Origin of the sequence: Streptococcus sanguinis, assembly GCF_008329445.1 — a bacterium.
Classification (GTDB): Bacteria; Bacillota; Bacilli; order Lactobacillales; family Streptococcaceae; genus Streptococcus; species Streptococcus sanguinis_O.
The window spans coordinates 921,513-966,099 of record NZ_VIBR01000001.1 but is presented as its reverse complement, the minus strand read 5'-3'; the positions used below and the strand labels follow the sequence as shown (position 1 = coordinate 966,099).

The 44,587-nt window shown below is 40.1% G+C and carries 35 protein-coding genes, 4 pseudogenes and 1 other annotated feature (1 of these 40 running past the window's edge); of the genes and pseudogenes, 35 read left to right on the top strand and 4 right to left on the bottom strand.

From position 1 onward, the window contains the following. The 10 genes and pseudogenes from FKX92_RS04895 to erm(B) all read left to right on the top strand — a co-directional run. Window positions 1–1,948, top strand: a 1,948-nt coding sequence (locus FKX92_RS04895; protein ID WP_149565680.1) for an LPXTG cell wall anchor domain-containing protein, incomplete at its 5' end; no start/stop codon positions are given. Between the two features lie 200 nt (window positions 1,949–2,148). Continuing rightward, a complete protein-coding gene (gene tnpA, locus FKX92_RS04890) occupies window positions 2,149–2,622 on the top strand; it encodes an IS200/IS605 family transposase (protein WP_149565679.1) in 474 nt (157 codons plus the stop codon). 405 nt (window positions 2,623–3,027) lie between these two features. Continuing rightward, on the top strand, window positions 3,028–11,643 hold the full coding sequence (locus tag FKX92_RS04885; protein ID WP_149565678.1) for a CshA/CshB family fibrillar adhesin-related protein: 8,616 nt from the start codon (window positions 3,028–3,030) through the stop codon (window positions 11,641–11,643). A 432-nt stretch (window positions 11,644–12,075) separates the two neighbouring features. Next, complete coding sequence (locus tag FKX92_RS04875) at window positions 12,076–12,390, top strand: YdcP family protein (protein WP_000420682.1); 315 nt, start codon at window positions 12,076–12,078, stop codon at window positions 12,388–12,390. Between the two features lie 15 nt (window positions 12,391–12,405). Further along, entirely contained in the window at window positions 12,406–12,792 is a 387-nt protein-coding gene (locus FKX92_RS04870; protein ID WP_000985015.1) for a YdcP family protein, read from the top strand. A 28-nt stretch (window positions 12,793–12,820) separates the two neighbouring features. Beyond that, a complete protein-coding gene (locus tag FKX92_RS04865; protein WP_000813488.1) occupies window positions 12,821–14,206 on the top strand; it encodes an FtsK/SpoIIIE domain-containing protein in 1,386 nt (461 codons plus the stop codon). Between the two features lie 177 nt (window positions 14,207–14,383). Next, window positions 14,384–15,586: pseudogene (mobT, locus tag FKX92_RS04855) on the top strand (MobT family relaxase); the annotation flags it as partial. Further along, complete coding sequence (locus FKX92_RS12145) at window positions 15,569–15,802, top strand: peptide-binding protein (protein ID WP_148842514.1); 234 nt, start codon at window positions 15,569–15,571, stop codon at window positions 15,800–15,802. The pseudogene mobT and the gene FKX92_RS12145, both read left to right, overlap by 18 nt. 48 nt (window positions 15,803–15,850) lie before the next feature. Continuing rightward, complete coding sequence (locus FKX92_RS04850) at window positions 15,851–15,934, top strand: 23S rRNA methyltransferase attenuation leader peptide (RefSeq protein WP_001814874.1); 84 nt, start codon at window positions 15,851–15,853, stop codon at window positions 15,932–15,934. A gap of 124 nt (window positions 15,935–16,058) precedes the next feature. Then, window positions 16,059–16,796, top strand: a complete 738-nt coding sequence (gene erm(B) / locus FKX92_RS04845; protein ID WP_001038795.1) for a 23S rRNA (adenine(2058)-N(6))-methyltransferase Erm(B) — start codon at window positions 16,059–16,061, stop codon at window positions 16,794–16,796. 256 nt (window positions 16,797–17,052) lie between these two features. Here the strand turns inward: erm(B) and FKX92_RS04835 are convergent, their stop codons facing one another. Beyond that, window positions 17,053–18,300 (bottom strand): ISL3 family transposase, encoded by a 1,248-nt coding sequence (locus tag FKX92_RS04835; RefSeq protein WP_000019067.1) that lies wholly within the window; start codon window positions 18,298–18,300, stop codon window positions 17,053–17,055. A gap of 179 nt (window positions 18,301–18,479) precedes the next feature. Here FKX92_RS04835 and FKX92_RS04830 point away from each other — a divergent pair, with 179 nt between their 5' ends. The 11 genes and pseudogenes from FKX92_RS04830 (at window position 18,480) to FKX92_RS04775 (ending at window position 30,417) form a co-directional block, all read left to right on the top strand. Then, window positions 18,480–18,701, top strand: a complete 222-nt coding sequence (locus FKX92_RS04830) for a hypothetical protein (protein WP_001009056.1) — start codon at window positions 18,480–18,482, stop codon at window positions 18,699–18,701. Between the two features lie 116 nt (window positions 18,702–18,817). Next, window positions 18,818–19,315: an antirestriction protein ArdA gene (locus tag FKX92_RS04825; RefSeq protein ID WP_000342539.1), complete on the top strand. Its 498-nt coding sequence runs from the start codon at window positions 18,818–18,820 to the stop codon at window positions 19,313–19,315. Window positions 19,316–19,403: 88 nt separating this feature from the next. Continuing rightward, window positions 19,404–19,796, top strand: coding sequence for a conjugal transfer protein (locus FKX92_RS04820; RefSeq protein WP_000723888.1), 393 nt, complete (start codon window positions 19,404–19,406; stop codon window positions 19,794–19,796). After that, the gene (gene tcpF, locus FKX92_RS04815; RefSeq protein ID WP_000331160.1) at window positions 19,780–22,227 is read left to right on the top strand and encodes a conjugal transfer ATPase TcpF; all 2,448 of its coding nucleotides are present in this window, start codon (window positions 19,780–19,782) and stop codon (window positions 22,225–22,227) included. Before FKX92_RS04820 ends, tcpF begins: the two co-directional genes overlap by 17 nt. Before the next feature lie 2 nt (window positions 22,228–22,229). Continuing rightward, a complete protein-coding gene (locus FKX92_RS04810) occupies window positions 22,230–24,407 on the top strand; it encodes a CD3337/EF1877 family mobilome membrane protein (RefSeq protein WP_000804748.1) in 2,178 nt (725 codons plus the stop codon). Then, window positions 24,404–25,405, top strand: a complete 1,002-nt coding sequence (locus FKX92_RS04805; RefSeq protein WP_000769868.1) for a bifunctional lytic transglycosylase/C40 family peptidase — start codon at window positions 24,404–24,406, stop codon at window positions 25,403–25,405. Before FKX92_RS04810 ends, FKX92_RS04805 begins: the two co-directional genes overlap by 4 nt. Further along, window positions 25,402–26,334: a conjugal transfer protein gene (locus FKX92_RS04800; RefSeq protein ID WP_001224318.1), complete on the top strand. Its 933-nt coding sequence runs from the start codon at window positions 25,402–25,404 to the stop codon at window positions 26,332–26,334. Before FKX92_RS04805 ends, FKX92_RS04800 begins: the two co-directional genes overlap by 4 nt. A 313-nt stretch (window positions 26,335–26,647) precedes the next feature. After that, window positions 26,648–26,695 (top strand): annotated as a pseudogene (locus FKX92_RS12220) (hypothetical protein); the annotation flags it as partial. 15 nt (window positions 26,696–26,710) lie between these two features. Then, window positions 26,711–28,630, top strand: a complete 1,920-nt coding sequence (tet(M), locus tag FKX92_RS04790) for a tetracycline resistance ribosomal protection protein Tet(M) (protein WP_050219862.1) — start codon at window positions 26,711–26,713, stop codon at window positions 28,628–28,630. Between the two features lie 224 nt (window positions 28,631–28,854). Beyond that, window positions 28,855–28,977, top strand: a complete 123-nt coding sequence (locus FKX92_RS04780; RefSeq protein WP_425281629.1) for a GNAT family N-acetyltransferase — start codon at window positions 28,855–28,857, stop codon at window positions 28,975–28,977. Beyond that, window positions 28,978–30,417 (top strand): bifunctional aminoglycoside N-acetyltransferase AAC(6')-Ie/aminoglycoside O-phosphotransferase APH(2'')-Ia, encoded by a 1,440-nt coding sequence (locus FKX92_RS04775; protein WP_001028144.1) that lies wholly within the window; start codon window positions 28,978–28,980, stop codon window positions 30,415–30,417. Window positions 30,418–30,546: 129 nt separating this feature from the next. Here FKX92_RS04775 and FKX92_RS04770 read toward each other — a convergent pair. Both FKX92_RS04770 and FKX92_RS12085 read right to left on the bottom strand, forming a co-directional pair. Beyond that, window positions 30,547–30,831: pseudogene (locus tag FKX92_RS04770) on the bottom strand (transposase); the annotation flags it as partial. Next, window positions 30,829–30,894: pseudogene (locus tag FKX92_RS12085) on the bottom strand (XRE family transcriptional regulator); the annotation flags it as partial. The pseudogenes FKX92_RS12085 and FKX92_RS04770, both read right to left, overlap by 3 nt. A 504-nt stretch (window positions 30,895–31,398) precedes the next feature. Between FKX92_RS12085 and FKX92_RS04760 the strand changes: the two are divergent. The 4 genes from FKX92_RS04760 to FKX92_RS04740 all read left to right on the top strand — a co-directional run bounded on the left by FKX92_RS04760 (window position 31,399) and on the right by FKX92_RS04740 (window position 34,011). Then, window positions 31,399–31,821 carry a sigma-70 family RNA polymerase sigma factor gene (locus tag FKX92_RS04760; RefSeq protein ID WP_000804885.1) on the top strand — a complete coding sequence of 141 codons (423 nt, stop codon included), beginning with the start codon at window positions 31,399–31,401 and terminating at the stop codon, window positions 31,819–31,821. Then, window positions 31,818–32,048 carry a helix-turn-helix domain-containing protein gene (locus FKX92_RS04755; protein ID WP_000857133.1) on the top strand — a complete coding sequence of 77 codons (231 nt, stop codon included), beginning with the start codon at window positions 31,818–31,820 and terminating at the stop codon, window positions 32,046–32,048. Before FKX92_RS04760 ends, FKX92_RS04755 begins: the two co-directional genes overlap by 4 nt. Window positions 32,049–32,508: 460 nt before the next feature. Then, window positions 32,509–32,712: an excisionase gene (locus FKX92_RS04745; protein WP_000814511.1), complete on the top strand. Its 204-nt coding sequence runs from the start codon at window positions 32,509–32,511 to the stop codon at window positions 32,710–32,712. 81 nt (window positions 32,713–32,793) lie between these two features. Then, window positions 32,794–34,011 (top strand): tyrosine-type recombinase/integrase, encoded by a 1,218-nt coding sequence (locus FKX92_RS04740; RefSeq protein WP_001291561.1) that lies wholly within the window; start codon window positions 32,794–32,796, stop codon window positions 34,009–34,011. 273 nt (window positions 34,012–34,284) lie between these two features. Here FKX92_RS04740 and fbpA read toward each other — a convergent pair whose 3' ends face one another. Continuing rightward, window positions 34,285–35,934, bottom strand: a complete 1,650-nt coding sequence (gene fbpA / locus FKX92_RS04735; RefSeq protein ID WP_125410312.1) for an Rqc2 family fibronectin-binding protein FbpA — start codon at window positions 35,932–35,934, stop codon at window positions 34,285–34,287. A 158-nt stretch (window positions 35,935–36,092) separates the two neighbouring features. Here fbpA and FKX92_RS04730 point away from each other — a divergent pair, with 158 nt between their 5' ends. The 10 genes from FKX92_RS04730 to FKX92_RS04685 form a co-directional block, all read left to right on the top strand. Beyond that, the gene (locus FKX92_RS04730) at window positions 36,093–36,653 is read left to right on the top strand and encodes an RNA polymerase sigma factor (RefSeq protein ID WP_149565677.1); all 561 of its coding nucleotides are present in this window, start codon (window positions 36,093–36,095) and stop codon (window positions 36,651–36,653) included. Beyond that, window positions 36,634–37,383: a beta-carotene 15,15'-monooxygenase gene (locus FKX92_RS04725; protein ID WP_125348494.1), complete on the top strand. Its 750-nt coding sequence runs from the start codon at window positions 36,634–36,636 to the stop codon at window positions 37,381–37,383. Before FKX92_RS04730 ends, FKX92_RS04725 begins: the two co-directional genes overlap by 20 nt. After that, window positions 37,367–38,251: an ABC transporter ATP-binding protein gene (locus FKX92_RS04720; protein ID WP_125410314.1), complete on the top strand. Its 885-nt coding sequence runs from the start codon at window positions 37,367–37,369 to the stop codon at window positions 38,249–38,251. The genes FKX92_RS04725 and FKX92_RS04720 overlap by 17 nt, the downstream gene beginning before the upstream one ends. Next, window positions 38,235–39,419 (top strand): ABC transporter permease subunit, encoded by a 1,185-nt coding sequence (locus FKX92_RS04715; RefSeq protein ID WP_125410315.1) that lies wholly within the window; start codon window positions 38,235–38,237, stop codon window positions 39,417–39,419. The genes FKX92_RS04720 and FKX92_RS04715 overlap by 17 nt, the downstream gene beginning before the upstream one ends. Before the next feature lie 65 nt (window positions 39,420–39,484). Further along, window positions 39,485–39,718: a binding site (T-box leader), on the top strand. Window positions 39,719–39,841: 123 nt separating this feature from the next. Continuing rightward, window positions 39,842–40,849, top strand: a complete 1,008-nt coding sequence (gene trpX / locus FKX92_RS04710) for a tryptophan ABC transporter substrate-binding protein (RefSeq protein WP_125410316.1) — start codon at window positions 39,842–39,844, stop codon at window positions 40,847–40,849. Window positions 40,850–41,028: 179 nt separating this feature from the next. Then, window positions 41,029–41,259 carry an AbrB/MazE/SpoVT family DNA-binding domain-containing protein gene (locus tag FKX92_RS04705; protein ID WP_002910015.1) on the top strand — a complete coding sequence of 77 codons (231 nt, stop codon included), beginning with the start codon at window positions 41,029–41,031 and terminating at the stop codon, window positions 41,257–41,259. A 220-nt stretch (window positions 41,260–41,479) separates the two neighbouring features. Beyond that, complete coding sequence (locus FKX92_RS04700; RefSeq protein ID WP_185767943.1) at window positions 41,480–42,223, top strand: ABC transporter ATP-binding protein; 744 nt, start codon at window positions 41,480–41,482, stop codon at window positions 42,221–42,223. A gap of 2 nt (window positions 42,224–42,225) precedes the next feature. Beyond that, entirely contained in the window at window positions 42,226–42,960 is a 735-nt protein-coding gene (locus FKX92_RS04695; RefSeq protein ID WP_185767944.1) for an ABC transporter permease, read from the top strand. A gap of 281 nt (window positions 42,961–43,241) precedes the next feature. After that, the gene (gene pheS, locus FKX92_RS04690) at window positions 43,242–44,291 is read left to right on the top strand and encodes a phenylalanine--tRNA ligase subunit alpha (protein WP_002900605.1); all 1,050 of its coding nucleotides are present in this window, start codon (window positions 43,242–43,244) and stop codon (window positions 44,289–44,291) included. A gap of 45 nt (window positions 44,292–44,336) precedes the next feature. Beyond that, window positions 44,337–44,587, top strand: partial view of a GNAT family N-acetyltransferase gene (locus FKX92_RS04685; RefSeq protein ID WP_149565676.1) — the start only. The gene runs 259 nt beyond the window's last position; 251 of the gene's 510 nt are visible here — the first part of the coding sequence; the start codon lies at window positions 44,337–44,339; the stop codon falls past the right edge of the window.

Genomic DNA, 44,587 nt, shown 5'->3' with positions numbered 1-44,587 from the left:
CGCAACTAGCACTGGTCCTCAGGGCGTTCCACAAACCGGTACCCCAACCTTCACAGGTGGTAATCCACTGGTTCCAATTGATGAGTCAGTAGAGCCAGCATTTGAAGACGGAAGCAAAGAAAAGACCATTCTAGGTCAGGGAACCTATACCATTGCACCAGATGGGGCAGTGACCTTCACCCCAAACAAGCAGTTTGTAGGCAAACCAGATCCAGTCACTGTGAAGCGTGTGGATAAAAATGGCACACCAGTAACTGCGACATACAGCCCAGAGTTTACTAAAGTTACGCCAACTGGTACTGGCACTAAGACAGAAGGCTTGCAAGGTCAAGTCCAAGAAGGCCAAGTCACTTTTACTTCAGGGCACAACTCTGTTTCATTCCCAGCTGGTTCAACTCCGCTGTTTGATAACAATTCAACAGTGAAAGAAGTTCCAAATGTCGGTAAATTCGAAGTGGATGCAGATGGTAAGGTGACCTTCACACCTGACAAACAATTCAAGGGTGAAACACCGGAACTCGAATTGACTCGGACTGATGCGAATGGAACACCAGTAACTGTCAAGTACCAAGCGGTAGTGAAAGAAGTGACTTCTACTAGCACCAATGCGACTAGCACAGGTCCTCAAGGGGTCCCTCAAACTGGCACACCGACCTTCGCAGGCGGCGATCCGCTGGTTCCAATCGATGACACGGTAGAGCCAAGCTTCGAAGATGGAAGCAAGAAGAAGACTATTCCAGGTCAAGGAACATATACCATCACTCCAGATGGGGCAGTGACCTTCACCCCAGACAAGCAATTTGTGGGTAAACCAGATCCAATCACTGTGAAGCGAGTGGATAAGAACGGTACACCAGTGATATCGACATACAGTCCAGAGTATACTAAGGTAACTCCAACTGGTAAAGATGCTACATCTACAAATATCAAGGGCCATGCTCAGACTGGCAAGCCTGTCTTTGAAGCAGGTGATCCACTTGTTCCAATTGATGAGTCTATTGAACCAACCTTCGAAGACGGAAGTAAGGAAAAGACCATTCCAGGTCAGGGAACGTACATCATCGCACCTGATGGCACAGTCACCTTTACTCCAGAAGCTGATTTCCTTGGTCAGGGTACTGGTGTGACCCTTGTCCATCGCGATAAGAACGGTACCTCAGTGACAGCTCGCTATGTTCCAACCGTGGTTGAACCATCAACCAGCAAGAACAGTGTATCTAGCGGTCGCAAGGGCCAAGCTCAAACGGGCTCGCCAAGCTTTGAAGGGGCGATTGACCAGGCAGTAGCTCCAACCTTTGCGGACGGCAGCACGGAAAAGGTTGTCGCAGGTGAGGGAACTTATCGTTTCAATATGCTGGGAGCAGTAACCTTTGTACCGGAAGCCGACTTTGTCGGAACTGCTCGCGGAGTTGAGGTGAAACGTCTTGATATCTATGGCAATGCTGTGACGGCTACCTATACCCCAACTGTTTTGGGAAGCACTGATACAGAAGATACCAGCAGCACGGGTCTTAAAGGCCAGCCTCAGACCGGCAAGCCTATCTTTGAAGGCGACGTGGATCCAACCGTTCCGCCAACTTTCGAGGATGGCAGCACCGAAAAGGTTGTTCCAGGTCAAGGTACTTACACGATTGCGCCAGATGGCACAGTGACCTTTGTACCGGAAAGAGGCTTTGTCGGTCAAGCTGACGGCGTAACAGTGATTCGCAAAGACCGCAATGGTCAGACGATTTCAGCAGTCTACATTCCGACTGTGACAGAAGATCTTGTTCAGCCAGAGCGGACGATTACGCCTGCACCACCTTCTCTTTCCAAGAATGAGGGTGCAAAGGCTCTTCCTAAGACTGGTACAGAAGAAACCTCATACTTAGCTGCAAGCTTACTTGCGGGAGTATCAGGTTTAGGACTGATTGGCTTAGCGAAGAGAAAGAAAAAGTCTGAAGGCTAAAATTTAAGAATTTGGCTTTCTTAGATATTAAAATAAAAGGGAAAAGATTCGTTAGTGAATCTTTTTTCTTGGCCCTCGAAAACCACTAGCTATGCTAGTGGTTCCGGATAGCTTCCAGCGTGGTATCAAAAAAACCTCCCAAAATGATAAGATAGAAGTGGTTTCCCCGCCACTCCATCACATCATACAGGAGGTACCTCATGAGAGAGGATAATGAAAGTTTATCACATACACGTTGGAATTGTAAATATCATATCGTTTTCGCCCCAAAATATCGTCGCCAAATCATATATGGTAAATATAAGTCGAGTATCGGGAAGATAATTCGAGATTTGTGTGAACGCAAGGGAGTTACAATTCATGAAGCGAATTCCTGTTCAGACCATATCCACATGTTAGTAAGCATTCCGCCAAAACTCAGTATATCTAATTTTATGGGATATTTAAAGGGCAAAAGTAGTCTTATGATTTTTGACAAACATGCTAACCTGAAATACAAGTATGGCAATAGAAAATTCTGGTGTAGAGGCTATTACGTTGATACAGTAGGTCGAAACCAAAAGGTGATTGCCGAGTATATTCAGAATCAATTACAGGAAGACAGGGTAGCGGATCAGCTAACCTTGTTTGAAACAGTTGATCCGTTTACAGGCGAACCCCATAGGAAGAAATAGACGAGGTGCTTTAGCACCCGCTCGGGAAAGTGGTGCGCGAGGAAGCCATTTCAGTGGGCCTTTGGCCCTGGCCGGTAAGAGCGGCTTATAGCCGCAGAGCAAACCACCAGTTCACACTGGGGGTTTTGATTTATATCCAAAGAGAAAAACTCTTAAAAACTTCATAATAATAGCATTTCTAAAATATTAAATATTAAAGTAGAATCTGAAATATCCTTAGATTTATTTAATTTATAGGGATTTTTCTATGGTTTATTTTTTCTTTTGTTTTAAAAAATAGACTGAAAAGTACTTTATGTCCATTTTTAAAAAAATTTATATAATTATAGTTATATATATAGCTAATTAAAACGGAATGTTGTATAATAAAACTATTGTAACTAGATGATTATTTAGGAGATTATTATGGGAAAAGATTTATTTAATCCTCACCTGCGTAAGTTTTCGATTCGAAAACTAAACGTCGGTGTTTGTTCTGTGCTCTTGTCAACCCTGCTTCTTTTGGGAGCAGCGGCACAAGTTAGTGCTGATGAAGTTAGTGATTCTGGTGCCCAAAACGAAGTTTCGCAAACAGGAATAGCCGAATCATCAGTGAATTCTGCTGAAACTGTGGCTTCTGAACATTTACATGCAAAAGAAAGTTCAGCACTTGCTTTTGCTACTGAGACCCCTCAATCAGATGATAATCCTAGTCTAAGAAGCTCAGAGCCTGAGAAAGTTGAAGGATCTACTGAATCTACAGCAACTAAATCAGTTGAGAATACTCAACCAATCACTGTTCACCCAGAAATATCTAACGCGGCTGTCGTGGCTGAAAAGTCAGAAGCAATAGCAGATGTATCTCAGCCTAATCGCTCTCGTCGTGTGAGACGGGATGCTACACCTACTGGACAACAGAACAGCGTAACAACAGGAGTTACGATAGGTACTGGACCAGCTGGGGCAGATGATGCTACCTCTACGCCACGAGTACCTAAACCAAGCTTGGAGGAATCTGTCAAGAAAGATAGTACCCAATTAGCCAAACAGATTACTTGGCTTGATTTTTCGGATACTGCAAGTTGGAAAGGATTGGATTCACGAGGCGGACTCCAAGTAGGAACTACCTTCAAAAAGGAAATTTCACCGGGCTATGAAGTAACCCTGACGGTCACTGAGCTTAAACCTTTTAACTCGACTGAAACTTATAGAAAACGGGTTGAAGGAACACCGACAGCAAATACTTATGACCCAAATGCTCAGAATGGATATTTAAAGTCTGCAGCAAAGTATGGTCAAACCCCTCCCTCGGTGACAGGAGCTATTCAGAATCAATGGACTGCCATCCGTGATCAAGGGTTCAATACGCAAGGACGAAAGACCCAGCTGGTTTACCCAGAGAACTCAACCAACTGGGGAGTAAAATTCCAAATTGAAGCTACCTATCTAGGCAAGCGCGTAGCCCCTACGGTGGTTATGGCCGATGGTGAAGATGCCAATCCAGGTGAATTTGCTATCTTCACTACTAACGGAGAAGGATGGGAATATCTCGGTGAATGGAAGAATAAGAGTACTGCCAAAGAAGCCTATACCGTTATTACCAAGCAAATGTTGGATGATGAAAATGTAAAAAGAAGAGGTCTCTTAATCTTAAGAGATACAAGCGTAGACTGGTATAAATACCTCAGTCCGGATACAGTGACAGGTGGCTTGGGGACTCAGGTCTTTGGGCCAAACCGCTCTAACGAACGGACGGTTCCTGTGGTGATGACGCGTGGGGCATCTGAAGTAGGTTTCTATGTAGCATCATCTGGGCAACAGGCTATGATGATGGGATTCTTAGTAGTGGATGGCAGTGATGCGCCAGCGACTTATGGCGAAGCCTTCCATACCATTTCAGGTCGTGATTCTCTGACTGGTAAGCTAATTAATCAGCCTTACTTAGGGACTACTCCAGCAGACATTGATGTTGATACAGCTAATAATTGGGTTCTGGATGATAAAAAGGAACACAAGGACGAGGGAGCCAGCCAATTACTAGCGGACGATCAATTAAGTGCTTCTAATGATTTGCTTGATTTAGACAAAGCAAAAAATGGAACTTACACAATTAAAATCAAAGCTAACCCAAATGGCAATGCTAAATCTTATGTCAAGGCCTGGATAGACTTCAACAATGATGGAGTCTTCAATGAAAGCGAAGGTAGCAACCTACAAGAGATTACAGCTGCTGGTGACTATATCTTGACCTTCAATGCCAACCCCAATATTAGTGGCGGTCAAGTGGACAAATTGGGTATGCGTTTCCGAATTGCGACTAATAAAGGCGATATTGAGCAACCAACTGGTATTGCCTTTAGTGGTGAAGTAGAAGATATGCTCTTGCACCGCATTTATCCTCCTAAGGGGGAGAAGCAGACTACGGATGGCTTTACAGGCGAGACTCAAACTGCTGTCCTTCACTTCACACCTAAAGGAACGGATCGCTCAGACGACAGTGTCAATGCAGTTATGAGCACCCAAGTGCCTCAGGTTTTAGATAAGCAAGGCCAAGTTCTGACAGCCGTTGATGGTAACTATATTAGTCCAGAAGGGACCTATCGCTTGACCGTCAATGGCAATGATGTTCAAGTTGCTTTCACTCCAAATGCGGACTTTTCTGGAACTGCTGATGGAATTAATATTCGTTGGACTGATAGCAATGGCACCTCGACTGGTTGGACTTCGACAGATGCTTCTGACCCTAATAAGAATGATCAATTGACTACAATGGATGGCCGTTATGTACCAACAGTCCGTAAAATTCCAAACTACGAATCAAATGGTATTCAAGGTTTAGACCAAAACAAAACGCTAGTTTTTAACGATGATGATGCGAATACGACCCCTGTCATGCCAGAAGCTACTCGTCCGGCTAGCTTTGTGGATGCGAATGGACGACTGGTAACAGAAAATACGGTGCCTGCCATGGCCAATGGCCAGCAAGTGGGAACCTATGAATTGGATCCAAATACCGGCCAAGTGACCTTCAAGCCTATCAAGACTTTTTATGGCACGCCAGACCCAGTGGTAGTTCAAGTCAGTGATACCGACGGTAAAGCACACCGAGCACGTTATCAACCTAAGGTAACCCAAGTAACGCCAAGAAGTACCAATGCTGAATCAACTGGTCTTCAAGGTCAAGCACAAAGTGGTAAGCCAACTTTCACTGCAGGTGACCAACAAATCCCAATTGACATGAGCAAAGCCATGACTTTTGAAAATGGGACGGACACCTTGGAAGTGGCGAATGAAGGAACTTATACTATCAATTCAGATGATACTATTACCTTCAAGCCGCTTAAGCAATTCACTGGCAAGGCGACACCAGTTACGGTTAAACGCGTAGATGCCAACGGCACAGAAGTGACTGCTGCCTATACACCTAACGTGACCAAGGTCACACCAACCAGCACACCTGCTACTTCATCAGGTCCTCAAGGGGTGCCACAAACAGGAACGCCGGTCTTCAAGGAAGGCGACCCAGCGGTCCCAATTGACTACAACAAGCAAATGACCTTTGACAATGATCAACCTAAGAAGATTGTTGCGGGCGTGGGAGAATACACCATCAATTCAGATGGATCTATTACCTTTACTCCAGATAAGAAATATGTGGGTACCCCAGCCGCGGTGACGGTCAAACGAGTTGACGAAAATGGCACAGAAGTAAGAGCAACCTATACGCCAACTGTTACCAAGGTAACTCCGACTGGTACTGGTGATAAGACAGAAGGATTGCAAGGTCAGGTTCAAGAAGGTCATGTTACCTTCACCCCAGGTCATGCCTCTGTACCATTCCCAGCTGAAACAACTCCGCTCTTTGACAATGGTTTGACTGTAAAAGAGATTCCAACCGTTGGTAAATTTGAAGTGGATGCTAATGGTAAGGTTACTTTCACGCCAGACAAGCAGTTTAAGGGAACCACTCCTGAGCTGACATTGATTCGAGCAGATGTGAATGGCACTCCTGTTACAGTCAAATACCAAGCAGTGGTGAAAGAAGTGGTTCCTACAGGTATCAATGCGACTAGCACTGGTCTTCAAGGTCTACCACAATCAGGTACACCTACTTTCACTGCGGGTGACAAAGCTGTGCCGATTGATATAGCCCAACCAATGACCTTTGAAGATAATCAAACAACTAAGAAGGTAGATAAGGTCGGTACTTATGTCATTGAGTCAGATGGTTCGATTACTTTCACTCCAGAAAAGCAATATGTGGGCACACCAACACCAGTGACTGTTAAACGCGTTGATACGAATGGCACTGAAGTTACTGCTACTTACACGCCAACGGTAACACGGGTCACACCAACTAGCACCAATGCTGAGTCAACAGACCTGCAAGGACAACCACAAAGCGGCAAGCCGATCTTTACCCCAGGTGACCAAGCAGTCCCAATCGATATGGCCAAGCCAATGACCTTTGAAAATGGGACTGACACATTGGTAGTAGCTAATCAAGGAACTTATACGATTAATTCAGATGGTTCCATTACCTTTAAGCCGGAGAAGAAATTTACTGGTAAGGCAACACCAGTCACGGTCAAACGTGTAGATGCGAATGGAACCGAAGTGACAGCTAAATATACTCCTATTGTTGAAGAAGTTATTCCAAACGCAACTGGCGATCATACTGAAGGTCCACAAGGATTGGTTCAGAATGGTAAGATTACTTTTGAAGCCGGAAGACCAGAAGTTGGTTTTTCAGCAGATAATTCTCCAGTTTTTGACACTGGTACCAATGTGAAAGAAATTGAAAATGTTGGCAAGTTTGAAGTGGATATTGATGGTAATATTACCTTTACACCGGTAAAGACATTCGTAGGTAAAACGCCAGAAATTGAAGTCAGTCGTGCAGATGTCAACGGTACCCTTGCGAAGGCAAAATATCAAGCAACAGTGACAGCTGTAAAGCCAACTGGTGTTGGAAACAAGACAGAAGGCCTGCAAGGTCAAGTTCAAGAAGGTAAAGTTACCTTCACACCTGGCCATGACTCAGTTCCATTCCCTGCTGGTTCGACTCCGCTGTTTGATAATAATTCAACAGTGAAGGAAGTACCAAATGTTGGTAAATTCGAAGTGGATGCGGACGGCAAGGTAACTTTCACTCCAGACAAGCAGTTTAAAGGTGAGACACCAGAACTCGAACTGACTCGCATCGATGCCAACGGCACCCCTGTTACAGTCAAATACCAAGCAGTGGTGAAAGAAGTGGTTCCAAGAGGCACCGATGCGACTAGCACAGGTCCTCAGGGTGTTCCGCAAACAGGTAGCCCAAGCTTCCAAGGTGGTGATCCACTTGTTCCGATTGATATGGATTCTCCAATGACATTTGAAGATGGTCAACCTAAGAAGACGGTTCAAGGAGTAGGGGAATATACCATCAACTCAGATGGTACTATCACCTTTACCCCAGACAAACAGTATGTGGGGACCCCAGCTTCAGTTACTGTTAAACGTGTAGATAAAAACGGAACAGAAGTGACTGCTACCTATACGCCAACGGTAATACGGGTAACGCCTACCAGCACCAATGCTGAATCAACCGGCCTTCAAGGTCAACCGCAAAGTGGCAAGCCAACTTTCAGTCCAGGTGACCAAGCAGTTCCAATCGATATGACCAAGCCAATGACCTTTGAAAATGGGACTGATACTTTGGTAGTGGCTAATCAAGGAACTTATACCATTAATTCAGATGGTTCCATTACCTTCACTCCAGATAAGCAATTCACTGGCAAGGCGACACCTATTAGGGTTAAACGAGTCGATGCTAATGGCACAGAAATAACTGCTACTTATACCCCAGAAGTTACCAAAGTAACCCCAACTGGCACCAATGCTGAATCGACTGGCATTCAAGGTCAACCACAAAAGGGGACGCCTACTTTCACTCCTGGCGACTCTGCTGTTCCAATTGATATGGATTCTCCAATGACCTTCGAAGACGGTCAGTCTAAGAAGACTGTTCAGGGAGTAGGAGAATACACTATCAACTCAGATGGTTCTGTCACCTTTACTCCAGAGAAACAGTATATTGGTACACCAACACCAGTCACTGTGAAACGTGTGGATAAGAATGGTACTGAAGTTACTGCTACTTATACACCGACCGTTACCAAGGTAACTCCAATCAGCACCAATGCGACTAGCACAGGTCCTCAAGGTGTCCCTCAAACTGGCATTCCAACCTTTGCGGGTGGTGATCCACTAGTTCCAATTGATGAAACAGTTGAGCCAACTTTCGGAGATGGAAGTAAGGAGAAGACTATTCCAGGTCAAGGAACATACACGATTGCTCCAGATGGCGCAGTGACTTTCACACCAGACAAGCAATTTGTAGGTAAACCGAATCCAATCTCTGTAAAACGCGTCGATAAGAATGGCACGCCAGTAACTGCAACATACAGCCCAGAGTTCACTAAAGTAACTCCAACTGGTACTGGTGATAAGACAGAAGGCTTGCAAGGTCAGGTTCAAGAAGGTCATGTTATCTTCACTCCAGGCCATGATTCCGTTCCATTCCCAGCGGGCACAACTCCACTGTTTGATAATGGTTCAGCAGTTAAAGAAGTGCTAAATGTCGGTAAGTTCGAAGTGGGCGCAGACGGTAAGGTAACTTTCACACCAGACAAGCAATTCAAGGGGGAAACGCCAGAACTGGAATTGACTCGGACTGATGCGAATGGAACTCCAGTAACCGTCAAATATCAAGCAGCAGTGAAAGAAGTGATTCCAACCAGCACCAATGCAACAAGCACCGGTCCTCAAGGTGTCCCTCAAACTGGCACACCGACCTTCGCAGGCGGCGATCCACTGGTTCCAATTGATGGCTCAGTAGAGCCAACTTTCGAAGATGGCAGCAAGAAGAAGACCATTCCAGGTCAGGGAACATACACTATTGCACCAGATGGTGCAGTGACCTTCACCCCAGACAAGCAATTTGTGGGTAAACCAGATCCAATTACTGTGAAACGTGTTGATAAGAACGGCACACCAGTGACAGCGACTTACAGTCCAGAGTTTACTAAGGTAACGCCAACCAGTACCAATGCAACAAGCACAGGACCTCAAGGTCTTCCTCAAACTGGCACTCCAACCTTTGCGGGCGGTGATCCACTAGTTCCGATTGATGAAACAGTGGAGCCAACCTTCGAAGATGGCAGCAAGAAGAAGACCATTCCAGGTCAGGGAACATACACTATTGCACCAGATGGTGCAGTGACCTTCAGTCCAGAAAAGCAATTTGTGGGTAAACCAGATCCAATTACTGTGAAACGTATTGATAAGAACGGCACACCAGTGATAGCGACCTACAGTCCAGAGTTTACGAAAGTGATTCCTACAGGAACTGGTGAGAAGACAGAAGGCCTGCAGGGTCAGGTTCAAGAAGGAAAAGTCACCTTCACCCCAGGCCATGACTCTGTTCCATTCCCGGCTGGTTCGACTCCGTTATTTGACAATGGTTCTTCTGTCAAAGAAGTACCGAATGTCGGTAAGTTCGAAGTGGATGCAAATGGCAAGGTAACCTTTACCCCAGATAAACAGTTCAAGGGTGAAACACCAGAACTCGAATTGACACGCACTGATGTCAATGGTACCCCTGTTACAGTTAAGTACCAAGCGGTAGTGAAAGAAGTGATTCCAACCAGCACCAATGCGACTAGCACAGGCCCTCAAGGTGTTGCGCAAACTGGTACCCCAATTTTTGCGGGTGGTGAACCACTAGTTCCAATTGATGAGACTGTTGAGCCAAGCTTCGAAGATGGAAGCAAGAAGAAGACTATTCCAGGTCAGGGAACCTACACCATTACTCCAGATGGAGCAGTGACCTTCACCCCAGATAAGCAATTTGTAGGTAAACCAGATCCAATCACTGTGAAACGTGTGGACAAGAATGGAACTCCAGTAACAGCGACCTACAGCCCAGAGTTCGCCAAGGTAACTCCAACTGGTAAAGATGCTCCCTCTACAAATATCAAGGGACATGTTCAAACTGGCACACCTGTCTTCGAAGCAGGTGATCCATTGGTGCCAATTGATGAAACAATTGCGCCAACCTTCGACGACGGAAGCAAGGAAAAGACTATTCCAGGTGAGGGAACTTATACCATCACACCAGACGGTACAGTTACTTTCACTCCAGAAGCAGATTTCCTTGGTCAGGGTACTGGTGTGACCCTTGTCCGCCGTGATAAGAATGGCACCTCAGTGACGGCTCGCTATGTTCCGACCGTGGTTGCACCATCAACCAGTCAGGACAGTGTGTCCAGCGGCCGCAAGGGCCAAGCTCAAACGGGCACGCCAACCTTTGAAGGGGCGATTGACCAGGCAGTAGCACCTACCTTTGCGGATGGCAGCACCGAAATGGTTGTACCAGGAGAAGGAACTTATCGTTTCAATATGCTGGGGGCAGTGACTTTCGTACCGGAGGCAGACTTTGTCGGAACTGCTAGTGGAGTTGTCGTGAAGCGTTCAGATATTTATGGCAATGCCGTGACGGCTACCTATACACCAACTGTTTTGGGAAGCACTGCCACAGAAGATACCGGCAGCACGGGTCTCAAAGGCCAGCCTCAGACTGGTAAACCTATCTTTGAAGGAGACGTGGATTCAACCGTTCCGCCAACTTTCGAGAATGGCAGCACCGAAAAGGTTGTTCCAGGCCAAGGTACTTACACGATTGCGCCAGATGGCACTGTGACCTTTGTACCAGAAGCTGGCTTTGTCGGTCAAGCTGACGGCGTAACAGTGATTCGCAAAGACCGCAATGGTCAGACGATTTCAGCAATCTATGTTCCGACTGTGACAGAAGATCCTGTTCAGCCAGAGCGGACGATTACGCCTGCACTACCTTCTCTTTCCAAGAGTGAGAGTGGAAAAGCCCTTCCTAAGACAGGTACGGAAGAAACCTCATATTTAGCAGCAAGCTTACTTGCGGGAGTATCAGGTTTGGGACTGTTTGGCTTAGAGAAGAGGAAGAAAAAGTCTGAAGACTAACATAGGCTTGAAGAAATTCCGTTAATAAACTAGAAGAATTTCGGAAAAGCTCAAAAACAGGTAGAACTTATGTTCTACCTGTTTTTTTTTTATATAAAAAATAGCATAAAAATCTAGTTATCCGCATAAAAACTGGACTTATCACACTTTATCAAGGTCAAAACCACTCAATTTACTACTAATTTACTACTTATGAATGAGCTTTGATACGACGATTTATCCTTGAAAAGTGAAGATATAAAGATACTTCCAATAAAATTTGAATATTTAATAGGTAGACACTTCAAAAAATGAGGTGTCTATTTTTTTACCCGATTTTGAAAGGAAGTGAACTTATGAAAACAAAAAATCAAGAATCAAAAGGTCGTTCCCCACTCTTTAAGACCATCAAACATTCATTCAGCCAATAAAAAAGAAAGGATAGGTAAAAATATGGAACTTAAATTTGTGATTCCCAACATGGAAAAAACATTCGGCAATTTAGAATTTGCTGGCGAGGATAAAGTCGTTCAGCGAAGAATCAACGGACGGCTAACTGTCTTATCAAGAAGCTATAATCTCTATTCTGATGTTCAAAGAGCAGATGATATTGTGGTGGTGCTTCCTGCTGAAGCTGGCGAAAAACATTTCGGCTTTGAGGAACGTGTGAAGTTAGTCAATCCACGTATTACCGCAGAGGGCTACAAAATCGGCACTCGTGGTTTTACAAATTACCTTTTACATGCTGACGACATGATAAAAGAATAAAGAAAGAGAGGAAAAATGATGAGATTAGCAAATGGCATTGTATTAGATAAAGACACGACTTTTGGAGAATTGAAATTCTCTGCTCTACGTCGTGAAGTGAGAATCCAAAATGAAGACGGGTCGGTTTCAGATGAAATCAAGGAACGTACCTATGACTTAAAATCCAAAGGACAAGGACGCATGATTCAAGTAAGTATTCCTGCCAGCGTGCCTTTGAAAGAGTTTGATTATAACGCACGGGTGGAACTTATCAATCCCATTGCGGACACCGTTGCTACTGCCACCTATCAAGGAGCAGATGTTGACTGGTATATCAAGGCAGACGATATTGTGCTGACAAAGGATTCTAGTTCATTCAAAGCTCAACCACAAGCAAAGAAAGAACCGACACAAGACAAATAGTCGCTAGGTAGAAAGGAGACTTTTTCGCATGAAACAGCGTGGTAAAAGGATTCGCCCATCTGGTAAAGATTTAGTCTTTCATTTTACGATAGCGTCACTCCTGCCTGTTTTCCTGCTGGTTGTCGGACTGTTTCATGTGAAGACAATCCAGCAGATCAACTGGCAGGATTTTAACCTATCACAAGCAGATAAGATTGACATTCCCTATTTAATTATCAGTTTCAGTGTCGCAATTCTTATCTGCTTGCTGGTAGCGTTTGTATTCAAACGGGTTCGCTATGATACGGTTAAACAACTTTACCACCGTCAAAAACTGGCAAAGATGATACTTGAAAACAAGTGGTATGAATCTGAACAGGTCAAAACAGAGGGTTTCTTTAAAGATAGTGCTGGTCGTACAAAGGAAAAGATAACCTACTTCCCTAAAATGTATTATCGACTTAAAAATGGCTTGATACAGATACGGGTGGAAATCACGCTGGGAAAATATCAAGACCAACTCTTACACTTGGAAAAGAAATTAGAGAGTGGCTTGTACTGTGAGCTGACGGATAAAGAGTTAAAGGATTCCTATGTGGAATATACTTTGCTCTATGACACCATAGCCAGTCGTATTTCTATTGATGAAGTAGAAGCTAAAGATGGTAAACTTCGCTTAATGAAAAACGTATGGTGGGAATATGATAAGCTCCCTCATATGTTGATTGCTGGTGGTACAGGTGGCGGTAAAACTTACTTTATACTGACACTGATTGAAGCCTTGCTTCATACAGATTCAAAACTGTATATTCTTGACCCGAAAAATGCTGATCTTGCGGACTTAGGTTCTGTGATGGCAAATGTCTACTATAGAAAAGAAGACTTGCTTTCTTGCATTGAAACATTCTATGAAGAAATGATGAAACGTAGTGAGGAAATGAAGCAGATGAAGAACTATAAGACTGGCAAAAATTATGCTTACTTAGGTCTCCCGGCACACTTCTTAATCTTTGATGAATACGTCGCTTTCATGGAAATGCTGGGAACAAAAGAAAACACCGCAGTTATGAATAAGCTGAAACAGATTGTCATGTTAGGTCGTCAAGCTGGCTTCTTTCTAATACTGGCTTGTCAACGTCCAGACGCAAAATATTTAGGCGACGGAATCCGTGATCAGTTTAATTTCAGAGTGGCTTTAGGTCGTATGTCTGAAATGGGCTATGGCATGATGTTTGGCAGTGACGTACAAAAGGATTTCTTCTTAAAGCGAATCAAAGGTCGTGGCTATGTTGATGTAGGAACAAGTGTCATATCAGAGTTTTATACTCCCCTTGTACCAAAAGGATATGATTTCTTGGAGGAAATTAAAAAGTTATCCAACAGCAGACAGTCCACGCAGGCGACGTGCGAAGCGGAAGTCGCAGGTGTGGACTGATCTTGCTGGCTGGTGTGGCAATAGCCACGCCAGCACTTAACCCCCCGTTTCTAACAGGGGGGTACAAATCGACAGGAAACAGTCAAAAAAACATTAGAAAATCCTTTGGTTACAAGGGATTTACAAAATTTCAGCGTATGTCAAATGGGCTTTAAAAGTTGACATACGCCTTTTTGATTGGAGGGATTTTTACTGAATGAACAAACTTGGTTACAGCATTTAAAAGAAAAACGCTTGGCTTATGGACTATCTCAAAACCGTTTAGCTGTTGCGACTGGTATTACAAGGCAGTATCTAAGCGATATTGAAACAGGAAAAGTCAAGCCATCAGAGGATTTACAGCAGTCCCTTTGGGAAGCTCTGGAACGCTTCAATCCCGACGCTCCCCTTGAAATGCTGTTTGATTATGTAAGGATTCGCTTTCCGACAACAGACGTACAGCAGGTGGTCGAAAACATCTTACAACTGAAACTGTCCTATTTTCTTCATGAGGACTATGGTTTCTATTCTTATTCAGAGCATTATGCTTTAGGCGACATATTCGTCCTTTGCTCCCATGAACTGGACAAAGGAGTTCTGGTGGAATTGAAAGGTCGTGGGTGCAGACAATTTGAAAGCTATCTTCTGGCACAACAAAGAAGCTGGTATGAGTTCTTTATGGACGTTTTGGTGGCTGGCGGTGTGATGAAACGCCTTGACCTTGCCATTAACGATAAGACAGGGATTTTGAATATCCCTGTACTCACTGAAAAGTGCCAACAGGAAGAATGTATCTCCGTCTTCCGCAGTTTTAAAAGCTATCGCAGTGGCGAACTGGTACGCAAAGAGGAAAAGGAATGTATGGGAAACACCCTCTATATCGGTTCATTACAAAGTGAAGTTTATTTCTGTATCTATGAAAAGGACTACGAGCAGTACAAGAAAAATGATATTCCCATTGAAGACGCAGAAGTAAAAAACCGTTTTGAGATTCGATTGAAAAATGAGCGTGCCTATTATGCAGTCCGTGATTTACTCGTCTATGACAATCCAGAGCATACCGCCTTTAAAATTATCAATCGGTATATCCGTTTTGTAGATAAAGACGATTCCAAACCTCGTTCTGATTGGAAACTGAATGAAGAATGGGCTTGGTTTATTGGGAACAATCGTGAACGATTAAAACTAACCACAAAACCAGAGCCTTACTCCTTCCAAAGGACGCTGAACTGGCTATCTCATCAAGTTGCCCCGACCTTAAAGGTTGCGATTAAACTTGATGAAATCAACCAGACGCAGGTTGTAAAAGACATTCTCGACCATGCGAAACTGACAGACCGACACAAGCAGATTTTGAAGCAACAGTCAGTAAAAGAACAGGACGTGATAACAACAAAAAAAGGATATCTGTCAACCATACCAGTTGACAGATATCCAAAAAAAGATATAATGGGAGATAAGACGGTTCGTGTTCGTGCTGACTTGCACCATATCATAAAAATCGAAACAGCAAAGAATGGCGGAAACGTAAAAGAAGTTATGGAAATAAGACTTAGAAGCAAACTTAAGAGTGTGTTGATAGTGCATTATCTTAAAATTTTGTATAATAGGAATTGAAGTTAAATTAGATGCTAAAAATTTGTAATTAAGAAGGAGGGATTCGTCATGTTGGTATTCCAAATGCGTAATGTAGATAAAACATCTACTGTTTTGAAACAGACTAAAAACAGTGATTACGCAGATAAATAAATACGTTAGATTAATTCCTACCAGTGACTAATCTTATGACTTTTTAAACAGATAACTAAAATTACAAACAAATCGTTTAACTTCTGTATTTGTTTATAGATGTAATCACTTCAGGAGAGATTACATGAACAAAAATATAAAATATTCTCAAAACTTTTTAACGAGTGAAAAAGTACTCAACCAAATAATAAAACAATTGAATTTAAAAGAAACCGATACCGTTTACGAAATTGGAACAGGTAAAGGGCATTTAACGACGAAACTGGCTAAAATAAGTAAACAGGTAACGTCTATTGAATTAGACAGTCATCTATTCAACTTATCGTCAGAAAAATTAAAACTGAATACTCGTGTCACTTTAATTCACCAAGATATTCTACAGTTTCAATTCCCTAACAAACAGAGGTATAAAATTGTTGGGAATATTCCTTACCATTTAAGCACACAAATTATTAAAAAAGTGGTTTTTGAAAGCCGTGCGTCTGACATCTATCTGATTGTTGAAGAAGGATTCTACAAGCGTACCTTGGATATTCACCGAACACTAGGGTTGCTCTTGCACACTCAAGTCTCGATTCAGCAATTGCTTAAGCTGCCAGCGGAATGCTTTCATCCTAAACCAAAAGTAAACAGTGTCTTAATAAAACTTACCCGCCATACCACAGATGTTCCAGATAAATATTGGAAGCTATATACGTACTTTGTTTCAAAATGGGTCAATCGAGAATATCGTCAACTGTTTACTAAAAATCAGTTTCATCAAGCAATGAAACACGCCAAAGTAAACAATTTAAGTACCATTACTTATGAGCAAGTATTGTCTATTTTTAATAGTTATCTATTATTTAACGGGAGGAAATAATTCTATGAGTCGCTTTTTTAAATTTGGAAAGTTACACGTTACTAAAGGGAATGGAGATAAATTATTAGATATACTACTGACAGCTTCCAAGAAGCTAAAGAGGTCCCTAGCGCCTACGGGGAATTTGTATCGATAAGGGGTACAAATTCCCACTAAGCGCTCGGGACCCCTTGTAGGAAAATGTCCTAAGTGGGATATCTGTCAACTGGTATGGTTGACTAAAAATACTTCCTACGAAAATGTAGGGGGTATTTTTTTACGAAAAAATACAATCGATTCTTAAAAAGAAAAATTTTTGATTGGCAAAACCATAACAAGTTCGTTTTAGGGTTTTGATTTTGCGATTGATGCCTTCTAAAGGACCATTAGAGTATTCAAATTTAGCGCTATTTAAGACATATTTTCTGTTTTGACGAAGGGTTTGAATAGCAGTATCCATTTCTGTATTGGTTTTTTGGTAGTCTAAGATGGTTGACTCTAGTAATTCACTATTGCGCTCGTTTAGGGCTTTCGTGATATCTTGGTAAGTTTGGTATACTTCAGCGAACTTGGAAAATTTACTAGTAATGAGATCAACAGCATTTTGGCGAGTCATATATTGTTTAACGCCGCGAAGAAAAACTACTTCTTCAGGGTGAAGATCTTCAGCTTTTTTATGGAATAGCTTCCAATGTGACTTCATAATTTTATATTCTTGGCTCTGTTTATCAAGTTGCTTTAGGATAGAGATACGACAATTGTCCAAAGCGCGACCAGCTAATTGTACAAGGTGGAAGCGATCAATAATGATATTGGCATTAGGGAAAAGGCGATAGATAAAACTTTGATATTGAGCATTTAAATCAATTACAACTGATTGAACGCATTCGCGTTCGGCTTTTGAATAACGACTTTCAAAATAATCAACAATGGTAGGTGATAGACGATCCTGTAACTTTGTGACAATTTGGTGGGTTTCAGCGTCACAACAGATAAAGGACATCACAGACTTAATTGAACGAAACTCGTCAAAACATAGATGCTTAGGCAACTTAGCCACACGATAGTGTGGTTCCATGCGCTCTAAGATTGTTCGACGAACACTGCTAGGAGAGCAGTGACACATTTCAGCAATAAGCTGACCAGATAAGCCTTTACGAGCTAAAAGCATGATTTGATTTTTGAGATCACTGGATAAGGTTTGATTTTCTTTGGTTAAATTAGTAATAGCACCAAAAGTAGTATGGCATGATTTACATTTATAGCGTTGTTTACGAAGCTCTAGTTCATATCTTCTCCCATTTAAACTTGCCAGTCGTACATGAGTTTTGCGAAAGCCATCCTTATTAACTGTGGGAAAGCCACAGTTACGACAACGATTAATCGGATAAGAAAGAGTAGCTGTTATTAGCGTTATATACTCTTTAACAGAATCGTTGTTGTGTTCAGCTTCTTCAACAGAAATAATTTTAATATTTTTATCTTTAATTCCAAGAATATTTAGGATAGAATCATTATGGGACATTTGTTTAACCTTCTTTCATGATTTTTGTGGTGAATTGATTGTATAACGAGGGGACAGCAAATGTCCTCTTTTTTGTATAAAAAAATCTGGCATGGAATCTCTATCCATACCAGAAAGTGTATACCCCAAAAAAATAACTCAAATACAAATTCATTGAATATAGAGAGGAGAACATTTTTATGAATTTTGGACAAAACCTTTATAACTGGTTTCTATCAAACGCTCAATCACTGGTGCTTTTAGCAATCGTTGTGATTGGCTTGTATCTTGGCTTCAAGCGTGAGTTTAGCAAACTGATTGGCTTTTTAATTATTGCGATTATTGCGGTTGGCTTAGTCTTCAACGCTGCTGGAGTAAAAGACATTTTACTAGAGCTATTCAATCGCATTATTGGTGCTTAAATAAAACCGTTCTTTTGTGGAATATAAGTGGTTTTCTTATGTTCCGCAAAGGAATGGTACACCAAACGAAGTGCGGTAGGGATTTTTGAATCTCTACAAAGAAAGGACGTGAATATATGGACGATATGCAAGTCTATATTGCGAATTTAGGCAAATACAATGAGGGCGAATTGGTCGGTGCGTGGTTTACCTTTCCCATTGACTTTGAGGAAGTCAAAGAGAAAATCGGCTTGAATGATGAATATGAGGAATACGCCATTCATGACTACGAGTTACCCTTTACGGTTGACGAATACACTTCCATTGGCGAACTCAATCGACTATGGGAAATGGTATCGGAATTACCCGAAGAATTACAATCGGAGCTATCTGCTCTGCTCACTCATTTTTCAAGCATTGAAGAACTAAGCGAACATCAAGAGGATATTATCATTCATTCCGATTGTGATGATATGTATGACGTGGCACGCTACTACATTGAAGAAACGGGTGCTTTAGGCGAAGTACCAGCTAGTCTTCAAAACTATATTGATTATCAAGCCTATGGTCGGGATTTAGACCTTTCAGGAACGTTTATCTCAACCAATCATGGGATTTTTGAAATCGTCTATTAAATCTGTCGGTACATTACTACTGGCAGATTTTCTATTTTACGGGGTGGCTCAATCAGCTACCCCTATTTTTTATGAAAGGATTGATTACATGAAGAAAATACGAAGCTATACCAGTATCTGGTCTGTGGAAAAGGTACTGTATTCTATCAATGATTTTAGACTTCCGTTTCCCATAACCTTTACGCAAATGACATGGTTTGTCGTGTCACTCTTTGCAGTGATGATACTTGGCAACTTGCCCCCTCTTTCCATGATAGAGGGAGCATTTCTCAAATACTTTGGGATTCCTGTGGCTTTCACATGGTTTATGTCTACAAAAACTTTTGATGGTAAAAAGCCTTATGGATTTTTGAAGTCTGTCATTGCTTATGCACTGCGACCAAAGCTGACCTATGCAGGAAAAAAAGTAACGCTTGGCAGAAACCAGCCACAAGAAGCCATTACAGCAGTTAGGAGTGAATTTTATGGCATATCCAATTAAATACATTGAAAACAATCTCGTCTGGAATAAAGACGGGGAATGTTATGCTTACTATGAGCTTGTTCCTTACAATTACTCATTTCTAAGTCCAGAACAGAAAATACAAGTGCATGATTCTTTCAGACAGCTTATCGCACAAAATCGTGATGGCAAAATTCATGCTTTACAAATCAGTACAGAATCCAGCATACGTTCTGCACAAGAGCGTTCCAAAAATGAAGTCACTGGCAAGCTCAAAGCGGTTGCCTATGACAAAATCGACCAACAGACAGACGCTTTAATATCCATGATTGGCGAAAATCAAGTGAACTACCGTTTCTTTATCGGCTTTAAGTTGCTTCTCAACGATCAGGAGTTTTCTATGAAAAGTCTTACCGTTGAAGCAAAAAATGCTTTGTCTGATTTTGTCTATGATGTGAACCATAAGCTGATGGGCGATTTTGTTAGTATGAGTAATGATGAAATCCTGCGTTTTCAGAAGATGGAAAAGCTCTTAGAAAATAAAATCTCTCGTCGTTTCAAAATCCGCAGGTTAGATAAGGACGACTTCGGCTATCTGATTGAACACCTTTACGGACAGACAGGCACTGCCTATGAAGAGTATGAGTACCATCTATCAAAGAAAAAGCTGGATAATGAAACGCTGATTAAATACTATGACTTGATTAAGCCTACTCGCTGTTTGGTGGAAGAAAAACAGCGATATTTGAAAATCCAGCAGGAAGATGAAACCGTCTATGTAGCTTACTTTACCATTAACAGCATTGTCGGAGAACTGGACTTCCCGTCCTCTGAAATCTTCTACTACCAGCAACAGCAATTTACATTCCCGATTGATACGTCAATGAATGTGGAAATTGTAGCGAATCGTAAAGCCCTATCTACTGTCCGCAATAAAAAGAAAGAACTGAAAGACTTGGATAACCACGCTTGGCAAAGTGATAATGAAACCAGCTCCAATGTGGCGGAAGCTCTGGAAAGTGTGAATGAGCTGGAAACCAATTTAGACCAAAGCAAGGAATCTATGTACAAGCTGTCTTATGTGGTAAGGGTATCAGCAAATGATCTTGACGAACTCAAACGTCGTTGTAATGAAGTGAAAGATTTTTATGACGATTTAAGCGTAAAACTGGTACGACCATTTGGGGATATGCTCGGCTTACATGAAGAATTTTTACCTGCCAGCAAGCGTTATATGAATGATTATATTCAATACGTGACCTCTGATTTCCTCGCTGGTTTAGGTTTTGGTGCTACTCAAATGCTGGGGGAAAATGAGGGGATTTATGTTGGCTACAGCTTAGATACTGGACGCAATGTCTATCTGAAACCTGCTCTTGCCAGTCAAGGGGTTAAGGGTTCAGTAACCAATGCGTTAGCGTCGGCTTTTGTTGGTTCGCTGGGTGGTGGTAAATCCTTTGCGAATAACCTTATCGTCTATTATGCGGTGCTTTATGGGGCACAAGCAGTGATTGTAGACCCAAAAGCAGAACGTGGCAGATGGAAAGAAACCTTGCCAGAGATTTCCCATGAAATCAATATCGTCACTCTGACTTCTGATGAGAAAAACAAAGGCTTACTTGACCCTTATGTGATTATGAAAAATCCCAAAGATTCTGAATCACTGGCTATTGATATTCTGACATTCCTTACGGGGATTTCCTCTCGTGATGGGGAACGCTTCCCAATCCTTAGAAAAGCCATTCGTGCAGTAACCAATAGTGAAGTACGAGGGTTGATGAAAGTGATTGAGGAATTACGGGTTGAGAATACGCCACTAAGTACCAGTATAGCCGACCATATCGAAAGTTTTACAGACTATGACTTTGCACATTTATTATTCAGTAATGGTTATGTGGAGCAGTCTATCAGCTTAGAAAAACAACTGAACATTATACAGGTTGCGGACTTGGTACTTCCCGACAAGGAAACTTCCTTTGAGGAATATACCACTATGGAGCTTTTATCCGTTGCTATGCTGATTGTCATTAGTACCTTTGCTTTAGACTTTATCCATACAGACCGAAGCATTTTCAAGATTGTAGATTTAGACGAAGCATGGAGCTTTTTACAGGTAGCACAAGGAAAAACACTATCTATGAAGCTGGTTCGGGCTGGTCGTGCTATGAACGCTGGGGTATATTTCGTGACCCAAAATACAGACGACCTCTTAGATGAAAAACTGAAAAATAACCTCGGCTTAAAATTTGCATTTCGTTCCACTGACCTTAACGAGATTAAAAAGACCTTAGCCTTTTTTGGTGTAGACCCAGAGGACGAAAACAATCAGAAGCGATTGCGTGATTTGGAAAACGGGCAATGCCTTATCAGTGATTTATATGGTCGTGTCGGTGTGATACAGTTCCACCCTGTATTTGAAGAACTGCTCCATGCCTTTGATACCAGACCACCTGTGCGAAAAGAGGTGTAAATGTGAAACCATCAATAGTAAACAGAATAAAATCAAACTGGACGCTGAAACGTCTAGGTAAAGTGGCAATGACAGTGGCTTTCACACTTGTGATTGCCATTTTTCTTTTAGCCATGCTGGGAACGGTGGTTCAAGCTGCGGGCTTGGTAGATGATACGGTCAATGTGGCAAATGAATACAGCCGATACCCACTTGAAAACTATCAACTGGATTTTTATGTGGATAATAGCTGGGGCTGGCTTCCGTGGAACTGGTCGGACGGGATTGGAAAACAGGTCATGTATGGACTATATGCCATTACCAATTTTATTTGGACAATCAGTTTGTATGTTTCCAATGCGACAGGTTACTTAGTACAGGAAGCCTATTCCTTAGACTTCATTTCCGCTACAGCAGATTCCATTGGTAAGAATATGCAGACCTTAGCTGGTGTGAGTGCAAACGGATTTTCAACAGAGGGTTTCTATGTTGGATTCCTCTTACTCTTGATTTTGGTTCTTGGGGTTTATGTTGCCTATACGGGACTGATAAAGAGAGAAACCACAAAGGCAATTCATGCCATTATGAATTTTGTGCTGGTGTTTATCCTATCGGCTTCCTTTATTGCCTACGCTCCCGACTACATTAAAAAAATCAATGACTTTTCATCAGACATCAGTAATGCCAGTTTATCACTTGGCACGAAGATTGTCATGCCCCATTCCGATAGTCAAGGCAAGGACAGCGTGGACTTAATCAGAGATAGCCTGTTTTCCATACAGGTTCAGCAACCGTGGCTACTGCTTCAATACAACAGTTCAGACATTGAAAGTATCGGTATTGACCGTGTGGAAAGCCTGCTCTCCACCAGCCCAGATTCCAACAATGGCGAAGACAGAGAAAAAATTGTTGCGGAAGAAATTGAAGACAGAAGCAATACCAATCTAACCATTACAAAGACCATTAACCGTTTAGGTACAGTCTTCTTCCTATTTGTCTTCAATATTGGGATTTCCATATTTGTATTCCTATTAACAGGAATCATGATTTTCTCGCAGGTACTTTTTATCATCTATGCTATGTTTCTGCCTGTGAGCTTTATTTTAAGCATGATTCCATCATTTGATGGTATGTCAAAACGAGCCATAACAAAGCTCTTTAATACCATTTTGACACGAGCTGGAATCACATTGATTATTACGACAGCATTTAGTATTTCAACCATGCTCTATACCTTATCGGCTGGTTATCCGTTCTTTTTGATTGCTTTTCTACAGATTGTGACCTTTGCAGGAATCTACTTCAAGCTGGGCGATTTAATGAGTATGTTTTCTCTACAGAGTAACGATTCTCAAAGTGTGGGAAGTCGTGTGATGAGAAAACCTCGTATGCTTATGCACGCTCACATGCACCGTCTACAGCGGAAACTTGGACGTTCCATGACTACTCTAGGGGCTGGGTCTGCCATTGTTACAGGTAAAAAAGGACAGTCGGGTTCGGGGAGTTCTGCAAGGACACAAGCAGATCACTCCCGACCAGACGGAAAGGAAAAATCAACACTTGGAAAACGTATCGGTCAAACCATCGGTACAGTAGCTGATACCAAAGACAGAATGGTAGACACTGCTAGTGGTTTGAAAGAACAGGTTAAAGATTTGCCGACCAATGCAAGATATGCAGTATATCAAGGAAAATCCAAAGTAAAAGAGAATGTCCGTGATTTAACCAGTAGTATTTCTCAAACCAAAGCGGACAGAGCCAGTGGACGCAAGGAACAGCAGGAACAAAGGCGAAAAACCATTGCGAAGCGTCGCTCTGAAATGGAACAGGTCAAACAGAAAAAACAGCCTGCTTCTTCTGTTCATGAAAGACCGACTACAAGACAAGAACAATATCATGATGAACAGACCTCAAAACAGTCTAATATTCAGACTTCATATAAGGAATCTCAACAAGCCAAACAAGAGCGTCCAGCAGTTAAGTCCGATTTTTCAAGTCCAAAAGTGGAACGCCAAGGCAATACCGTTCAAGAAAAAACCGTTCAAAAGCCAGCAACTTCAACCACTACAGCAGATAGAACTTCACAACGTCCAATCACAAAAGAACGTCCGTCTACTGTTCAAAGAGTACCACTACAAAATACAAGAAGTAGACCACCAATCAAAACCGCCACCATTAAGAAAGTCGGTAAGAAACCATGAAGTTGAAAACTTTAGTGATTGGTGGTTCTGGATTATTCTTGATGGTCTTCTCACTGCTTCTGTTTGTTGCCATTTTATTTTCAGATGAACAGGACAGCGGAATTTCCAATATTCATTATGGAGGTGTGAATGTTTCCGCAGAAGTGCTGGCTCATAAGCCTATGGTAGAAAAATATGCCAAAGAATATGGCGTTGAAGAATATGTCAACATACTTCTTGCGATTATACAGGTGGAATCGGGCGGTACTGCGGAAGATGTTATGCAGTCCTCGGAATCCCTCGGTCTTCCACCTAATTCATTGAGTACAGAAGAATCCATTAAGCAAGGTGTGAAGTATTTCAGTGAATTATTAGCCAGTAGCGAAAGGCTCAGTGTAGATTTAGAATCGGTTATCCAGTCCTACAATTATGGTGGTGGTTTCTTAGGGTATGTGGCTAATCGTGGAAATAAATATACCTTTGAACTGGCTCAAAGTTTCTCAAAAGAGTATTCAGGTGGCGAAAAAGTGTCTTACCCCAATCCCATAGCCATACCTATCAATGGGGGCTGGCGATACAACTATGGCAATATGTTTTATGTGCAACTGGTAACGCAGTATCTTGTCACAACAGAGTTTGATGATGATACGGTACAAGCCATCATGGACGAAGCACTGAAATATGAGGGCTGGCGATACGTTTACGGTGGAGCTTCCCCGACTACTTCTTTTGATTGTAGCGGACTGACACAATGGACGTATGGAAAAGCTGGAATTAACTTACCACGAACCGCACAACAGCAATATGATGTGACCCAGCATATCCCACTATCGGAAGCACAAGCTGGCGATTTGGTTTTCTTTCATTCTACCTATAACGCTGGCTCTTATATTACTCATGTTGGGATATACCTTGGCAATAACCGTATGTTTCATGCAGGCGACCCAATCGGTTATGCCGACTTAACAAGCCCCTACTGGCAACAGCATTTAGTGGGAGCAGGACGAATCAAACAATGAGAAAGGAAGATTTAATGATGAAATTTAGAAAAAATCAGAATAAAGAAAAACAGATACCAAAGGAAAAGAAACCTCGTGTCTATAAGGTCAATCCTCATAAAAAGGTTGTGATTGCCTTGTGGGTACTTTTAGGGCTTAGTTTCAGCTTTGCGATATTCAAGCACTTTACAGCTATAGATACTCATACTATTCACGAAACAACTATCATAGAAAAGGAATACGTTGATACTCATCATGTAGAAAATTTTGTAGAGAACTTTGCGAAAGTCTACTATTCATGGGAGCAATCCGATAAGTCCATTGATAATCGAATGGAAAGTCTAAAAGGCTATCTGACAGATGAACTTCAAGCTCTCAATGTTGATACAGTACGCAAAGATATTCCTGTATCGTCTTCTGTAAGAGGATTTCAGATATGGACGGTAGAGCCAACTGGCGACAATGAGTTTAATGTAACCTACAGTGTAGACCAGCTCATTACAGAGGGAGAAAATACAAAGACCGTCCACTCTGCTTATATAGTGAGTGTCTATGTAGATGGTTCTGGAAATATGGTACTGGTTAAGAATCCGACCATTACCAACATACCTAAGAAATCAAGTTATAAACCAAAAGCCATTGAAAGTGAGGGGACGGTTGATTCCATTACAACCAATGAAATCAATGAGTTTTTAACGACGTTCTTCAAGCTCTATCCTACAGCGACAGCCAGTGAACTTTCCTACTATGTGAATGACGGGATATTAAAACCAATCGGAAAAGAGTACATCTTTCAAGAACTGGTAAATCCTATTCACAATCGTAAGGATAATCAAGTCACGGTATCGCTGACAGTGGAGTATATCGACCAGCAGACCAAAGCAACGCAGGTATCTCAATTTGATTTGGTACTTGAAAAGAACGGGAGTAATTGGAAGATTATAGAATAACAAATATTGGTACATTATTACAGCTATTTTGTAATCACGTACTCTCTTTGATAAAAAATTGGAGATTCCTTTACAAATATGCTCTTACGTGCTATTATTTAAGTATCTATTTAAAAGGAGTTAATAAATATGCGGCAAGGTATTCTTAAATAAACTGTCAATTTGATAGTGGGAACAAATAATTGGATGTCCTTTTTTAGGAGGGCTTAGTTTTTTGTACCCAGTTTAAGAATACCTTTATCATGTGATTCTAAAGTATCCGGAGAATATCTGTATGCTTTGTATGCCTATGGTTATGCATAAAAATCCCAGTGATAAAAGTATTTATCACTGGGATTTTTATGCCCTTTTGGGTTTTTGAATGGAGGAAAATCACATGAAAATTATTAATATTGGAGTTTTAGCTCATGTTGATGCAGGAAAAACTACCTTAACAGAAAGCTTATTATATAACAGTGGAGCGATTACAGAATTAGGAAGCGTGGACAAAGGTACAACGAGGACGGATAATACGCTTTTAGAACGTCAGAGAGGAATTACAATTCAGACAGGAATAACCTCTTTTCAGTGGGAAAATACGAAGGTGAACATCATAGACACGCCAGGACATATGGATTTCTTAGCAGAAGTATATCGTTCATTATCAGTTTTAGATGGGGCAATTCTACTGATTTCTGCAAAAGATGGCGTACAAGCACAAACTCGTATATTATTTCATGCACTTAGGAAAATGGGGATTCCCACAATCTTTTTTATCAATAAGATTGACCAAAATGGAATTGATTTATCAACGGTTTATCAGGATATTAAAGAGAAACTTTCTGCCGAAATTGTAATCAAACAGAAGGTAGAACTGCATCCTAATATGCGTGTAATGAACTTTACCGAATCTGAACAATGGGATATGGTAATAGAAGGAAATGATTACCTTTTGGAGAAATATACGTCTGGGAAATTATTGGAAGCATTAGAACTCGAACAAGAGGAAAGCATAAGATTTCATAATTGTTCCCTGTTCCCTGTTTATCACGGAAGTGCAAAAAACAATATAGGGATTGATAACCTTATAGAAGTGATTACGAATAAATTTTATTCATCAACACATCGAGGTCAGTCTGAACTTTGCGGAAAAGTTTTCAAAATTGAGTATTCGGAAAAAAGACAGCGTCTTGCATATATACGTCTTTATAGTGGCGTACTGCATTTGCGAGATTCGGTTAGAATATCGGAAAAGGAAAAAATAAAAATTACAGAAATGTATACTTCAATAAATGGTGAATTATGTAAAATCGATAAGGCTTATTCCGGGGAAATTGTTATTTTGCAGAATGAGTTTTTGAAGTTAAATAGTGTTCTTGGAGATACAAAGCTATTGCCACAGAGAGAGAGAATTGAAAATCCCCTCCCTCTGCTGCAAACGACTGTTGAACCGAGCAAACCTCAACAAAGGGAAATGTTACTTGATGCACTTTTAGAAATCTCCGACAGTGACCCGCTTCTGCGATATTATGTGGATTCTGCGACACATGAAATCATACTTTCTTTCTTAGGGAAAGTACAAATGGAAGTGACTTGTGCTCTGCTGCAAGAAAAGTATCATGTGGAGATAGAAATAAAAGAGCCTACAGTCATTTATATGGAAAGACCGTTAAAAAAAGCAGAGTATACCATTCACATCGAAGTTCCACCGAATCCTTTCTGGGCTTCCATTGGTCTATCTGTAGCACAGCTTCCATTAGGGAGCGGAGTACAGTATGAGAGCTCGGTTTCTCTTGGATACTTAAATCAATCGTTTCAAAATGCAGTTATGGAGGGGATACGCTATGGCTGTGAACAAGGATTGTATGGTTGGAATGTGACGGACTGTAAAATCTGTTTTAAGTATGGCTTATACTATAGCCCTGTTAGTACCCCAGCAGATTTTCGGATGCTTGCTCCTATTGTATTGGAACAAGTCTTAAAAAAAGCTGGAACAGAATTGTTAGAGCCATATCTTAGTTTTAAAATTTATGCGCCACAGGAATATCTTTCACGAGCATACAACGATGCTCCTAAATATTGTGCGAACATCGTAGACACTCAATTGAAAAATAATGAGGTCATTCTTAGTGGAGAAATCCCTGCTCGGTGTATTCAAGAATATCGTAGTGATTTAACTTTCTTTACAAATGGACGTAGTGTTTGTTTAACAGAGTTAAAAGGGTACCATGTTACTACCGGTGAACCTGTTTGCCAGCCCCGTCGTCCAAATAGTCGGATAGATAAAGTACGATATATGTTCAATAAAATAACTTAGTGTATTTTATGTTGTTATATAAATATGGTTTCTTGTTAAATAGATAAAGTCCGTATAATTGTGTAAAAGTAAAAAGGCCATATAACAGTCCTTTTACGGTACAATGTTTTTAACGACAAAAACATACCCAGGAGGACTTTTACATGACCCAAGTACATTTTACACTGAAAAGCGAAGAGATTCAAAGCATTATTGAATATTCTAAAGAGATTGGTTGTTCTGAAATGTTTTTAATAACTGATAAAGGTAATCCTAGAGCTTGCCATGTATATGAAAAATTAGGTGGTAAAAATGATTATAAAGATGAAATAGTATATGTATATGATTATGAAAAAGGTGATAAATAAATGAATATAGTTGAAAATGAAATATGTATAAGAACTTTAATAGATGATGATTTTCCTTTGATGTTAAAATGGTTAACTGATGAAAGAGTATTAGAATTTTATGGTGGTAGAGATAAAAAATATACATTAGAATCATTAAAAAAACATTATACAGAGCCTTGGGAAGATGAAGTTTTTAGAGTAATTATTGAATATAACAATGTTCCTATTGGATATGGACAAATATATAAAATGTATGATGAGTTATATACTGATTATCATTATCCAAAAACTGATGAGATAGTCTATGGTATGGATCAATTTATAGGAGAGCCAAATTATTGGAGTAAAGGAATTGGTACAAGATATATTAAATTGATTTTTGAATTTTTGAAAAAAGAAAGAAATGCTAATGCAGTTATTTTAGACCCTCATAAAAATAATCCAAGAGCAATAAGGGCATACCAAAAATCTGGTTTTAGAATTATTGAAGATTTGCCAGAACATGAATTACACGAGGGCAAAAAAGAAGATTGTTATTTAATGGAATATAGATATGATGATAATGCCACAAATGTTAAGGCAATGAAATATTTAATTGAGCATTACTTTGATAATTTCAAAGTAGATAGTATTGAAATAATCGGTAGTGGTTATGATAGTGTGGCATATTTAGTTAATAATGAATACATTTTTAAAACAAAATTTAGTACTAATAAGAAAAAAGGTTATGCAAAAGAAAAAGCAATATATAATTTTTTAAATACAAATTTAGAAACTAATGTAAAAATTCCTAATATTGAATATTCGTATATTAGTGATGAATTATCTATACTAGGTTATAAAGAAATTAAAGGAACTTTTTTAACACCAGAAATTTATTCTACTATGTCAGAAGAAGAACAAAATTTGTTAAAACGAGATATTGCCAGTTTTTTAAGACAAATGCACGGTTTAGATTATACAGATATTAGTGAATGTACTATTGATAATAAACAAAATGTATTAGAAGAGTATATATTGTTGCGTGAAACTATTTATAATGATTTAACTGATATAGAAAAAGATTATATAGAAAGTTTTATGGAAAGACTAAATGCAACAACAGTTTTTGAGGGTAAAAAGTGTTTATGCCATAATGATTTTAGTTGTAATCATCTATTGTTAGATGGCAATAATAGATTAACTGGAATAATTGATTTTGGAGATTCTGGAATTATAGATGAATATTGTGATTTTATATACTTACTTGAAGATAGTGAAGAAGAAATAGGAACAAATTTTGGAGAAGATATATTAAGAATGTATGGAAATATAGATATTGAGAAAGCAAAAGAATATCAAGATATAGTTGAAGAATATTATCCTATTGAAACTATTGTTTATGGAATTAAAAATATTAAACAGGAATTTATCGAAAATGGTAGAAAAGAAATTTATAAAAGGACTTATAAAGATTGATTATATAATATATGAAAAGCTATTATAAAAGACATTAGTATTAAATAGTTTAAAAAAATGAAAAATAATAAAGGAAGTGAGTCAAGTCCAGACTCCTGTGTAAAATGCTATACAATGTTTTTACCATTTCTACTTATCAAAATTGATGTATTTTCTTGAAGAATAAATCCATTCATCATGTAGGTCCATAAGAACGGCTCCAATTAAGCGATTGGCTGATGTTTGATTGGGGAAGATGCGAATAATCTTTTCTCTTCTGCGTACTTCTTGATTCAGTCGTTCAATTAGATTGGTACTCTTTAGTCGATTGTGGGAATTTCCTTGTACGGTATATTGAAAGGCGTCTTCGAATCCATCATCCAATGATGCGCAAGCTTTTGAATATTTTGGTTGATCGATATAATCATGAATCAATCGAGCTTCTTTAATGGCTAAACCAAAGGCTCTAAAATCATATTTATCTTCTTTTTTACGCATAGTAGACCACCTCTATACATTTTATTGTTCCTACTGAATTAAAAACAGGTATAGAAAAACGTGTTATATGGTTTATAGGTTTATATTTAATAAAAAGCACTACTAAACGCCAATAAAAAAAACCGTTATATGGTAGTGCTATTTACGCTGTTAAAATATTGTATATTACTTCCAAATGGCGGTTTGTTGGAGGTCAACGTCGCCATGAAGTACATCATATACAATAAATTTCCTTACATTGGGTTCTTGTCAAAAAAAGTCGTCTATCTGCAATAGATAAGTACGTCCACCAATGTGGTTTTATAAATCATATAGATAGAATAACAGAAGCATGTAAACAGAGAAATAAATCTGTTTATATGCTTTTTTGGCTATTCAGAACTTTTTTACAAAGTTTATTTATCAGTAATGCAACAAATCCCCCTTTCACATTGGAACTAAGAGTGAAAGGAGATAAACGAGCAAGGCTCACTTCCTTTCCTAGACAGAAAGGGGGTGAGAAACATGAAACCATCTTCTTTTCAGACCACAATAGAAAATCAGTTTGACTATATCTGTAAACGTGCTATGGAAGACGAGCGAAAGAATTATATGCTTTATCTTTCAAGGATTGCAAAGCGTGAGGTGTCCTTTTCGGATGTTGGCGATTATCTTGTTAGCCAGTTTGCGACAACAGATAACTATTCAACTGACTTTCAGATTTTTACACTCAATGGGTTATCAGTAGGCGTTGAAAATGATTTGTTGAGTGAAGCATTACGTGAGTTGCCAGACAAGAAACGTGAAATTCTACTGCTGTTTTACTTTATGGACATGAGCGATTCAGAAATTGCAGACCTGTTGAAATTGAACCGTTCTACTGTCTATCGGCATAGAACCAGTGGACTAGCCTTAATTAAAAAGTTTATGGAGGAATTTGAAGAATGAAAACACAATATCCTATGATTCCCTTTCCTCTCATTGTAAAGGCAACAGATGGCGATACCGAAGCGATTAACCAGATTCTACATCATTACAGAGGGTACATAACGAAGCGTTCCCTACGACTTATGAAAGATGAATATGGCAATCAAAGTATGGTCGTTGATGAAGTCTTACGTGGAAGAATGGAAACCAGACTGATTACAAAGATTTTGTCATTTGAAATTAAGTAATATCCTCTCTCCTTTCGTGGAAGCGTGCTAAACCATTCCACGCTTCCCGAACAGGGAGGTTTGTTATTCCACCAAAGCATATTGAGCTTTCAATGTGTTTTGATAGGCTAACGAGCCATTGTTCTTTGAAAACTGAATAAAAGTAATCGAATACGTTTCGATAAGAAAAGAGCCAACGGAACTAACCGCCATGACCTATCTTATAAAGATAGCGAGCGATTCATGTTAGTGATCTGAGAAGCAATCTTTAGCAGGATTGCCTGCAACGACATTCTTATCGTGATAATGATACTCCCATACAGTCAATAGTCCGAGCGTGATAAAACCGTCGCAGGCAATGAGTATGGCTACATGAGAACCATGCAGGGGTGGAACTCCCGTGAGCTTTGCTAAAGCTGTTCGATTGCTGGTAAAACAACTTTTATGAAATCCAAATAAGTGATTTGGAAAGGAGGATTTTATGAAGCAGACTGACATTCCTATTTGGGAACGTTATACCCTAACCATTGAAGAAGCGTCAAAATATTTTCGTATTGGCGAAAACAAGCTACGACGCTTGGCAGAGGAAAATAAAAATGCAAATTGGCTGATTATGAATGGCAATCGTATTCAGATTAAACGAAAACAATTTGAAAAAATTATAGATACATTGGACGCAATCTAGCGTCGCCAAAGGGTCTTGTATATGATAAAATAGTATTAAGTCGTATCAAGGCTCTTTCCATAAAGGAAAGGAGCAAATGCCATGTCAGAAAAAAGACGTGACAATAAAGGTCGAATCTTAAAGACTGGAGAGAGCCAACGAAAAGACGGAAGATACTTATACAAATATATAGATTCATTTGGAGAACCGCAATTTGTTTACTCGTGGAAACTTGTGGCTACAGACCGAGTACCAGCAGGAAAGCGTGATTGTATCTCACTTAGAGAGAAAATCGCAGAGTTACAGAAAGACATTCATGATGGTATTGATGTTGTAGGAAAGAAAATGACACTCTGCCAGCTTTACGCAAAACAGAACGCTCAAAGACCAAAGGTTAGAAAAAACACTGAAACTGGACGCAAATATCTTATGGATATTTTGAAGAAAGACAAGTTAGGTGTAAGAAGTATTGACAGTATTAAGCCATCAGACGCTAAAGAATGGGCTATTAGAATGAGTGAAAATGGTTATGCTTATCAAACCATCAATAACTACAAACGTTCTTTAAAGGCTTCATTCTATATTGCTATACAAGATGATTGTGTTCGGAAGAATCCATTTGACTTTCAACTGAAAGCAGTTCTTGATGATGATACTGTCCCTAAGACCGTACTAACAGAAGAACAGGAAGAAAAACTGTTAGCCTTTGCAAAAGCTGATAAAACCTACAGCAAAAATTATGATGAAATTCTGATACTCTTAAAAACAGGTCTTCGTATTTCAGAGTTTGGTGGTTTGACACTTCCAGATTTAGATTTTGAGAATCGTCTTGTCAATATAGACCATCAGCTATTGAGAGATACTGAAATTGGGTACTACATTGAAACACCAAAGACCAAAAGTGGCGAACGTCAAGTTCCTATGGTTGAAGAAGCCTATCAAGCATTTAAGCGAGTGTTAGCGAATCGAAAGAATGATAAGCGTGTTGAGATTGATGGATATAGTGATTTCCTCTTTCTTAATAGAAAGAACTATCCAAAAGTGGCAAGTGATTACAACGGCATGATGAAAGGTCTTGTTAAGAAATACAATAAGTATAACGAGGATAAATTGCCACACATCACTCCACATAGTTTGCGACATACATTCTGTACCAACTATGCAAATGCAGGAATGAATCCAAAGGCATTACAGTACATTATGGGACATGCTAATATAGCCATGACGCTGAACTATTACGCACATGCAACATTCGATTCTGCAATGGCAGAAATGAAACGCTTGAATAAAGAGAAGCAACAGGAGCGTCTTGTTGCTTAGTAGTACAAATGAATTTACTACTTATTTACCACTTCTGACAGCTAAGACATGAGGAAATATGCAAAGAAACGTGAAGTATCTTCCTACAGTAAAAATACTCGAAAGCACATAGAATAAGGCTTTACGAGCATTTAAGAAAATATAAAAAGATAATTAGAAATTTATACTTTGTTTTAACAAAAAATTGTTGGAATTAATAGAAAGAATAGAAAGTTTCAGCTAGCTAATGACTGTCCTGCTCCTAAGTCTGTTTCATAGTTAAAAAGGGTAATTCTACATTTTCATGCTTTTAATTTTCTCTTCGTCTGGTGTGACGCGCAGGGTTTTCTGGCCCGTATAGGTGACAAACCCTGGCTTACCACCGGTTGGTTTGTTGAGTTTTCTAGTCTCAATCATATCTACTTGGACCAGATTAGAGAGTCTGGCCTTGGAGAAGTAGGCTGCTAACTCGGCAGCGTCTGTCTTGACTTCATCGCTAGGTTGGAGGTTACCAGTAATCACCACATGACTACCTGGAATATCCTTGGCGTGAAACCAAAGCTCGTCCTTCTTGGCCATCTTAAACGTCAGCTCGTCATTTTGTAGATTATTGCGTCCAACTAGGATAATAGTTTGGCCATCTGTTGCCAAATATTTCTCCGGTTTCTGTCTTTTCTGGATTTTCTCTCTTTGGCGTCGGCGGATAAAGCCAGTCTGGATTAGTTCCTCCCGAATTTCTGCAATTTCAGTCAGGCTGGCCTGAGCAAGGGCAGTTTCCACGCTCTCTAGGTAGAGAATCGTAGCCCGAGTCTCCTCAATCAAGCTGGTCAGATGTTTGACGGCTTCCTTGAGCTTCTGGTAACGTTTGAAATAGCGCTGGGCATTTTGGTTGGGGGTTAGGGCCTTGTCAAGCGAGATAATAATCTTCTCACCTGTATAGTAATTATCCAACTCAACCTGGTCCTGATCGTTAGGTACCTGATGGAGAAAGGTAGTTAAGAGCTCCCCTTTTTGACGGAATTCCTCTGCATTCTCCGTTGCTAGAAGTTCTTCCTCTTGCTTGACCAGTTTTTTTCGGTTCTTTTCCAACTCATTTTCTACTCGGCGGATGAGCTCGCTGGCCTGCTGGTTGACCCGATCGCGCTCAGCCTTGTCCTTATAGAAAGTATCTAAAAGCTCGGATAGCGTGGACATTTGGGTCTTGCTGTCGGAAAATAGCAGAGCAGAGAAGGATTTTTCGGTCAGGTTTGGCCGAGTCGGACTGGCAAAAAATGCACGGAAAGTTTTGAGCTTGTCAGCTGTCAGACGGCCACTGAGCTCAGTAGCCGTATCTCGGCCCAATCCCTGAAAAATCTGCTGCAGGCGTTTGGACTCTAAGTCTTCAGTATGAAGTATTTCAAAGAGCTTTTCGTCGCCCACAGTGAAAGGGTTGAGGCTGCCTGTCTGAGGCGGTGCGACATAGGTTGAGCCCGGCAGGATAGTTCGATAGCTATTTTGCGAAAATCCGACGTGTTTAATGGCTTCAATAATCTTACCGCTAGCCTTGTCCAAGAGAATGATATTGCTATGCTTGCCCATGATTTCGATGACCAGAGTCACAGCCACGCTGTCGCCGATTTCGTTCTTATTGGAGACACTGATTTCCAAAATCCGGTCATTCTCTACTTGCTGGATTGATTCAATGACGGCGCCTTGCAGGTATTTGCGCATCACCATGATAAAGGTATTGGGAACAGCTGGATTTTCAAAAGTGGTATCTGTCAGCTGGACGCGCCCAAAGACCGGGTGGGCTGATAGGAGCAGCTTGTGGCTTTTACGGTTGCTGCGAATCTGTAAAACTAGCTCCTGTTCAAAGGGCTGATTAATTTTCTGAATGCGGCCGCCCAGCAATTCGCGGCGCAGCTCCTCTGTCATGTGGTGTAAAAAAAATCCGTCGAAAGACATGCTTTTCTCCTTGAAAGTTGCTACAGAAAATTATAACAAAAAACCAAGCTAAAAGCTTCTAAATTTTTTGAAAAAAATTTTTAAATAAATTAAATGATTTTTATATAAAAATTGTTAATATAGTAGTGAGAAGGAATTTAAATATAGATGGAGCTAGAATGTTTGAAGATTATATTTTAATTCAAAAGATAAAAAATGGAGACCAAAATGCGTGGGAAAGGGTGATTGAGAAGTATTATCACTCTATCTATTTTTACTGTGTACGCAGATGTTATGGTAATGTCCAGTTAGCAGCAGATTTGACGCAAGATATTTTTCTTAAAGTGATAGAAAATATCAAAAACTATCGTTTTACAGGGAAATTTTACAATTATCTCTTCACAATTGCTGTTCATCATTGCAATAACTATTATAAAAAGAAAGAAATAGAAAAAGTTGAATTCAACGAAAGTGTTTTATCTTCTCACGAAAGTGATGGTATGAGAAATTTAGTAGTTAACGAAGAAAATAAGGTAATTCAACACGCCTTAAATCAGTTGTCAAATCCGCAAAGAGAGGCTATTATTTTGAGATATTACCATGATTTAAAGGTTAAGGATATAGCAAAGATTACAGATGTAGGTGTTCCAACTGCACAGTCCCGAATTCATCAAGGGCTTGTAAAACTATCAAAGTTCTTAGATAAAGAGGCATTTACTTATGACGAAAAAAGTTATTGAACGTTTAAAAAATTATCAATTAGAAGTTGATGAATCTAGAAAAAAAGAGATTCTTTTACTCGGTGTTGCTCATCTGAAAAGTCAGAAAAAGAGGATTTCTTATCTGGAATTCGCTCTTTTTACTATTCGGTTTATTAGTTTAAAAACTTGGTTGATTCAGTTCGCAGTATTAGGAATCAGTTTATTAGTTATATTAAACAATCCGCTCGGTCTCGTTTATACTCTAATAAAAAATTTGACAGGATTGCTAATAATCTCTCTACTTTTCTTTATGGAAGAATTATTTAAAAGTTTTACATCTGGAATGTGGGAATTAGAGCAAACTTTCAAGTACGATTTACGCCAGCATGTATTAGTGAAACTCTTTATTTTTGGCTTCATTGATTTTCTGATTGTTCTGAGTTTTTCTATATTAACAAACTTACTCTTCAGATTTTCTTTTTTTAGTATGTTACTGTATTTGTTAGTCCCCTATAATATTGTTTGTATTGTTTTGTTTTATTCTCTCTCTCGTTGGAGAAATTCTGGCAATCATCGTAGTGCATGGTTCGTTTTGGGTATGGCTCTTTCAATTCTATTTGTAGCTTTGAATCTATTCAATCCTTATCGTATGGCTGTTATATATTGGTTCCTAACTTATTTAATGTCTCTTTTGATTCTCGCACTTTTGTTCTTTAAACAATTAAAAAAATTGACAGCAGGAGGAATGTGGAATGGAACTCACTCTTAAAAACATTAAAAAAGAATATGGAAACAAGTTGGTATTAGATTATGTTTCCATTTCATTAAAACCAGGACTTTACGGACTTTTAGGTTCGAATGGATCAGGAAAGACGACGCTTTTTCGGATTATTTGTGGTCTCATGAAGCCTACTCAGGGAGCTGTTTTCTTTAACGGAAAGAATATAGTTAATCAAGCAGAAAATTTTAGAGATATTTTAGGTTTTTTACCTCAGGATTTTCGATATTATCGAGACTTTACTGCTAGAAATTTTCTACTCTATATTGCCTCTTTAAAAGGGTTGAGTCGAAAAAATGCTTCTACAACAAGCGATGAATTATTAGAGTTGGTTGGCTTATCTGCTATCAAAAATAAAAAAATTAGAAAACTTTCTGGTGGAATGAAGCAGAGATTAGGAATTGCACAAGCTCTCTTAAACGATCCTCAAGTCCTTGTGTTAGATGAGCCAACAGTTGGACTAGATCCTAAAGAACGGGTTAAATTCCGAAAGTTATTAAGTAGTTTATCAAAGGAAAAAATCATTCTTTTATCGACCCATATTGTATCAGATGTCGAAAGTATCGCTGACGAAATTTTGATTTTAAAAAATGGGCGTTTACGAGATAGAGGAACGGTTAATCAATTAGTTTCTGAAATATCTGACAAGGTTTGGGAATGTGAAGTAACAGAATGTGAGGCTAATAAATTAGAAGAGACTTTTCTTGTGAGCAATCGCCGCCAGGATGGTCAACATATCGTGATGAGAATTGTTTCTGAACAAGCTCCAATCTCGAAGGCTTCCTTGGTTAGCCCAACTTTAGAAGATTTGTATCTCTATTATTTTAGAGAGGAGATGCAGGATGAAGACACTTACTAGATTTGAATTTCAAAAAATTTTAAAGAACAAAACGATTTTGGGAAGTTTAGTTGCAAGTTTATTTCTACTTGCTGGTATTTTTTTCATAGGCTATCATTATTCTCAGTATCAATTTGCAGCGAGAGATAATGTTGCACATGGCTATTCCAAAGATATTGAACAGAGTTATAGAGGGGAGTTTACAGATGATAAAATTCGAGGGATTATAGCAGACGATCTCAAAAAATTTCAAGAGAGAGAACTTTCTGATGATGGAAGTTGGAAAGAAAAAGGAGAACCTTGGCTTTTTCACCCATTTTATCTCTTTACAGAACAGATAAGCAACGTATTCGTCAAAGATGCTCGTCATCTTTATGAAAAACAGATGGAGCGTGTGAAAAAAGGAAAAATGCTGACGATTGAAGACATAGAAGTACGCAGCATTAAAGACCTTGGTTTTAAAGAGTTTGGTAAACCTCTAAAAATTGGTAATTATGCTCCTTGGCTTGATTTATATAAAGTTCAGGGAAATGTTTCCATTTTAGTTTCTGTTCTAGTCATTTTAGTTTGTTCTCTGATTTTTTCAGACGATAAGGCAAAAAATATGAATCAAGTATTGCTGACAACTAAATATGGACGCGATAGACTAATAAAAGCCAAGATTGGAGTGGCTTTTCTCTTGACTATTGTACTATTTATAGTTTTCCAAATGGTCACTTATTTTGTATTTTCTAGTATGTATGATACTAGTGGATGGAGTTCTAGTATTCAGACTAACTTAGATTTGGGGTTATTCAGTTTTCCATTGGAGTGGAATCATCTACAAGTTTACTTTTGGTTTTTGTGCTTACAATTTACAGGGCTTCTTTTTACAGCGGGAGTAACATTATTGATGTCCTCTCTGCTGAACTCTCCTTTGTCTGTCTTGTCATTTTCTATTAGTCTTTATTTGTTGCCTTATTTTTTAGCTCAGATTTTTCGAGAAGGACTTGCTCAAAAACTACTTTATCTTTTTCCAATCAATCAGCAGTCAGTGGGAAAACTATTAGGACTGTTTGCTTCGAATAAGGAATATTTTTTTCAAGATTTTATCATAAATAGTCTCTTCGTTTTTAGTTTTCTAATCGGTTTGGCTTTTGCATTGAAGATAATATCTTATTTCCATGCTAAAAATTGGAAATTTGCTTGAGTAGTCAAATCTGAACATTTTATAAAAATTTTCAAAAAGGTCTTGACATCCTTTCAGGAAAAACTTAAAATATAGGAAATTGGAAAAGTAGTAGATGTATTTGTTTTTAGCGAGCTTGTGGTTGGTGGAAATGAGCAGCAAATCTTTACGAAATTGGGCTAATGGATAAAATGAATTTGAAACAATAAGAATTCGGTGGGCACACCTTACAGTGCAGCTTGTTTGATGACAAGATAGAGACATGGGGAATATTAGCTATTTTCCATAATTGAGGTGGCACCGCGATTTTCGCCCTCACACAGAGTACCTGTGTGAGGTTTTTTGTTGCTTATTATAAAAAAATAAGGAGAATTGCCTATGTTTAAACGATGGCGTCCCTAGGGATTAATAGAAAATATAAAACATAGAAATGGAGAAAGAACATGAAAAATAAACGATTAGTAACTATCTTAGGCCTTTTGGCCGTTTTGGCAATCGGTGGGATTGTCTATTCCAGCTTGAACAGCAAAGGTAACACCACGAAGACTAACAGTGACAGTCAAACAGTCAAGGTAGGCGTGCTGCAGTATGTCAGCCACCCTTCGCTGGATTTGATTTACAAAGGGATCCAGGATGGTCTGGCTGAGGAAGGCTATAAAGGCGACAAGATTAAGATTGACTTTATGAATGCTGAGGGCGATCAGAGTAAGGTTTCTACTATGAGCAAGCAGCTGGTCTCCAATGACAATGATGTGCTGATTGGGATTGCGACTCCATCTGCACAAGGACTGGCTGCAGCTACTAAGGACAAGCCTATTGTCATGGGAGCTATCACAGATCCAGTCGGAGCAAACCTAGTGAAAAATCTGGACAAGCCAGGGGGCAATATTACTGGTGTCTCTGACCGCAATCCAGCTAAGCAACAGCTAGAGCTGATTAAAAAATTGACCCCAGATGTCAAGACTATCGGTGCGCTCTACTCTAGCAGCGAAGACAACTCTAAAACTCAAGTGGAAGAGTTCAAAAAATTAGCTGAAGAGGCAGGCTACAAGGTAGAGGAATACTCTGTTCCTTCAACCAATGAAATTGCTTCAACCATGAATGTCATGACTGGCAAGGTTGATGCTATATGGATTCCAATTGACAATACCATTGCATCAGCTTTTGCGACAGTTGTGTCCAGCAATAAAGAAGCTAAGAAGCCGATTTATCCAAGTGCGACAGCCATGGTAGAAGAAGGAGGCCTTGCCTCTGTCGTTGTAGACCAGTATGACCTAGGTGTTGCGACTGGAAAAATGGCAGCTAAAGTTCTTAAAGGTGCCAAACCTGCTGACACTGCAGTAGATATTTTCGATACAGGTAAATCTGTAATCAATACCAAAAATGCCAAAGAACTTGGCATTACTGTACCAGAAGATGTCCTCAAAGAAGCTGGCCAGGTTATCAAATAAAAAGAAAGAAGTCTGTTGTTTGACAGGCTTCTTTTTCTTGATAGTCTCTTCTTGTAAAACCTTTCTCGCAGTTGTATAATAGAATTAGCTCAAGTGAATGAGAAGAGCAAATGAAGTGCAGTTTGCTCCAGTAGATTTTACGAAGAGATAGAAGCGGAAAGGGAGTTAGTCAAGAAAGAATGGAAGAAGATATTCAAAAAAACCGCTATATGGGATCGGTCAAGGTTGGTCCCAAGGGGCAGATTGTCATTCCCAAAGAAGTGAGAGATATGTTTGAAATTCAACCTGGGGATGCTCTGGTCCTCTTTGCAGATGCCCAGCAAGGCATTGCCATCCAGCGTTACGAGCTCTATGAAGATCTATTTAATCAGACCTTCAATGGAGATAAGAATTCAAAAAGTGATTTATAAAATCGGAATCTGCTTAAGCAGATTTTTTCTTTTGCTTTTATTTGCTACTACTAATGAATAGGTGTATAATAAGTATAAGAAGTTATACAACTTATACCAAACTCTTTCGAAATTGAGTTAAAATAGCTCAGTTTTTAGCTAAATGAGTAAGTTGTGACTAGATTTAGATGTCAAACTCATATCCTTAAATAACATTTCGTTTTTTATTTCCTCATATCTGATGAAAGGAGATTTCCTTATGTATGCAGTTGAGATGCAAGATTTGACCAAGCAATACGGCTCAAAGACGGTTGTTGTTGGTTTGAATCTAAAAATTGAAGAGGGTGAATTCTTTGCTATGCTGGGCTCTAATGGTGCGGGAAAGACAACAACGATTAAGATGCTGTCCTGTCTAGTTGAGCCAACAGCAGGAGATGCCCTAATGCTAGGCTATAGCATTCGCAAGGAGGAAGATGCTGTCAAGGAAATGATTAATGTTTCGCCTCAGGAAACAGCTGTTGCTCCCAAGCTGACAGTCAAGGAAAATCTGGAGATGATAGCTCGTTTATATGGATTTTCTAAGGAAGAAGCGGATCAAAAGACAGAGCATCTGATGGAGACATTTGACCTGACGGATAGACAGCATGATCAGGCCAAGTCCTTGTCAGGTGGCTGGCAGCGCAAGCTCAGTATTGCAATGGCTCTAATCAGTCAGCCCAAGATTTTGTTTCTGGACGAACCGACCTTGGGACTGGATGTACGGGCTAGAAGGGAGTTATGGAAGAATATTGAGCAGCTAAAGGGAAAAGTTACAGTGATTCTGACCACACATTATCTAGAAGAAGCCGAGGCTTTGGCCGACCGACTTTGCATTATGGATAAGGGAATGGTACAGATCTTGGGGAAAGCAGAGGAAATTATCCAAGCTTCCGGTAAGAAGGATTTTGAAGAGGCATTTTTGTCCTATACGGAAGGAGGGGAATGAGCATGAGAGCCTTCATTTTTGCAAAGCGCAATTTCAAAGAAATCATGCGTGATTATGTCAGCAGTCTGATGGGAATTGGTTTTCCTGTCTTTCTGATTATCGCCCTGTCCCTTATGAAACAGAGCCTCAAAGGGATGCCAGCTATATTTTCCATTGAAAATTTTGCCCCAAGTATGATGGTGTTTGGTGCTTCCTGGCTAACTATTTTTGTTGGCAGTTTAATGGCTACGGACCGCAATAGCTCTTTTCTCATGCGGCTGCTATCTACACCGCTTAGAAGCGTGGATTATATCTTAGGGTATTCGATTCCAGTTCTGCCTCTGGCTCTTTTACAGGGCATAGCTAGTTTTGCAACTGCAATGATTTTTGGCTTATCCTTAAAGCTGGGAACTTTTTACGCCCTCTTGGTTTTGATTCCAGTAGCTCTGCTCTTTATTTCGTTGGGCTTGCTTTTAGGCTCAGCCTTCTCTAGCAGTAATGCAGTCAGTGGTTTTGGAACTATTCTTGTCAATGCCACGGTTTTTCTCAGTGGAGCAGTGCTTCCGATTGAGATGATAGGAGGTAGTTTTGAAGCATTTTGCAATGCCTTGCCATTTGCCCATGCAGCAAAGGCTGTTCAGTTGGCATTGGCACAGGATTTGAATTTAGTTTTGCCTCATCTGTTTTGGGTTTTGCTCTATGCTTTCCTATTCTTTATCCCTTCTGTCTGGATTTTCAAAAAGAGGATGAAAGGGTAGAGGTTTAGTTCAATGTAGAATTCAGCTGCCTTAGCTTGCGAAATGTTTAGAAATCTGTTACAATGAAATATAACTAAATAGCAATCCGTAAGACCAGTAACCTAGGGGAAGTTTAACAGGGAGGGGAGCCAGCGACTGAAAGCTCTCTAGATGAAAGCTAGGTGAATTCACTTACTCAAGGATTGATAAGTAAGGTCTGGCTTGCCAGATAAAAAACGGATGGTACCGCGTGTCAACGCTCCGCTTATGGAGATTGGCGCGCTTTTTATTTTGGAGGGAAAATGACGAAAACGATTGAAGAACAACTAAAAAGCCTGCGTGAAGAGACTCTAGCTTCTCTCAAGCAGCTCAAAGCGGAGAATCAAAAGGAACTGCAGGACTTGCGTGTAGCTGTCTTGGGTAAAAAAGGTTCACTGACTGAAGTCCTGAAAGGGATGAAAGATATCTCGGCTGAAATGCGGCCGATTATCGGGAAACATGTCAATGAAGCGCGTGATATTCTGACAGCAGCCTTTGAAAAGACTGCTCAAGAGATGGAAGAACAATTAGTAGCTCTGAAACTGGCTGAGGAATCCTTGGATGTGACCCTGCCAGGCCGTCAAATTCCGGTAGGGAATCGTCATATTCTTAGTCAGACTAGTGAGGAAATCGAAGATATTTTCATCGGGATGGGCTATCAGGTTGTAGACGGCTTTGAAGTGGAAAAGGACTATTACAACTTTGAGCGGATGAATCTGCCTAAAGACCACCCAGCACGGGATATGCAGGACACTTTCTACATTACAGAGGAGATTCTGCTCAGAACTCACACCAGTCCGGTACAGGCGCGAGCTATGGATGCTCATGACTTTTCTAAAGGGCCACTCAAGATGATCTCACCGGGGCGCGTTTTCCGACGGGATACCGATGATGCGACTCACTCCCACCAGTTCCATCAGATTGAAGGCTTGGTGGTTGGAGAAAATATTTCCATGGCAAACCTGCAAGGAACGCTGCAGCTGATTGTACAGAAGATGTTCGGCGAAGATCGCAGTATCCGTCTGCGTCCGTCTTACTTCCCGTTCACTGAACCATCTGTTGAAGTGGATGTTTCCTGCTTCAAGTGTGGCGGTGCCGGCTGTAATGTCTGTAAGAAGACCGGCTGGATTGAGATTATGGGAGCTGGTATGGTGCATCCGCGCGTGCTGGAAATGAGCGGTATTGATGCAGAGAAATACTCTGGATTTGCCTTTGGTCTTGGTCAAGAGCGGGTAGCTATGCTTCGCTACGGTATCAACGACATTCGTGGCTTCTACCAAGGAGATATTCGTTTTTCTCAGCAGTTTAAGTAGAAACCTGTATTCATAGATGCAGCTTTTCTGAGAAAGGAGTGCAGTATGCTAGTCAGAGTCAAAAAAGAAGAAGCGAGCCTCCTGCGGGAGTTGGAGGTCGCGACCTATCAAGAAACCTTTGGTCCTTTTATCAAGGAAGCTGATATGGATCATTATTTTGACAATGAGCTGTCACTTGCGACCATCGAAACGGAACTGGAAGATCCTGAGTCAGAGACTTATTTTGTTGTCAAAGACGGTAAAATTGCTGGGTTTCTCAAGTTTAACTGGGGCAAGGCTCAAACGGAGCAAGAACT

Excerpts from the sequence above, each read along its gene's own strand:
- FKX92_RS04835 (WP_000019067.1), bottom strand. The coding sequence starts at position 18,300 with ATGTCCCATAATGATTCTATCCTAAATATTCTTGGAATTAAAGATAAA.
- FKX92_RS04720 (WP_125410314.1), top strand. The coding sequence starts at position 37,367 with ATGGAACTCACTCTTAAAAACATTAAAAAAGAATATGGAAACAAGTTG.
- FKX92_RS04820 (WP_000723888.1), top strand. The coding sequence starts at position 19,404 with ATGAAGAAAATACGAAGCTATACCAGTATCTGGTCTGTGGAAAAGGTA.
- FKX92_RS04700 (WP_185767943.1), top strand. The coding sequence starts at position 41,480 with ATGAAAGGAGATTTCCTTATGTATGCAGTTGAGATGCAAGATTTGACC.
- FKX92_RS04885 (WP_149565678.1), top strand. The coding sequence starts at position 3,028 with ATGGGAAAAGATTTATTTAATCCTCACCTGCGTAAGTTTTCGATTCGA.
- FKX92_RS04730 (WP_149565677.1), top strand. The coding sequence starts at position 36,093 with ATGTTTGAAGATTATATTTTAATTCAAAAGATAAAAAATGGAGACCAA.
- FKX92_RS04740 (WP_001291561.1), top strand. The coding sequence starts at position 32,794 with ATGTCAGAAAAAAGACGTGACAATAAAGGTCGAATCTTAAAGACTGGA.
- pheS (WP_002900605.1), top strand. The coding sequence starts at position 43,242 with ATGACGAAAACGATTGAAGAACAACTAAAAAGCCTGCGTGAAGAGACT.
- FKX92_RS04850 (WP_001814874.1), top strand. The coding sequence starts at position 15,851 with ATGTTGGTATTCCAAATGCGTAATGTAGATAAAACATCTACTGTTTTG.
- FKX92_RS04825 (WP_000342539.1), top strand. The coding sequence starts at position 18,818 with ATGGACGATATGCAAGTCTATATTGCGAATTTAGGCAAATACAATGAG.
- FKX92_RS04865 (WP_000813488.1), top strand. The coding sequence starts at position 12,821 with ATGAAACAGCGTGGTAAAAGGATTCGCCCATCTGGTAAAGATTTAGTC.
- trpX (WP_125410316.1), top strand. The coding sequence starts at position 39,842 with ATGAAAAATAAACGATTAGTAACTATCTTAGGCCTTTTGGCCGTTTTG.
- FKX92_RS04705 (WP_002910015.1), top strand. The coding sequence starts at position 41,029 with ATGGAAGAAGATATTCAAAAAAACCGCTATATGGGATCGGTCAAGGTT.
- FKX92_RS04830 (WP_001009056.1), top strand. The coding sequence starts at position 18,480 with ATGAATTTTGGACAAAACCTTTATAACTGGTTTCTATCAAACGCTCAA.
- FKX92_RS04745 (WP_000814511.1), top strand. The coding sequence starts at position 32,509 with ATGAAGCAGACTGACATTCCTATTTGGGAACGTTATACCCTAACCATT.
- FKX92_RS04755 (WP_000857133.1), top strand. The coding sequence starts at position 31,818 with ATGAAAACACAATATCCTATGATTCCCTTTCCTCTCATTGTAAAGGCA.
- FKX92_RS04800 (WP_001224318.1), top strand. The coding sequence starts at position 25,402 with ATGAGAAAGGAAGATTTAATGATGAAATTTAGAAAAAATCAGAATAAA.
- tcpF (WP_000331160.1), top strand. The coding sequence starts at position 19,780 with ATGGCATATCCAATTAAATACATTGAAAACAATCTCGTCTGGAATAAA.
- fbpA (WP_125410312.1), bottom strand. The coding sequence starts at position 35,934 with ATGTCTTTCGACGGATTTTTTTTACACCACATGACAGAGGAGCTGCGC.
- FKX92_RS04780 (WP_425281629.1), top strand. The coding sequence starts at position 28,855 with ATGTTTTTAATAACTGATAAAGGTAATCCTAGAGCTTGCCATGTATAT.
- FKX92_RS04805 (WP_000769868.1), top strand. The coding sequence starts at position 24,404 with ATGAAGTTGAAAACTTTAGTGATTGGTGGTTCTGGATTATTCTTGATG.
- FKX92_RS04715 (WP_125410315.1), top strand. The coding sequence starts at position 38,235 with ATGAAGACACTTACTAGATTTGAATTTCAAAAAATTTTAAAGAACAAA.
- FKX92_RS04870 (WP_000985015.1), top strand. The coding sequence starts at position 12,406 with ATGATGAGATTAGCAAATGGCATTGTATTAGATAAAGACACGACTTTT.
- FKX92_RS04760 (WP_000804885.1), top strand. The coding sequence starts at position 31,399 with ATGAAACCATCTTCTTTTCAGACCACAATAGAAAATCAGTTTGACTAT.
- FKX92_RS04695 (WP_185767944.1), top strand. The coding sequence starts at position 42,226 with ATGAGAGCCTTCATTTTTGCAAAGCGCAATTTCAAAGAAATCATGCGT.
- FKX92_RS04875 (WP_000420682.1), top strand. The coding sequence starts at position 12,076 with ATGGAACTTAAATTTGTGATTCCCAACATGGAAAAAACATTCGGCAAT.
- FKX92_RS04725 (WP_125348494.1), top strand. The coding sequence starts at position 36,634 with ATGACGAAAAAAGTTATTGAACGTTTAAAAAATTATCAATTAGAAGTT.
- FKX92_RS04775 (WP_001028144.1), top strand. The coding sequence starts at position 28,978 with ATGAATATAGTTGAAAATGAAATATGTATAAGAACTTTAATAGATGAT.
- tnpA (WP_149565679.1), top strand. The coding sequence starts at position 2,149 with ATGAGAGAGGATAATGAAAGTTTATCACATACACGTTGGAATTGTAAA.